Here is a 57274-nt window from a genome sequence, read left to right as displayed (position 1 = left end):
GCGCGACGATGAGCGATGGCGACTCCATGCAGGCGACTGTTCCTGTCGCAAGCGATGCAGGCACGCTGGCGGACCCTTTCGGTCCGGCTGAGCAGGAGCTCGAGGAACAGATTCAGCGCTCGCTGTTCGGCGAGATTCTCGACTGGATGCTCGTACCGCTGCTTCTGCTTTGGCCTATGAGCATCGCCATTACCTACCTTGTCGCAAAATCCATCGCCAATTATCCATTCGACCATGCCCTCGACGATACCGTTACCGTGCTCGCGCAGCAGGTGAAGGAAGTCAACGGCAAAGTGGTCGCGTTGCTGCCCAACACATCCCGTGACCTTTTGCGCGCCGACGATGTGGACAACATTTATTTCCAGATCATAGGAACGCGCGGCGAATATGTTGACGGCGACCGCGATATGCCCATGCCCCCTCCTGACGAGGAAAAGCCCTTGCCCGGTTCGGTGATTTTTCGCAATGATGTCATGCGCGGCAACGATGTGCGTATCGCCTACACCTACATCGACATGAAACCGCGAAATGGAGGCAAAGGGGCAACTGAATCCGACCTGGCATTGGTGCAGGTGGGTGAAACCCTCGACAAACGCGTTGAACATGCGAACGAAATCATCAAGGGCGTGATCCTGCCCCAGTTCATCATTCTTCCGATCGCATTGGCGCTGGTATGGTTCGCTCTCAGCCGCGGACTCTCGCCGCTGGCGGAGCTGCAACGACACATACGCGAACGCCGGCCCGACGACCTCAGTCCGATCGACTCGCGCCAGGTGCCGGAAGAGATCAGTCCGCTGGTCAGTTCGCTGAACGATATGCTGGAAAGGCTTTCGCAAACCATTCACATGCAAAAGCGTTTCATCGCCGATGCCGCCCATCAGATGAAGACGCCGCTCGCCGGCATGCGCATGCAGTCGGAACTGGCGCTGCGCCAGACCAATTACGATGAAGTGCACCGTTCGCTGGAACAGCTCTCCAAAAGCTCGGAATCGGCAACACGGCTGGTGAACCAGTTGCTGGCGCTCGCGCGAGCGGAGAATCAGACGCCGGAAGCAAAACCGTTCGTGCCGCTGGAACTGTCCGAACTGGCGCGCAATGTGGTGCAGGACTGGGTGCAGGCATCCTTCACCCATCGAATCGACCTCGGCTTCGAACAGCCGGGTTATCCGGTAATGGTGCTCGGCAATCCGATTACCTTGCGTGAACTGCTCAGCAATCTGATCGACAATGCGCTTCGCTACACCCCCGCCGGCGGCAGCGTTACGGTCAGGGTGGGTGCCGGAGAAGGCGGCGGCATTGCAACCCTGGAAGTCGAGGACACCGGCCCAGGCATTCCCTATGCCGAGCGTACGCATGTGTTCGAGCGCTTTTATCGCATTCTGGGCAATCAGGCCGAAGGAAGCGGTCTTGGCCTGTCGATTGTGCGGGAGATTGCACAGCAGCATGGCGCCACCGTGGATATCTTTAATAACCCGCGCAGCCATGATCCCAAATTTCCCGGCAGCCTGTTCAGGGTTACCCTGCGCGGCGAACAGCGCCTGGATGTCATAGAGGATATCGGCTGACATGGACGCCCGCCCTTCCGTCAATATTTCGCCGGCCGTTCGCAGGGCCTATTGGCTTCGAACACGGCGGATGACCCTCGTGCTGCTGTCAATATGGTTCACGGTGACGTTCAGCGTCATTTTCTTTGCGCGCGAACTTTCCGAAATCTCTATCCTGGGCTGGTCCTTTTCCTATTACATGGCTGCGCAAGGCACGATATTCATTTATGTTTTGCTGGTCGGTCTGTACGCATGGCGCATGCCGCACCTGGACAAGATGCTGAACGATGCGAGCAACAATGGCAAATAAGGTGTTCTTCAGGCAGCTCTGCCGCTACTACGGACTCTATACATTCGGCTTCATCCTGTTTCTTTTATCGGTTGCCATTCTTGAGAAAGAGGGATTTCCCCGCGTCTGGATCGGCTATCTCTTCCTGTTCTCCACCATCGTGCTGTATGCCGGCATCGGCGTAATCAGCCGGACGTCGGAAGTGTCCGAGTACTATGTGGCCGGACGCCGCGTTCCTGCATTCTTCAATGGCATCGCGACAGCCGCGGATTGGATATCCGCCGCCAGTTTCATCAGCCTGGCGGGCGGGCTGTATCTCTACGGCTTCGACGGACTTGCCTATATCCTGGGCTGGACCGGTGGATTCTGCCTGGCTGCATTGCTGATCGCGCCCTATCTGCGCAAATTCGGCCAATACACGATTCCGGATTTCCTGGCGGCGCGCTATGCCGGACGCGGAAACGGAAACGTCGTGCGCCTGCTCGCGGTATCGGCGACCATCATTGTTTCCTTTACCTACGTGGTCGCACAGATCTATGGCGTAGGCCTGATCACGTCCCGCTTCACCGGCATCGACTTTTCGGTCGGCATTTTTCTTGGTCTGGCAAGCATTCTCGTGTGCTCCTTTCTCGGCGGAATGCGGGCGATCACATGGACCCAGATTGCGCAATACATCATCATCCTCATCGCCTACATGATTCCGGTGGTATGGCTTTCGGTAAAGCATACCGGGGTGCCGATACCCCAGATTGCCTATGGTTCAGCGCTCTCCAAGCTCAGCGATCGGGAAAAGGCCCTCAACGACGACCCGAGGGAGCACGAAATCCGTGCCGTATTCAAGCAGCGCGCCGACGAATACGACACCAGGTTGAAGGAATTGCCCACATCCTGGGAGAAGGGACGGATCGCCGCCCAGCGCTACCTGGACGATCTCCGCAGGAGCAACGCGTCGCTGATCGAGATCAGGGCTGCCGCACGGGCGCTGGCCAACTATCCGAGAAACGTCGAGGAGGCAAGGCGAAGATGGACCGATGCGAGGAACAGCAATCTCGCCCATTCCATGCCCATTGTCGCCCACACCATGCCGTTCGCCGCCGAAAGCGAGGCGGCTTCCGACATCAAGCGGAACAATTTTCTCGCACTGGTGTTTTGCCTGATGATGGGCACCGCCGGCCTGCCGCATCTGCTGGCCCGCTTTTATACGACACCGTCGGTGCAGGAAACGCGATCGTCGGTATTCTGGACGCTGTTCTTCATCATGCTGATCTACACCACCATCCCCGCCCTTGCGGTACTGGTGAAGTACGATCTGTACACTTCCCTGGTAGGAAGCGATTTCTCGTCGCTGCCGGCATGGGTGTCCTATTGGGCCGGTGTGGACAAGGTTAATCCGCTGATCGCCATTTTCGACATTAACAAGGACGGCGTGGTGCAGCTGGCGGAAGTCTTCATCGACGGAGATATGGTGGTACTGGCCACGCCCGAGATCGGCGGCCTGCCCTATGTCATATCCGGTCTTATCGCTGCAGGTGGATTGGCCGCTGCGCTGTCGACGGCGGATGGATTGCTGCTGGCGATTTCAAATGCGCTGTCGCATGACACCTATTACAAGGTGGTCGATCCGAAGGCCTCCAGCCAGAAACGCGTCACGATCTCGAAATTGCTTCTTCTGGTGGTGGCGCTGGTCGCCGCCTATGCCGCTTCGCTGAAGCCCGGAAACATTTTGTCCATGGTCGGCACCGCATTCTCGCTGGCGGCATCAATGTTGTTCCCTGCCCTGGTATTGGGCGTTTTCTGGAAGCGGGCGAATCAACAAGGTGCAATCGCCGGCATGGTGACCGGACTGGCGGTATGTATTTACTACATGGTTCATACCCACCCGACACTTGGCGGATCGGCAAACGGCCAATGGTTTCATATCGCGCCGGTGTCGGCGGGCGTCTTCGGCGTGCCTGCAGGCATCCTGGCGCTGGTGGTCGTGAGTCTCCTGACAGCGCCTCCGGACGAACGGTCGAATGCACTGGTAGAGCGCATACGCACGCCTTGATCATGCACAGCATCAGTGCATCTCGATCTGGCATATTTCTTGATAATCACCGTTTTAAGATCAATTCATTTTCAAGCCATGGCCGATTTTTATGACGAGATGTACCTCGATGGCGCAGCCACCATTCGCGAGCATTACCGCGAATTCGAAGCCTGGCTTTCCGAACAGTCGCCTGAAACCATTGCCCGCAAGCGCGCGGAAGCAGACCTGATCTTCCGGCGCGTGGGCATTACATTCGCGGTGTACGGCAACGATGCCGGCACCGAACGCCTGATCCCGTTCGACATCATTTCCCGCATCATCCCCGCCAACGAGTGGGCGCAGCTTGAAGCGGGGCTAGTCCAGCGGGTAAAAGCGCTCAACATGTTCATCCACGATATTTACCATGACCAGAATATCGTCAAGGCGGGCGTGATTCCGGCGGAACAGATTTTCAAGAATGCCCAGTATCGCCCAGAGATGCAGGGCATTTCCGTGGCATCCGACATCTATGCCCACATCGCCGGCATCGATATCGTGCGTGCGGGCAAGGGCGAGTTCTACGTATTGGAGGACAATTTGCGGGTGCCGTCCGGGGTGTCCTACATGCTGGAAGACCGCAAGATGATGATGCGGCTATTTCCGGAACTGTTCGCCCGCTACAAGGTGGCGCCGGTCGCACATTATCCCGATATGCTGCTGGACAACCTGAGGTCAGTGGCGCCGGCCGGCATCATCGATCCAACGGTAGTCGTCATGACACCAGGCATGTACAACTCCGCCTACTTCGAGCATGCGTTCCTGGCACAGCAGATGGGCGTGGAACTGGTGGAAGGCAACGATTTGTTCGTCAATGACAATGCGGTGTATATGCGCACCACCCGTGGCCCGAAACGCGTCGATGTCATCTATCGGCGCATCGACGACGATTTTCTCGACCCGCTGGCGTTCCGTCCCGACTCCTCCCTCGGCGTGCCCGGCCTGCTGTCGGTATATCGTGCCGGCCGCGTCACGCTGGCCAATGCCATCGGCACCGGCGTCGCGGACGACAAGTCGATCTATCCGTATGTGCCGGACATGATCCGTTTCTACCTGTCGGATGAACCGATCCTCAACAACGTCCCGACCTACCAGTGCCGCAAGAAATCGGACCTGGAATATACGCTCGCGCACCTGCCGGAATTGGTTGTCAAGGAGGTTCACGGCGCGGGCGGTTATGGGATGCTGGTCGGCCCTGCATCGACCAAGGAAGAGATTGAACACTTTCGCCAGCGCGTCCTGGCAAGGCCCGACAACTACATCGCGCAACCGACCCTTGCGCTGTCGGCCTGCCCTACCTACGTCGAATCCGGGATTGCGCCTCGGCATATCGACCTGCGCCCCTTTGTGCTGTCCGGCAAAACGATCTCCATGGTTCCCGGCGGACTGACACGGGTGGCGCTGAAGGAAGGTTCGCTGGTCGTGAACTCTTCACAGGGCGGCGGCACTAAAGATACCTGGGTGCTGGAAAAATAATAGGGAGAAACCACATGTTAAGCCGCACCGCCGATCACCTCTACTGGATGGCCCGCTATACCGAGCGCGCCGAGAATACCGCGCGCATGCTGGACGTGAACGTCCAGACAGCGATGATGCCCCAGTCGGCCGCCGCTGCCGAAAAGGGATGGCGCGCCATGCTCGGCATATCCGAATTGAATGCAGCCTTCGACGACAAATACGGCCTGCTGACGGCAAAGGACGTACTGGACTTCATGGTGCGCGATCCGCAGAATCCATCCTCGATCACATCCTGCCTGACACAGGCGCGCGAGAATGCCCGCGCGGTGCGCGGCACCTTGACGACGGAGGTATGGGAAACCCAGAACACCACCTGGCTCGACATGCAGAACCGCCTCAGCGGCAAACAGCTCGAGCGGGACCCGAGCCAGTTCTTCGAGTGGGTAAAGTACCGCTCCCATCTGTCACGTGGCGTCACCATCGGCACGATGCTGAAGGACGAAGCGTTCTATTTCATTCGCCTTGGCACCTTCCTGGAGCGGGCGGACAACACGGCACGTATTCTGGACGTCAAATTCCACAGTGCGACGGAGGACGCGTCCGAGAACGAAGACAATGAAATCGACTTCTATTACTGGGCGGCGATCCTGCGTTCCGTCTCGGCGTTCGAAATCTACCGCAAGGTGTATCGCGATGTGATTTCACCCGAGCGCGTGGCAGAGCTGCTGATGCTGCGGCCTGACATGCCGCGTTCACTGCTTGCCTGCATGGAGGAAGTCGTGGCGAACCTCAAAAATATCCGCAATGATGTATCGGCGGATACCGAACGGTTCGCCGGGAGACTCCATGCGGAACTGACATTCAATACCATCGACGAAATCCTGGCGGGCGGTCTGCACGACTACCTGACCCAGTTCCTTGAACGCATTTACGAGCTCGGCAACCGCGTCAGCCGCGACTTCCTGGTCCCGCTGGCGGCATAAAGATACTATGCAACTCTCAATACGCCATGAAACGGCCTATCGTTACACAGCCCCGCTGTCATACACGATCCAGCAGCTTCGTCTGTCTCCGCGCGCGGATGCCCATCAGCGCACGCTGTCCTGGCATATTTCCACATCCGGGCAGCGGCATGAATTTATCGATGCATTCGGCAATCTCAGCCATATGCTCACCATCAACGGCACCCACAATGAAGTGCGCATCGTCGCCCACGGCGTGGTCGACGTCAGGCCGCTCGACCGCGGAAGACTGGCGGCCGATAAGACGCTGTCGCCGCTGGTATTCACCGTGCCGACCAGGCTCACTGAAGCCACGCCCGCCGTTGCCGATTTTGCGATGCGTTATTTGCCGCAAGGCGCGAACAGCAATGCGCTGATCACGCTTGCGGAAGCCATCCGCGGCACGGTCGACTACCGCACCGGCGCGACCGCCGTCACCAGCACGGCCGCCGACGCGCTCGATCTCGGCCAGGGCGTCTGCCAGGATTATGCGCACCTGTTTCTCGCCTGCTGCCACGTGCAGGGCATCCCGGCGCGTTATGTATCCGGCTATATTGATCCGCAGAACACTGCCCATGCTGAAAGCCATGCCTGGGTCGATGTCTGGGTCGAAGAATCCGGCTTCTCCGGCTGGGTGAGCGTTGATGTGACCCATGCCCAGTTCGCAGGCGATTCATTGTGCCGGCTTGCGATAGGCCGTGACTATGATTCCGCCGCACCGATACGCGGCGTACGCCATGGCGGTGGCGTCGAATCCTTGAGCGTCGAAGTGGATGTGGTGCCGATCAGCACTGTCAGCTGAAACTTGATGCCAGCTTGTTTCCAATGCGCATAAGCGCAAACCGCTTCCTGTAAAATCCGGGTTTTGCGCCTTCCTATTTTGCGATCATGACTTATTGCGTCGCCATGCACCTCGATGCAGGCCTGGTTTTTCTTTCCGACTCGCGCACGAATGCAGGAGTTGATCACGTCGGCACCTTTCGCAAGATGACCGTGTTCGAAAATCCGGGCGACCGGATGATGGTATTGATGACCGCCGGCAACCTGTCGATTTCGCAATCGGTGCGCCAACTCATCACGGAAGAGAATGGTGCCGGCGGCAAAAGCATCTGGACCGCGGAATCGATGTATGAAGCGGCACAGATCATCGGCGAAGCAGTGCGTACGGTACACAAGCGCGACGCACATACGCTTGAGAAGTTCGGCATCGACTTCAATGTGAATATCATTTTCGGCGGACAGATCAAGGGCGAGCGCTGCCGTCTCTTCCAGATCTATGCGCCTGGCAATTTCATCGAAGCCCATAGCGAAACCAGCTATTTCCAGATCGGTGAAGCCAAGTACGGCAAGCCGATCATCGACCGCGTTGTCAACCCATCCACATCCCTGAACGAGGCGGCGAAATGCGCGCTGATCTCGATGGATTCGACGCTGCGGTCGAACATCTCGGTAGGGCTGCCGCTCGACCTGCTGATCTATGAAACCGACAGCCTGGCTGTCACCCGCTTCGTCACCATCGACGAGAAGAACAAGTATTTCCAGATGATCCGCAATACCTGGGGACAGCAACTCAAGGCGGTATTTGAAGGAATTGCCGATCCGGTCTGGGATGCGGCGCCGGATTCGGATTCGGATGTGAATACGCTGTCGGCCGCGAACTCGCGCAGCCAGCCGATCCGGGTATTGCCGCCCATCGGCGCCGAAACGCCGGTGGCAGCCGCCGCGCCGCAAACACTAGCGCAACAGCCGGGCGGGAATCGGCAGCATTAGTATTCCCGCAATACAGGGCACAACCGAATCGGCCTTCTCCCCTCAGAGCCGCGGGAAAATCAACTCATAGCGTGAACATGTTAAGCGGTAGTGCTATCGGTATTTCCTGAAGCGGACAATAAAAAAACCGCTGCAAGGGTCGCTCCCTGCAGCGGTTTTCGTTTTCAGCAAGCGGCTTAAACCACGATGGTTTGTGCCTCGTTCCCTTGGCGTTCGCGAATTTCGCCGATCCGGCTGACGTTCTCGCCCGCCGCTTTCAATTGCGCCATGGCGGCATCGGCATTTTCTTTTGCCACGATCACCACCATGCCGATACCGCAATTGAACACCCGGTGCATTTCCGCATCCGCCACCCCACCATGCTGTTGCAGCCATGTGAAAAGCGGCGGCATGGTCCACGCGTCGCGATGCAGGACCGCGGTCAGATTGCTCTGCAACACGCGCGGCACGTTCTCGACCAATCCACCGCCGGTGATGTGCGCCATGCCCTTGACTTCCATTGCGTCGATCAGCGCCAGCAACGGCTTGACGTAGATATGTGTCGGCTCCATCAAGACATCAGCGAGCCGGCGGCCATGGAAATCGGCATTCAGGTCAGGCTGGGCAACCGAAATGATCTTGCGCACCAGCGAATAACCATTCGAATGCGCGCCAGAGGATGCGAGACCGAGAACCACGTCACCCGGCACGATCTTGCTGCCGTCGATGATCTTCGATTTTTCCACCGCACCGACCGCGAAACCGGCAAGGTCATACTCCCCGTCCGGATACATGCTCGGCATTTCCGCCGTCTCGCCGCCGATCAATGCGCAGCCTGCCAGTTCGCAGCCCTTCGCGATACCTTTGATCACATCGGTGGCCGACGGCACGTCGAGCTTGCCGCAGGCGAAGTAATCGAGGAAAAACAGCGGTTCGGCACCCTGCACCAGGATGTCGTTGACGCTCATGCCGACCAAGTCGATGCCGACGGTGTCGTGCTTGTTGAGATGGAAAGCCAGCTTGAGCTTGGTTCCCACGCCGTCCGTGCCGGAAACCAGTACCGGCTCCTTGTATTTCTTGCTAATTTCAAACAAAGCGCCGAAACCGCCGATCCCGCCGAGCACGCCTTCGCGCATCGTGCGTTTGGCAAAAGGCTTGATCGCCTCGACCAGTGCGTCTCCGGCATCGATATCGACGCCGGCATCTCGATAAGAGAGGGAAACCTTTGAAGAAGAACTCATGATGTGGTTACTAGGCGGTAAAATAGGCGGCTGACGCCAAAACGAACCGCTATTCTAACAAACCGATCCGTCCGCCCCGCGAATACATGTCATTTTCTTTCAGTTCAGAACAAAAACAGGCCGTTTCCAGGACCGAGCCCGGGCCGGTAGCAATGCGGTGTTTTCAGGCGAAATCCACTCATAACGGCGTTCCTCATCAATCATGAGGCAAATGGTGCTGGACCTGGGTGCGGAGAAACCGCAGACCCTTGATAGTTTCGTGGCGGGTCAAAACCGCGAGTTGCTGCAACTGCTGCGTCAATTCGCCGACCATGCCTCGGCCATGCCCCATGAGCGCTTCGTCTACATCTGGGGCGAATCCGGCGCCGGCAAATCGCATTTGCTTCATGCGCTCGTTGCCGCCACCCGGGCGCGCTACATTTCGCCCGATGCCGACGGCAGCCCGGAAACTTGGCAATATTCTCAGGAAACACCGGTCTATCTGATTGACGACTGCGAGCGTCTATCACCGGCTGCGCAAATCGAGGCATTCGCGCTGTTCAACCAGGTGCGCGAAAACGGCGGCTTGCTGGTCGCGGCGGGCGCCGCGCCGCCGGCGGCATTGGCATTGCGGGAAGACCTGCGTACCCGCCTGGGCTGGGGACTGATTTATCAGCTTCACGGCCTGACCGACGAGGAAAAGATCGCCGCGCTCACGCATGCCGCGCAAACGCGCGGGATAGCGGTGTCGGCGGGCGTGTTACCCTATCTGATCACCCATTTCCGCCGGGACATGCGCTCGCTTTCCGCCATGCTGGATGCGCTGGACCGCTATTCGCTGGAAACCCAACGACCGATTACCTTGCCGCTCCTGCGCAGCCTGCTGCAGCGCGAGGGCGAGCCGAAGACAGAATGAATATCGCTTTATTTGATCTCGACCATACCCTGCTGCCGCTTGATTCGGACTACGAGTGGGGACAATTCCTGGTGCGCATCGGCGCCGTCAACTCCGTCACTTTCGCCGAACGCAATGCGGTTTTCTATGCGCAGTACGAAGCCGGCACGCTCGATCCGGTGGAATATCTCGAATTCGCGCTCGGCACGCTGGCAAGCTTCCCCCGCGCACAACTCGATGCGTGGCACCGGCAGTACATGCAAGAAGTAATTCAGCCCGCCATCTGTCCCGCTGCGCTGGACCTGTTGAAGCGCCATCGCGATGCCGGCGACCTGATCGCCATCATCACCGCCACCAACCGCTTTGTCACCGCGCCGATCGCGAAGGCACTGGGCGTGGACAATCTGATCGCAGCCGAGCCGGAACTGACCCCCGACGGGCAGATTACCGGCAAACTGCGCGGCGTACCCACTTCCGGTCCGGGTAAAATCGTTCACGCGCAGCAATGGCTGGCGGCAATGGACAAAAGCCTGCAGAGCTTCGATCGCAGCTTTTTCTACAGCGATTCCCAGAACGACATTCCCTTGCTGTCCGTGGTCACCGACCCTGTTGCGACCAACCCCAACGCACTGCTGAAAGCGCATGCCGAAGCGCATGGCTGGCCCATCCTGAATCTATTCGATGATTAAAAAGTTCATCCGGCGCATATTGGGCGTCAAATCAAAAGCGGATAGCCCCAACAAGCCAGTTCAACTCGGGCCGAAGGAACACGGCATCGATCCGCAGCTTCTTTCGCCAAATGCGGTGCGCGTGACGCAAACGTTGCAGGAAGCCGGATTCAAGGCCTTCGTGGTGGGCGGAGCGGTGCGCGACCTGCTGCTGGGCGTCAAACCCAAGGATTTCGACGTAGCGACCAATGCCACGCCGGAACAGGTCAAGCGCCTGTTCCGCCGCGCCTTCATCATCGGCCGGCGCTTCCAGATCGTGCATGTGATGTTCGGGCAGGAGATCATTGAAGTCACCACTTTCCGCGGCGCCTCGTCCGAGGGCGCATTGAAAGACGAACATGGTCGCGTTCTGCGCGACAACACCTTCGGCGAGCAGCATGAAGACGCCATCCGGCGCGACTTCACCATCAATGCCATGTACTACGATCCGGCGAGCCAGACGGTGCTGGACTATCACAACGGCATTCCCGACATCCGCAACAGGACGCTCAGGATCATCGGCGTGCCGGAAGCGCGCTATCGGGAAGACCCCGTGCGCCTGCTTCGCGTGGTGCGATTCGCGGCCAAACTGAATTTCAACATCGATCCGGCCACCCGGGAGCCGATCCAGGTTATGGCGCCGCTGATCAACAATGTGCCGGCCGCGCGAGTGTTCGATGAGATGCTTAAGCTTCTGATGAGCGGCCATGCGCTGGCATGCCTGCAGCAACTGCGCAAGGAAGGATTGCACCACGGCCTGCTGCCGCTGCTCGACGTCGTGCTGGAGCAGCCGCTGGGTGAAAAATTCGTCCGGCTGGCGCTTGCCGGAACAGATCAGCGGGTACAGGAAGGCAAACCGGTATCACCCGGATTCCTGTTCGCCGCGCTGCTCTGGCACCAGGTGCTGGAGAAATGGCATGCCTACCAGGCGGCCGGCGAATACCCTATTCCCGCGCTGCACCTGGCGGCGGACGATGTGCTGAACACACAAACGGAAAAGCTGGCCTTGCAGCGCAAGATCGCCTCCGACATGCGGGATATCTGGGCCATGCAACCGCGCTTCGAGCGCCGCGTCGGCAAATCGCCGTACAAGATGCTCGAGCATCTGCGCCTGCGTGCCGGTTACGACTTCCTGCTGCTGCGTTGCGCGTCGGGCGAAATCAGCGAGGAAATCGGGCAGTGGTGGACAGAATTCATTGATGCCGACGGACCGGGCCGCGAGGCGCTGCTGGCACGCAAACCCAAAATCGATGGCGAAGCGCAGCCGGCAAAGAAGCGCCGCCGCCGCAGCCGCAGCAAACACAAGGATGCCGCCGCCGGCGGAGATGTCGCATGAACAAGGGCCGGGTCGACGCATACATCGGCATCGGCTCCAATCTTGGCGATGCGGCCGACCATGTTCAACGCGCGATCCTGCGGCTCGGCAAACTCGACGACACCAGGCTGACTGCACAATCCAATCTGTTCCGCACAGCGCCGGTGGACGCGGGCGGTGACGACTATGTCAATGCAGTCGCCAAACTGGAAACGGCATTGCCTGCCGACCGGCTGCTGAGCGCCCTGCAGGCTATCGAGCAGGATTTCGGACGCGAACGCCCTTTTCCCAATGCGCCCCGTACGCTGGATCTCGACGTGCTGCTGTATGCGCAGCAGCGAATCGATACGCCGTCGCTGACGGTGCCGCATCCTCGTCTCACGCAACGTGCGTTCGCCCTGATTCCGCTGCTGCAGATCGATCCCATGATCGCCATCCCCGGCAAGGGCCCTGCCCATCAGTTCGTCCCCGATGTCGCCGGCCAGGCGATACAGAAAATCTGACGCGCCGATCTACTAATCATTTATGCAGATTCCCGTTTTCGTCCAGACTGCCGGCTTGCTGATCCTGTCGAATGTTTTCATGACCATCGCCTGGTATGGGCATTTGAAGAATCTCTCTTCCAAGCCATGGTGGATAGCGGCGCTGATCAGCTGGTCGATCGCCTTGTTCGAGTATCTGCTCCAGGTGCCTGCCAACCGCATCGGCTATACCCAATTCAGCCTGGCGCAGTTGAAGATCATGCAGGAAGTGATCACACTCGGGGTATTCGTGCCGTTTGCCATGCTGTACATGAACCAGCCATTCAAACTCGATTACGTCTGGGCTGCTCTCTGCCTCGTCGGCGCGGTTTACTTCATCTTCCGAACATGAGCATCGATAAATACAAGTACATCGTGGTGGAAGGGCCGATCGGTGTCGGCAAGACCACCCTGGTCCGCAAGCTTGCGGACAGCCTGCATGCACAAACACTGCTTGAACAGCCGCAGGAGAATCCCTTCCTGGAAAACTTCTATCGCGATGCGGCGCGCTACGCGCTGCCGACGCAGATGTTCTTCCTGTTCCAGCGCATGAACCAGTTGCGTGATCTGGCGCAGACCGATCTGTTCGATAACCGTGTAGTCTCCGATTTCCTGTTGGACAAGGATCCGATCTTTGCCCGTCTGACGCTGGGTGACGACGAACTGAATTTATATCAGCAGCTGTACAACCATTTGCGGCCGCAGGCAGCCGCACCGGACCTTGTCATTTACCTGCAGGCGCAGCCTCAGACCCTGGCGGAACGGGTACGGAAGCGCGGCGTACCGATGGAAGCAGGCATCTCCGAGATGTATCTGCACCGGCTCTGTGAAAGTTATAGCCGATTCTTCTATCATTACGACGCTTCGCCGGTATTGATCATCAATACCGAACACCTGAATCCGGTAGGGCGGGACGAAGACTTCGCCCTGCTGCTCGACCGGATCGACAACATGCGCGGTAGACGCGAATTTTTTAACCGTGGGGAATAGACATGGCGGGATATCTGCAAGAGAGCGACACCACCGTACGCAGCAAGGCGGTCACTGCGCCGGGCTTGCTGGCGATGCGTCAAGCCGGCGAAAAGATCACCATGCTGACCTGCTATGACGCGAGCTTTGCCGCCCTGATGGACAGTTGCGGCGTGGACGTGTTGCTGGTCGGTGACTCTCTCGGGATGGTTTGCCAGGGGCATACATCCACGCTGCCGGTGACGGTGGCGGAAGTCGCCTATCACACCGCGAGCGTGGCGCGCGGCAATAAAACGGCTCTTCTGGTTGCCGACATGCCGTTCGGCAGTTATGCGACGCCGGAGGCGGCATTTGGCAACGCAGTGGAATTGATGCGGGCCGGCGCGCAGATGGTCAAGCTGGAAGGTGGCGCCTGGCTGGCCGATACCATACGCTTCCTGACCGATCGCGCCGTGCCGGTGTGCGCGCATCTCGGCCTGACACCGCAGTCGGTGCATCAATTCGGCGGCTACAAGGTACAAGGCAAAACATCGGAAGCCGCTGAACAGTTGAAGCAGGATGCATTGACGCTGCAGGCTGCCGGTGCGTCATTACTGGTGCTGGAGGCCATCCCGTCGGCGCTTGGAAAGGAAACCACCGAGTTGCTCGCAATTCCTACCATCGGCATTGGCGCCGGCCCGGAGTGCTCCGGCCAGGTGCTGGTGATGCATGACATGCTTGGCGTCTTCCCCGGCCGCAAGGCACGTTTCGTCAAAAACTTCATGGAAGGCCAGACCAGCATCGCCGGGGCGGTGCAAGCCTACATTGCCGCGGTCAAGGGCAAATCCTTTCCCGGCCCGGAACACTGTTTCTGATGGATTGACTGCGTCCAAAGGGCCGGTGCGCTCCGCGCCAATGGTCTTCACGGTAACCGGCACTGCGCAGTTGCTGCAGCGCCGGGACCGCCCTTCAGTCGTACTTCGCCAGGCTTTTCTTCAGGTGCTCGTTCAGGCTCTCGGCGCAATTCACTACCACACCAAGATCCCGCAACAAGCCGTCGTGCACGCCATAAATCCAGCCATGCACGGTGATGGATTGGCCTCGCTCCCAGGCATCCTGCACAATGGTTGTCTGGCAGAGGTTGCTGACCTGCTCGATCACATTCAGCTCGCAGAGCCGATTCAGCTTATCGCGATCATCCTTCAGTGCATTGCCGAGGTAGCGTTCGTGCTTCTGGCTGACATCCTGCACATGGCGCAGCCAGTTGTCCGCCAGGCCGATCCGGCGGCCTGTCAGCGCCGCATGTACGCCCGAGCAGCCATAGTGGCCGCAGACGATGATGTGCTTGACGCCCAGCACATCGATGGCGAACTGCAATACCGACAAGGCATTCAGGTCCGTATGAACGATGACGTTAGCGATATTGCGATGAACGAACACATCGCCCGGCAACAGGCCGAGCAATTCATTCGCCGGCACTCGGCTGTCCGAGCAGCCTATCCATAGGTATTCCGGTGCCTGCTGCTGCGCGAGTTTTTTGAAGAAATCGGGATTCTTGGCCACGATGGCCGCTGCCCATTCGCGGTTGTTCTGGAACAGATGCTCGAGCATGGATTCGTCTTTGCTATTTTCGGTCATGGGGATTCACCGCTAGAGATGTTTGCGCCGGATGGCGCTTGCCGACCGCCATTTTATAGAAAACACAAGGCGAACAATATCCGGACAGGTTTTGGAAGCACAAAATATCAACGAGACCTTGCCTTGCCCCCCCATGCTGCCACCGCAATCAAAGGGTACAGACATGAAAAAGCCGCCGGTTCAGGGAAGCGGCGGCTTCAGAAAAATATTGCTCAGGATGAAAAAAATTTACTCAAAAAACTCTTTCACCTTGTCTTTCCATGACTTGCTTTGCGGACTATGTTTCGAGCCGCCATCCGTGGTCAGGCGCTCGAATTCCTGCAGCAGTTCTTTCTGGCGTTCCGTCAGCTTGACCGGCGTCTCGACTACCACGTGGCAGAACAGGTCGCCGGCATAACCGGACCGTACGCCCTTGATGCCCTTGCCGCGCAAGCGGAAGGTTTTTCCGGACTGCGTGCCCTCTGGGATGGTGAATGATGCCTTGCCGTTAAGCGTCGGCACTTCGATTTCGCCGCCCAACGCCGCTTTGGCGAACGATACCGGTATTTCGCAGTGGAGATCGTCGCCATCGCGCTGGAATACCGGATGCTGCTTGATGCGGATTTCGACGTACAGATCTCCCGGCGGACCACCGTTCATGCCGGGTTCGCCGTTGCCGGACGACCGTATCCGCATGCCATCATCGATACCGGCGGGAATCTTGACTTCCAGGGTCTTGTTGCGCTTGATGCGGCCAGCGCCGCTGCAGGTCGTGCAGGGAGTGGGAATAATTTTGCCGGTGCCGTGACATTTCGGGCAGGTTTGCTGGATGCTGAAGAAGCCCTGCTGCATCCGGACCTGGCCGTGGCCGCCGCAGGTGCCGCAGGTGGTCGGCGAGGTGCCCGGCTTGGCGCCGGAACCATGGCAGGTTTCGCATTCATCCCAGGATGGCACGCGTATCGTGGTATCGAAACCATGGGCGGCCTGTTCCAGCGTGACTTCGAGGTTGTAGCGCAAATCCGCGCCGCGGTAGACCTGCGGCCCGGAACTGCGGCTCCGCCCGCCGCCATTGCCGAAAATGTCGCCAAAAATATCGCCGAAGGCGTCGGAGAAACCACCTCCACCGAAGCCGCCGCCGGCACCGAATCCCCCCATGTTGGGGTCGACCCCGGCATGCCCGTAGCGGTCGTATGCATCACGCTTCTGCGCATCCGAGAGCATCTCATAGGCTTCTTTCGCCTCCTTGAACTTCTCTTCCGCGCCCTTGCTGTCCGGATTGCGGTCCGGATGGTATTTCATCGCGAGCTTGCGATACGCCTTCTTGATGTCTTCCTCGGAAGCGTTTTTCGCTACACCCAGTATTTCGTAATAATCGCGCTTTGCCATGTCGTAGGCACCTTAACCTTAAGCAAAAACGCCGAGCCGAGGATCCATGACGATCACTACGGCCCGGCGAGGCGTCACGGAATGCACCGTGACCCGATACCTTTATTTGTCTTTGACTTCCTTGAAGTCGGCATCGACAACATCCTCTTCCTGCTTCGACTCGGAAGCACCCGCTCCGCCGGCCGCGCCTGTCGCGCCCGCCGCACCGGCAGCGCCCGCTTGCTGAGCCTGCATGTCGGCATACATCTTCTCGCCGAGCTTTTGTGCCGCGGTGGACAATGCCGCGACTTTGGTGTCGATGGCATCCTTGTCGTTGCCCTTGAGGGCTTCCTCAAGCTCCTTGATGGCTGCTTCGATCTTTTCCTTCTCGCCGCCTTCCAGCTTGTCGCCGTATTCGGTCAGGGACTTCTTGGTCGAGTGCACCAGCGCATCGCCCTGGTTGCGCGCGTCGGCCAGTTCCTTCAGTTTCCGGTCCTCGTCCGCATACAGCTCTGCGTCCTTCACCATCTTCTGGATTTCTTCCTCGCTCAAGCCGGAATTGGCCTTGATGGTGATCTTGTTTTCCTTGCCGGTTGCCTTGTCCTTCGCGCCCACGTGCAGAATGCCGTTGGCATCGATGTCGAAGGTCACTTCAATCTGCGGCGTACCGCGTGGCGAAGGCGGGATGCCTTCAAGGTTGAATTCACCCAGCAGCTTGTTGCCGGTCGCGATCTCGCGCTCGCCCTGGTAAACCTTGATCGTCACCGCCGGCTGGTTGTCGTCGGCGGTCGAGAATACCTGGCTGAACTTGGTCGGGATCGTGGTGTTCTTCTGGATCATCTTGGTCATCACGCCACCCAAGGTTTCGATGCCCAGGGACAGCGGTGTCACGTCCAGCAGCAGCAGGTCCTTGCGGTCGCCCGACAGAACCGAACCCTGGATTGCCGCACCGACGGCAACGGCTTCGTCCGGATTCACGTCCTTGCGCGGATCCTTGCCAAAGAACTCCTTCACCTTTTCCTGCACCTTCGGCATACGGGTCATGCCGCCGACCAGGATAACGTCCTGGATGTCGGAAACCTTCACACCGGCGTCCTTGATCGCGGTACGGCATGGCTCGATGGTACGTGCGATCAGCTCCTCGACCAGCGACTCCAGCTTGGCACGGGTAACCTTCATGGTGAGGTGGACCGGCGCGCCGTTGGCCATCGCGATATACGGCTCGTTGATCTCTGTTTGCTGCGACGACGACAGTTCGATCTTCGCGCGCTCGGCCGATGCCTTGATGCGCTGCAGTGCGATCGCGTCCTTCGACAGGTCGAGACCGTTGATCTTCTTGAACTCGTCAATGATGTAATCGATGATGCGCTGGTCAAAATCTTCACCGCCGAGGAAGGTGTCACCGTTGGTGGACAGCACTTCGAACTGCATTTCGCCGTCGACGTCCGCGATCTCGATGATCGAGATGTCGAAGGTACCGCCGCCGAGGTCATACACGGCGATCTTGCGGTCGCCCTTGCCGCTCTTGTCGAGGCCGAATGCCAACGCAGCCGCGGTCGGCTCGTTGATGATGCGCTTGACATCCAGGCCCGCGATGCGGCCGGCGTCCTTGGTCGCCTGGCGCTGTGCGTCATTGAAGTATGCCGGTACGGTGATCACGGCTTCGGTGACTTCTTCGCCGAGATAATCTTCGGCGGTCTTTTTCATCTTGCGCAAAATTTCGGCGGATACCTGTTGCGCCGCGAGCTTCTTGTCGCGGACCTGCACCCAGGCGTCGCCGTTGTCGGCCTTGACGATCTGGTAGGGCATCAGGCTGATGTCCTTCTGGACTTCCTTTTCCGCAAATTTGCGGCCGATCAGGCGCTTGACCGCATAGAGAGTGTTCTTGGGATTGGTAACGGCCTGGCGCTTCGCGGGTGCGCCAACGAGAATTTCACCGTCTTCCTGATATGCGACGACGGAAGGCGTGGTGCGGGAGCCTTCGGAGTTCTCGATGACCTTCGGCTGGCCGCCTTCCATGATCGCCACGCAGGAATTGGTTGTACCCAAATCGATGCCTATGATCTTGCCCATAATTTGTTCCTTTAATGAAAAACTATCGTTCTGTTAATTGAATGTGTGGAGCACGGTTTGTTTTTTCAAGCTTGTCCGGTCCAGCAAATCTTTTTTATTGCGCGACGGTGACCAAGGCGGGCCGCAGCAGGCGGTCGGCGATCATGTAGCCCTTCTGCAAAACACTGACGATGGTGTTGGCTTCCTGCTCGGCAGGGACCATCGAAATCGCCTGGTGCTTCATCGGGTCGAGTTTTTCGCCCGGCTGGGGGTTGATTTCCATGAGGCGGTTACGCTCGAAGGCCGAAGTCAGCTGCTTCAGCGTCATTTCCACGCCTTCTTTCAGCGAGTCCACCGACGGCGTATCCAGTTTCAGCGCCATTTCGAGGCTGTCCTTTACCGGCACCAGCATTTCGGCGAAATTTTCAATCGCGAACTTGTGTGCTTTTGCGATATCGTCCTGCGCCCGGCGACGGATGTTCTCCGCATCAGCCTTGGCGCGCAGGAACGCATCCTGCATTTCGGTGGCTTTTGCCTCGGCCGTGATAAGCCTTTGTTCCAGCCCGGAATCGACAGCTGTGGCTGTCTGGCCATCGGGTAGTGGACCCGAATTTCCTGCTGTTCCGTTGGGGATGTCATGCATCCGGTCCGCTTGGTCGTGCATTTTCTCTTGGTCTTGCATCACAAAATATCTCCAACAATCAATGACTTAGCTACAACACACCTGCTAAATGGGGCTATGCCATATTTTTTCAAGGGGAATTCCGCAGGATTTTGGTGATTCCAGGCACCGAGCCTGCAGCAACATTGAGTATTAGCAACAACACGACGGTTTTTCAGGCGCACAGTTATTTACTGTTACAGCCCTTACTGCCTGTGCACATCGTTCGCCGGCGGAAGTTATTAATATGGCCTTATCTGAATAGCGACATGAAACTTCCCGCCGCCATGAAATTGCCACTGATCTCCGTTTCCGTCATCGCTTACAGCATTCTTTCCGCCGCATGGATTTGCCACCATGGCCTGGTCTATTTATTTACGCTGAGCTGACCGCCTAACTGACGGCCCCCATTCGCTGGGCCAGATCGCGCGACAGCGCCGCCGCCTTGTTTTCCTGATCGCGTGTGGCAGGCGTCATCATCGACAGCCACCCGCCCATATGAGACTCGGCGATATCGGCCAATGCCCTTATCCAATCGGGCGATTCGTTCAGACAGGGAATGTAGTGAAACTCCTTCCCGCCCGCCGTCAGGAAATCCTGCCTTGCTTCCATGGATATTTCTTCCAGCGTTTCCAGGCAATCGCTGGTAAATCCCGGGCACATGACATCGACGCGCTTGACGCCTTCGCGGGCAAGTTGCTGCAGCGTCGGCGCGGTGTAGGGCTGCAGCCATTCGGCCTTGCCGAAACGTGACTGAAACGTCACCATGTAGCGCTCCGTACCCAGCCCGAGCTGGGCCGCCAGCAGGCGCGCGGTTTTATGGCATTCGCAGTGATACGGATCGCCGAGCTGCAGCGTGCGTTTCGGCACGCCATGAAAACTCATTACCAGCTTGTCCGGCTCGCCATGCATGTCCCAATAGGCCTGCACCGACTTCGCCAGCGCATGGATATAGGCTTCCTGGTCATGGTAGTGCTTGACGAAGCGCAGTTCCGGCAGGTTGCGCACTTTGGCCAGGTGAGCGGATACCGCATCGTTGATGGAGGCGGTCGTGGTGCCCGAATATTGCGGATAGGCTGGCACGACCAGGATGCGGTCGCAACCTTCGGCCTTGAGGCGATCGATGGTATCGGCAATCGACGGGCTGCCATAGCGCATCGCATAGGCCACGCGTACATCGTGTCCGCGCTCGCCGAGATAGCCGCGCAGGAGCAGGGCCTGCTTTTCGGTATGCACCTTGAGCGGCGAGCCTTCCTTGGACCAGATTGACGCATACTTCTCCGCCGACTTGGACGAACGGAACGGGAGAATGATGCCATTGAGGATGAACCACCAGGCAGCTTTCGGGATTTCCACCACACGCGGATCAGACAGGAATTGCCTGAGGTAGCGGCGGACCGCCGGCGTGGTCGGCGCATCCGGCGTGCCGAGGTTGACGAACAGCACCCCTGGCCGCGAAATCGCGCCATGGGCATAGGACGGTTCTTTATTGAAACCCATTGATCGATACCTTTTTACCTGATCGGATCGGGCCGGCCTGAAAACCTACGAGGCCAGCAATTCCCTGGCATGTTTGCGGGTGGTGGCCGTAATTTCAAGTCCCCCGAGCATCCGGGCAACTTCCTCGATACGGGCTTTGGCGTCCAGTGCTTCGATCTGCGATACGGTTTTTCCGTCCGCGCTGGACTTGCTGACCTGGTAATGCTGGTTCGCCTGGCTGGCGACTTGCGGCAAGTGCGTCACGCACAATACCTGGCGGTCCCGGCCGAGCCGTTTCAGCAGGCGCCCCACCACCTCGGCGACGCCGCCGCCGATGCCGCTGTCGACCTCGTCGAAAATCAGCGTCGGTATCGAGGTAGCGCTCGATGTGATGACGGAAATCGCCAGCGAAATGCGCGCCAGTTCGCCGCCCGACGCGACCTTCGCCAGCGGTCTCGGCCCGGTTCCGGCATGTGCGGCGACCATGAATTCCACCTGCTCCAAGCCATAAACAGCCGGCTCGCACCGATGCAGCGCGATCTCAAACCGTCCGCCCGCCATGCTGAGCTCCTGCATTGCGGCGGTGACCGATGCGCCCAGCGACGCCGCTGCCCTGGCCCTTCCCTTCGACAGGGTTTCGGCGGCGTCGAGGTAGGCCGCTTTCAGCTTTTCTTCCTGCGCACGCATCGCATCCAGATCGCTTGCATCGGCCAGCTGGCGGAGCTGCGCAGACAACGTCTCCAGTTCCGCCGGCAGGTCTTCCGGCGCGACACGGAACTTGCGTGCCGTCGAATGGATGGCGTCCAGCCGCGTTTCCACTTCCCGCAGCCGGTCCGGATCGAGCTCCACCCGGCCGAGATAATCATTCAAGGAATAGACAGCTTCCTGCAGCTGGATGGCTGCCGGCTCCAGCGCTTCCAGCACCGGTTTCAGCGCCGCATCGACATCCGCGAGCTTGCTCAGCTTCTGGGTCAGCGCCGAAAGCTGGGACAGCATCGGATTGTCCGATTCGGATATGACGGCGAGCGCCTCCTGCGCTCCCTCGATCAGGCTTGCCGCATTCGATAACCGGCTATGCTCGTTGCCGATATCGGTCCACTCGCCCGGCTTGACTGCCAGCTTCTCGAGTTCATTGACCTGCCATTCCAGCCGCTCGCGCTCCAGCAAGACATTCCTGGCATTGATTTCAAAGTCTTCGCGCTGCTTTGCCAGCGCGCGCCAGGTCCTGTAGGCGGCGGCGACCGCTTTCGCCTCGTTTTCCAGTCCGGCCTGGCTGTCCAGCAGTACCCGCTGCGCATCGGTTTTCAGCAGCGACTGGTGCGCATGCTGGCCATGAATGTCCACCAGCATCTCGCCCAACTCGCGCAATTGGGCGGCGGTGGCGGCACTTCCGTTGATGTAGGCCTTGGACCGGCCGGCATTATCGATGACACGGCGCAGCAGCACCCCGCCCTCTTCATTGGTGAATTCATGGCTTTCGAGCCAATCCTGCGCTTCCCTGCTGGGGCCGAACTCGGCGCTGATTTCGGCGCGGGAGGCGCCCTCGCGAACGACGCTGGCGTCGCCGCGGCCGCCGAGCGCGAGCGCAAGTGCGTCGATCAGGATGGACTTGCCCGCGCCGGTTTCGCCGGTAAATACGGTAAAGCCTGGCGCGAACTCAAGTTCGATGGCGTCTACGATAACGAAATCACGAATGGATAATGTGCGAAGCATGTTCGATAAGTATGCGGGTCTGTGCGGGTCGGGCCGGAAATCGACGAATGGCAGGCAGGAGTGATGGGCCGGCTATTTTAACCGCCCCTCCGCCGATGGATACTCATGCCAGTGCAGTTTCTCGCGCAAGGTGTCGTAATAACTCCAGCCCTGGGGATGCAGAAAGGTAATGGTGTGCGCGGAGCGCCTGATGACGATGCGATCATGATGCTGCAGGCTTGTCAGCGACTGCATGTCGAAGTTGGCGGTGATATCCCGCCCGCCCATGATTTCAACCTCGATGGCGCTGCTATCCGGTACGACGATCGGACGGTTGGATAATGCATGGGGCGCGATCGGCACCAGTACGATGCCCGACAGGCTCGGATGCAGCAATGGCCCGCCTGCGGACAATGCATACGCCGTGGAACCGGTCGGCGTGGCAACGATGAGGCCATCGGAGCGCTGGTTGTACATGAAGCGCCCATCGACTTCCACTTTCAGCTCCGCCATGCCGGAACCGGCACCCCGTGACACCACGACATCGTTGAACGCAAGGGCCTTGAAAATCTGAACGCCGTCCCGCATGACCGTTCCTTCAAGGAGGCTTCGGTTTTCCGACTCCAGTTTTCCGGACAGCATTTCTTCCAGGACCGAAATCATGCTCTCCTGCGATATATCGGTCATGAAACCGAGCCGGCCTTGGTTGATGCCGATGAGCGGCACGTCATAACATGCCAGCTGACGCGCGATTCCCAGCATGGTCCCATCGCCGCCGACGACGATCGCGACATCGGCATGCTGGCCGATTTCGACAGGCGTCATGGCGACAATGCCCTGCAGCCCGACGTTGCGCGCGGTCTCCGTCTCAAAAACAACGGAGTGGCCGCTTTGAGTCAGAAACTGTGCAATATCGGAAAGCGCTTCGGCAATCCCGACCGCCATGTATTTGCCGACGATGGCGACGGTGCGAAATGCGGTATAAGGAGTAGGCTGTGGCAGGGGCATGCTGCAGATTAGACCATAATTTGCTTGCCTGTTGCAGTCTCAACATTTGTACTGATTAATTATTCCCATGCACATCAAAGCAGTTCTATTCGATCTTGACGATACTCTCTGGCCCATCATGCCCGTCATCCGGCGTGCCGAGGACGTGTTGTTCGCCTGGTTGCAAACCCATGCGCCCGCGGTTGCCAGCCAGTTTACCGTCGAAGGATTGCGGGAAAGGCGGCGTCTTCTCCTGGAACAGAATCCGCACTATCGGCTGAACCTGGCGAAACTGCGGCATGCGGGATTGACCGAAGCCTTTCTTGCCGCCGGCGAAGACTGCGCCAAGATTGATCTGGCGATGGCGGTTTTTTCCAAGGCGCGCAACGAGGTCACGCCGTTCGACGACGTGATACCAGCCCTTGAAAAATTGAAGCGGCGTTTCTACCTGGGCTCCGTGTCGAACGGCGTGGCGGATCTGGAGATGATCGGTCTGGCAAAATACTTTCAGGCATCCATCGCTGCCCACAGTTTCGGCGCGGCGAAACCCGATGCGGCAATTTTTCACGCCGCCTGCGACGCACTCGGAATCGCGCCGGCAGAAGCCGTTTATGTCGGGGACGATCCACATCTGGATGTTGAAGGAGCGCAACGTGCCGGCCTGCGTGCAGTATGGATGAATCGCGCGGGCCTCGAATCCGCATTCAAACTTCCGGAGCACATCTCTCCCGATGCAACTTTTACAACAATGCATGAACTGCATCAATGGCTGGACGCTGCCGATACTATTGGCATGCAAGTCGGCAGCTCGCTAGAATAACGCCATGCAACTCGATAACCGTGCCCAAACCCTTCTTAAAGCCCTGGTCGAACGGTATATCGCCGACGGCCAGCCGGTTGGCTCGCGCGCCCTGTCGAAAATTTCGGGCCTCGAACTTTCGCCCGCGACGATTCGCAACATCATGGCGGACCTGGAAGAGATGGGATTCGTTGCCAGCCCCCATACTTCGGCAGGAAGGGTGCCGACGCCCCGTGGCTACCGGCTGTTCGTCGACACGCTGCTGACAGTGAAGCCGATCGACGCATCCAGCCTGGAATCGAAACTTCAGCTGCAGTTGCAGAAACATTCATCGCAAAAAATCATTTCCAATGCGGCGCAGATACTGTCGTCGCTGTCGCAGTTTGCCGGTGTCGTGATGACGCCACGCCATGAATCGATCTTTCAGCAGATCGAATTTTTGCGCCTGTCCGAGAAGCGCATTCTGCTGGTCATCGTGGCGCCCAACGGCGATGTGCAGAACCGCTTGTTGCTGACGGAGGTTGATTATTCACCATCGCAACTGGTGCAGGCAGCGAACTATATCAACCAGCACTATGGCGGACTGAGCTTTGACGAAGTGCGCACCCGCCTGCAGAATGAGCTGCGCCAATTGCGCGACGACATGACGGCGCTGATGCAGGCGGCGGTCGAGGCAGGCAGCGATGCGATGGCCAACACAGAGGATGTCGTCATTTCCGGAGAGCGCAATCTTCTGAGCGTCAGCGACCTGTCGGCCAACATGACGTCACTGCGCAAGCTGTTTGAAATGTTTGAACAGAAAACCGGGCTGATGCAATTGCTCGACGTATCAAGCAAGGCGACCGGCGTACAGATTTTCATCGGCGGCGAATCGCAACTGGTGCCCATGGACGACATGAGCGTGGTCACCGCGCCTTATGAAGTGAACGGCAAGATCGTGGGCACGCTCGGGGTCATCGGGCCGACGCGGATGGCGTACGAGCGTGTGATACCGATCGTCGATATCACCGCAAAACTGTTGTCGAATGCGCTAAGCCATTCCTGACGGGTAAGCCGAAGAACTGGAAAACGGGTTCGCCTTGTTGCGTCAGCGCGCGCGATGCGGACAGTCCGCTTTATTGCAATGGCCGTACAATGCCAATGCATGTTCGGCGATATTGAAGCCGCGCTCGATCGCGATCTTTTGCTGGCGCGCTTCGATTTCCTCATCATAAAACTCTTCCACTCGTCCGCAATCGAGGCAGACCAGATGATCGTGGTGAGAGCCGGCATTGAGTTCGAAGACGGCCTTGCCGGTTTCGAAATGATTGCGATGCAGAAGGCCGGCCTGCTCGAATTGCGTCAGTACGCGATAGACGGTTGCAAGACCGACATCCATGTTCTCACTCAACAAAATCTTGTAGACATCTTCGGCGCTCAAATGCCGCACCGGACTGTTCTGAAAGATGTCGAGAATTTTGAGCCGTGGCAGCGTTGCTTTCAGGCCGCTGGCTTTCAGCTCGGAGGGATTGTCGGGCATGGTGTTAGGTTGAATGAGGTTATCTGCTTTATCATATAGCGTTTTAGCATACTTCCTCAACCGTTTAAAACTCACTATGCGAATGTCGCTTTTCTCCGGTGGACAACCATCGGCGCTTGCCACGCTGTGTCTGGCTCTTGCCTGCCTGTCCGGTTGCGCATCGATAAATCCCCTGATCGATGAGCCGGCCGCGGCGCCGGTTGCAAGCACCGCCCGCCAGCAGAATGATGCAACACCGCCGGCAACTACTGCGGCGCCGGCGGCTGCCGCCCCCGCTGCAAGCGCCTCCAGCACCGGCGTGCAGGCTACGGGCCCGACGGGCGTAAGGCGCTTTCTGGGTATCTTCGCCCCTTACCGGGTCGATGTTCAGCAAGGCAATTTCGTCTCGCAGGAAATGGTGAACCAGCTCAAGGAAGGCATGACGCGTGAGCAAGTGATCTTCGTGCTGGGCACGCCGCTTTTGACCGATGTTTTCCATGCTAATCGCTGGGACTACGTTTTCCGGCTCCAGAAACGAAGCGGCGCAGTCATTTCCAGCCGCGTCACCGTGTTTTTCGACAATAACCGGCTGTCCCGGGTTGATGGCGGCGCACTGCCGACCGAGCAGGAATACCTGACCTTCATCGCCGATGGCGCGCCCGGCGTATCTGCTCCGTCGGGAAAGTAAGCCTATGACCACCATGAAAATCGCGATTGCCGGCGCATCCGGCCGCATGGGCCGCATGCTGATCGAAACCGTACAGAGCGCCGACGACGCGGTGCTCGCCGGTGCGCTGGATGTGCCCGGTTCACCTGCGATCGGCACCGACGCCGCCGCATTCCTTGGCAAACCGGTAGGGATAGCCATTGAATCAGCGCTGGAAAAGGGTTTGGCGGGAGCCGATTTCCTGATCGACTTCACCCGGCCCGAAGGCACGCTGAAGCATCTCGAATACTGCGCGGCACATGGCATCAAGATGATCATCGGCACCACCGGTTTCGACGATGCGGGAAAGAAAGCGATTGCTGCGGCTGCCGAGCATACCGCGGTCGTTTTCGCGCCCAACATGAGCGTGGGCGTGAATGTGACGATGAAACTGCTGGAAATGGCCGCAAAGAGTTTTTCGCACGGCTATGACATCGAAATCATCGAGGCACACCATCGGCACAAGGTCGATGCGCCATCGGGCACGGCACTCAAGATGGGCGAGGTGATCGCCGGCGCGCTTGGGCGCGACCTGAAGGATGTCGCCGTTTACGCACGTGAAGGCGTCACCGGCGAACGTGATCCGTCATCGATCGGTTTTGCGACCATACGCGGCGGCGATATCGTCGGCGACCATACCGTGCTGTTCGCCGGCATCGGCGAACGCATCGAGATCACGCATAAATCTGCCAGCCGGGTCACATATGCGCACGGCAGTTTGCGCGCGGCGCGCTTCCTGGCCGACAAGAAAACCGGCTTGTACGATATGCAGGATGTACTCGGACTGGCCTGATTTCACGGATCAAGCCCGACCCGGCACACATGAAATCTCCGGCATCCATCGTCGCGACCCTGATATTGCACGCGGCGCTGGTAGCCGCTGCAGTCGTCGGTCTGTCGACGCGGACCGAAAAGCCGAAAGACCCGCCGGTCATGGCGGTACAACTGGTGCCGGAACCCATCGTGGAAGCGCCGGCAGCAGCTGTACCGCCGGCCGCCCCGCCCCAGCCTGCAGCACCACCCCAGCCGCCGGCACCGGCACCACCCCCGCCGCCGGAGAAGAAGCAGCCGGAACCGAAACGTACACCCAAGCCTGCCGTTGCACCGCGCAAACCCGCAAAAGCGAAGACGGAACGGATAGACACACGGGCGCCAGATTCGGCACCCGTACCGGACAGCGCGCCATCCGCACCAGCACCATCGACGCCCGCGCCGCCTGCGGCCGCTCCCGCTCCAGCGCCCCCTGCCCCGCCCGCGCCGCCGGCAAGAACAGATGTATCGATCCCGGCCAGCTATGCGGCGAGCAACCGCAAACCCGCCTATCCTGCATTGTCACGTCGTTACGGGGATGAGGGTACGGTTGTGCTTCGTGTACTGGTGAAGGCCGACGGCACCGCCGGCGAGGTGCAGGTCAAGTCGAGCAGCGGCTTCCCGCTCCTGGACGAATCGGCAAAAACCACGGTGCAGACCTGGCGATTCAATCCAGCGACGAGCGACGGCAAGCCGGTCGACGAGTGGTTTCTCGTTCCTATTCCGTTTAAACTTCAAAACTAATTTTCACTCCGCTCCACAATATGAACCAAACTCTCGGATTCGCGCACTATTGGGCACAGGGCGACGCGGTTACCCATTCGGTGGCCTACGCATTGCTGCTGATGTCGGTGGTCAGCTGGTACTACATCTTCTCGAAGGCGTGGAGTTCCTGGCGCATCCGGAAGAGCGCCGGCACGCTGGATGGATTCTGGAAGGCCCCTACCCTGGCCGACGCGATCTCGATGCTGAAACATAGCGATAGTGAAAACGTCTACACGCCGCTGGCGTCGCAAGGCGCCGAAGCCGCCAACCTTACCGCGCAGGCCGGATCGCTGAACGCCTCCATCGATCCCAACGAACTGATCACCCGCACCTTGCGGCGCGAAATCAACCGCGTATCATCTCGACTCGAGAACGGCCTCACTCTGCTGGCGTCGGTCGGCTCGACAGCGCCTTTCATCGGCCTGTTCGGCACGGTCTGGGGCATTTACCATGCACTGGTTGCGGTGTCGAGTTCGGGAACGATACAGATCGACAAGGTGGCGGGACCGGTTGGCGAGGCGCTCATCATGACGGCGGCCGGCCTGGTCGTGGCGATTCCTGCCGTGCTCGCCTATAACGCATTTACCCGCGTCAACCGGGTGACGCTGGCGGAGCTGGACGCCTTCGCGCACGACCTGCATGCCTATCTGACCACAGGTGCACGGGTCGGCAAGCAGTAGCTCATTCACAACGGCAAGACATCGGGCGGCGCGTTCGCCGGCGCGAATTGCCGAAACATTCATACCCTGAAAGCGAAGCCATGGCCTTTGGCGGATTCAACGACAACAAGCATCAGACGCCGATGGCGGATATCAACGTCACGCCGATGGTCGACGTGATGCTGGTGCTGCTGGTGATTTTCATCATCACCGCGCCGCTGTTCACCCATGCGATCAAGCTTGATCTGCCCGACGCGCAATCCGCGCCGGCCCCGGAAAAGCCGGAAACCATCTCCCTGTCGATCGATGCCAACGGTACGGTGTTCTGGAACAACGATCCGATCCAGCAGCAGGATCTCGCCGCCCGTCTCGCACTGGCGGCCCAACAAAAACCGCAGCCGGAAGTGCAACTGCGCGCCGACAAGTCCACCCGTTATGAGGTCATCGCTCAGGTGATGTCGGCCGCCCAGACCAACGGCCTGACGAAAATGGGATTTGTGACCGATGCAAATCCGGCACAAAACCAGCCCAGGAAACAATAACTCCGGGATCAGCACGGGCGATTGCGGCGAGATAGATGCCTGTGCCGAACTCGAAAACCTCTGAAAATCCGGCCGTCGACTGAAAACGCACGGATTGGCTGCTTGACTACGGGGCTAGCCGTGATTGCAAGACCCCTGTCGAATCAGCCGGTTCGAACCAGTATAATCACCCGCTTACCTCCACTTTCCCTGCTTCATCCAACATGCAAGAAAAATACAGCCCCGCCGACGTCGAAAAAACGGCGCAAGACCACTGGCGCGCGATCGACGCCTATAAAGCCGTCGAACATGCGAAGGACAAGAACGGCCAGGACAAGAAGAAGTTCTACGCCTGCTCGATGCTGCCCTATCCTTCCGGCAAGCTGCATATGGGGCACGTGCGCAATTACACAATCAATGACGTGATGTACCGCTATCTGCGGATGAACGGCTACAACGTGCTGATGCCGATGGGCTGGGACGCCTTTGGGATGCCGGCGGAAAACGCGGCGATGGCCAATAATGTGCCGCCCGCGCAGTGGACCTACTCGAACATCGACTACATGAAGCAGCAGATGCAGTCGATGGGGCTGGCGATCGACTGGTCGCGCGAGATGACCGCCTGCAAGCCGGACTATTACAAGTGGAACCAGTGGATGTTCCTCAAGATGCTGGAAAAAGGCATCATTTACAAGAAAACCGGCACGGTGAACTGGGATCCGGTCGATCAGACCGTGCTCGCCAACGAGCAGGTCATCGACGGCCGCGGATGGCGGTCGGGTGCGCTGATTGAAAAGCGCGAAATCCCGATGTACTACGCCAAGATCACGGCCTACGCCGAAGAATTGCTCGACCATGTCGACAACAAACTGCCCGGCTGGCCGGAGCGGGTACGGGTGATGCAGGCGAACTGGATCGGCAAATCGACGGGGGTACGTTTTGCCTTCCCGCACGACATCAAGGATGCCGGGGGCGAGACCATCAACGAAGGCAAGCTCTGGGTATTCACGACACGCGCCGACACCATCATGGGCGTCACCTTCTGCGCGGTCGCTCCCGAACATGCGCTCGCAACCCATGCGGCCCAATCGAACCCGGCGCTGGCCGACTTCATCGCCGAATGCAAGAAAGGCAGCGTGATCGAAGCCGACATGGCGACGATGGAAAAGAAAGGCATGCCCACCGGCCTGTTCGTCACCCATCCGCTGACCGGCGCGAAAGTCGAAGTCTGGGTCGGCAACTACGTACTGATCACCTATGGCGACGGCGCGGTGATGGGCGTGCCGGCGCACGATGAGCGCGATTTCGCGTTTGCAAAGAAATACGATCTTCCGATCAAGCAGGTGGTTGCCGTGGACGGCAAGACCTATTCCACCGACGCCTGGCAGGAATGGTATGCCGACAAGGAGAATGGCCGCTGCATCGATTCCGGCAAATACAACGGACTCGATTACCAATCCGCCGTCAATGCGATCGCGGACGATCTCGCCGCACAAGGAATCGGCGAAAAGAAGGTGACCTACCGCCTGCGCGACTGGGGCATTTCCCGCCAGCGTTACTGGGGCACACCGATTCCGATCATCCATTGCGCGACCTGCGGCGATGTGCCGGTGCCGGAAAAGGACTTGCCGGTGGTACTGCCGGAAGATTGCGTGCCGGACGGCAGCGGCAATCCGCTCAACAAGCATGAGCAATTCCTGCATGTCGATTGCCCCAAGTGCGGCAAGCCGGCGCGGCGCGAAACCGACACCATGGATACCTTCGTCGACTCATCGTGGTACTACATGCGTTACTGCTCGCCGGGCAGCAACGAGGCGATGGTCGACTCGCGGAACGATTACTGGATGCCGATGGACCAGTACATCGGCGGCATTGAACACGCGGTGCTGCACCTGCTCTACGCGCGCTTCTGGACCAAGGTGATGCGCGACTTCGGCCTGGTGAAGTTCGACGAACCGTTCGTGAACCTGCTCACCCAGGGGATGGTGCTCAACGAAACCTATTTCCGTGAAGACGAATCGGGCAAGAAAACCTGGCTGAATCCGGCGGATGTGGAACTGACGTTCGACGACAAGGGCCGGCCGGTCTCGGCCATTCTCAAGTCCGACGGCAAGCCGGTCGAGATCGGCGGCACGGAAAAGATGTCGAAGTCGAAGAACAACGGCATCGATCCGCAGGCGCAGATCGACCAGTACGGCGCCGACACCGCACGGCTGTTCACAATGTTCGCCTCGCCGCCGGAACAGACGCTGGAATGGTCGGGCTCGGGTGTGGAGGGCGCGAACCGTTTCCTGCGCCGGGTATGGGCATTCGCACATGCGCAAGGCACCGGCATCGGCGACCACCTGAACGCAAAGCCAAGCGACCTTTCGGAAGCGCATGCGAACTTGCGTCGTGAAATCCACAAAATTCTGCAGCAGGCCGATCATGACTTCAAGCGCATCCAGTACAACACCGTGGTGTCCGCCTGCATGAAAATGCTCAACACGCTGGAAGCAGCCAAGCTCGACGACTCCGCCGCATCGAAAGCCGTGATCGCCGAAGGCTTCGCGATCTTCCTGCGCGTGCTCAATCCGGTTGCGCCGCATATCACCCATGTGCTCTGGCAGGAACTCGGCTTCGCCAAGCTCCACGGCGATATCCTTGATGCCCCCTGGCCGCAGGTCGACGCATCCGCGCTGGAGCAGGCGGAAATCGAACTGATGGTGCAGGTGAACGGCAAGCTGCGCGGCAGCGTGAAGGTGCCGAAAGACGCCGACAAGGCCGCCATCGAAGCCGCCGCGCTGTCGAACGAGAATGTGAAGAAGTTCGTCGAAGGGACGCCGAAGAAAGTCATCGTCGTGCCGGGCAAGCTGATCAACATCGTGGCGTGATGCCTGACGGAGAAAAACACCGATGAGAAACCGTGCCGCCGCCTTCCTGATCCTGTTCGCCGTGCTGACAATGTCCGCCTGCGGCTTCCAGCTGCGCGGTTCCGCAACCGGAGCCGGCTTGCCGTTCAAGACCGTTTATATCGGCCTGCCGGATACGTCGGCGCTCGGCACCGAACTGAAGCGATATATCCGCGCCAGCAACAGCACTACGGTCGTCTCCGACCCGAAGGCGGCGGAGGCGGTGCTGGAAGTCCTGTCGGAATCGCGGGAAAAGGCCGTGCTGTCGCTGAACAGCCAGGGGCGCGTGCGCGAACACGCGCTGTTCTACAAGCTGCGTTTTCGCGTCACCGGCACCGCAGGCAAGGAATTGCTGCCGCCGACCGACCTTGTGCTGAAGCGCGAAATCAGCTTTAACGAATCGCAGGTCATCGCAAAGGAAAAGGAAGAGGAGATCCTCTACCGCGACATGCAGTCAGACCTTGTGCAACAAATCCTGCGCCGCCTGTCGGCGCTGCAAACCGCCTGAAACACGATGCAGCTCAAGCTCGACGCTCTCGACGCCCACCTGGCGCGACCACTCGCGCCGCTATACGTCATTACCAGTGACGAGCACCTTCTGGCGCTGGAAGCGGCGGACAAGATCCGCAAGACCGCCCGCGCGCAGGGATTAACGGAACGCGAGGTGCTGGTGGTGGAGCGCAGCTTCAAATGGGGCGAATTGCTGGCGGCGAATCAATCGCAATCCCTGTTCGGCGACCGCAAGCTGATCGAGTTGCGCATACCGACCGGAAAACCCGGCAAGGATGGCGGACAGGCACTGCAGGACTATGTCAAGGCGCTCAGCCCGGACAACGTGACGCTGATCTCCCTTCCGAAGCTGGATTGGGCGACACAAAAGGCGGCATGGGTGGGGGCGCTGCAGCAGGCAGGAGTGTACATCGATATCCCGCTGATCGAGAGAACGCAGTTGCCGGCCTGGATCGGACAGCGGCTGGCGGCGCAAAGGCAAAGCGCCGACCGGCAAAGCATCGACTTCATCGCTGACCGGGTCGAGGGCAACCTGCTTGCCGCCCACCAGGAAATCCAGAAACTTGCACTGCTGCATCCGGAAGGCAAGCTGAGCTTTGAACAAATTCAAGACGCCGTGCTCAATGTAGCCCGCTACGATGTGTTCAAATTGAATGAAGCGATGCTGGCCGGCGACACGGCGCGGCTGGTGCGCATGATCGAGGGCTTGAAAGGTGAAGGCGAGGCGCTGCCGCTGGTCCTGTGGGCAATGGCGGAGGAAATCCGGACCTTGCTGAAATTGAAGTCAGGCATGACGCAGGGCCGGCCTGTCGGTGCGCTGCTGAAGGAATACAGGATCTGGGGACCGCGCGAGCGGTTGATGGAACCGGCGCTGCGCCGCCTGAAATTATCAACGTTGCAACAGGCGCTGCAGGAAGCGTCGCAAATCGATAAGATGGTCAAGGGTTTGCGGGCGAAGGACTTTGCGGGTGATCCCTGGGATGCGTTGCTGCAGCTGGGGTTGAAGGTGGCGGGGTAGTTGCGCTGCGACCAGCCCGTCTCATCAATCGGATTATCGTCCCCGCGAAGGCGGGGACCCAGGGATGCACACGTCCCCCCGATAGAGTAACCCGTGCATTCCCGGATGCCCGCCCCAGCCTGACCTCGAATGCAATTGGCAGGAGTGGTCATGACATCGTTAAGCAAGCGGTTTTTTCATCTTCGCCAGATCATCAGCACACATAGTTTTCAGACTTTCCGGTAGACGAACAAATGGATATCAAGCATTACATGAACGACGTCGGGCAGCGTGCCCGCAAGGCTTCTCGTGCAATGGCCAAGGCCGACAGCGGCGCGAAGAATCGTGCCCTGTCCCTGATTGCCGCGGCGATACGGCGCGACGCCGACCTGCTGCGCGCGGCGAACCGGAAGGATCTGGCGGCGGCACGCGAGAACGGCCTGGCGCCGGCATTGCTGGACCGGTTGACGCTGTCCGACAAGGCGCTCGCGACCATGGCCGAGGGGCTGGAACAGATCGTCGCCCTGCCCGATCCGATCGGTGAAATCTCCAACATGAAATACCGGCCGACCGGCATCCAGGTGGGCCAGATGCGCGTGCCGCTCGGCGTTATCGGCATCATCTACGAAGCCCGACCGAATGTGACCGTGGATGCGGCCGGCCTTTGCATCAAGAGCGGCAACGCAACCATTCTGCGCGGCGGCTCGGAAGCGATTCACTGCAACCAGGCGTTGGCGAAGCTGGTGAAGGAAGGCCTCGCAGGCGCCGGGCTGCCGGAAGACGCGGTGCAGATCATCGAGACCACCGACCGCGCCGCCGTCGGCGAGCTCATCACCATGCCGCAATACGTCGACGTGATCGTGCCGCGCGGCGGCAAGGGGCTGATCGAACGGCTGATGAAGGAATCCAAGGTGCCGATGATCAAGCACCTGGACGGCATCTGCCATGTGTACATTGATGACAAGGCCGATATCGAGAAGGCTATCCGCGTCGCCTACAACGCCAAATGCCAGCGCTACAGCCCATGCAATACCATGGAAACCCTGCTCGTCGCGCGTGGCATTGCGCAACAGGTTCTGCCCAGACTCGCCGAACTGTACGGCGCAAAGGAAGTCGAGCTGCGCGGCGACGATGACGCGCGCAAGATTCTTGCTGGTTATCCGCATCTCGTGGCTGCCACCGAGGAAGACTGGCGTACCGAATACCTCGCGGCGATCCTTGCGGTGCGCATCGTGGACGATGTGGACCAGGCGATCGATCACATCAACACCTATTCATCACAGCATACCGATTCCATCATCACCGAGGATTACACCCGCGCCATGCGTTTCCTGCGTGAAGTCGATTCAGCATCGGTGATGGTGAATGCTTCTACCCGCTTTGCTGACGGGTTCGAATATGGCTTGGGCGCTGAGATCGGCATTTCGAACGACAAGCTGCATGCCCGAGGTCCGGTCGGACTGGAAGGACTGACATCGTTGAAATACGTTGTGTTCGGGCATGGGGAAGTGCGTGAGTAGAGCCCATGCGGACGGAGTGCTGCCTTGCAAGGCAGCACCGTTTCGCAGGCGCGGGGCATGCCCCGCGAAACCCCTGCTTCACCATGGGGAAGTGCGTGAGTAGAGCCCATGCGGACGGAGTGCTGCCTTGCAAGGCAACACCGTTGCGTGGGCGCGGAGCGTCCTCCTTGAACACTCCGCCCCGCCAATGCGAAATACCTGAATGAATCAAACAACAAGAAGGGAAAACCATGCTCTGGGTTAAATCGCTGCACATCGTCTTCATTACTTCCTGGTTTGCCGGCCTGTTCTACCTGCCGCGCATCTTCGTCAATCTTGCACAGGAGACCGATCCGACATCAACCACGCGCCTTCTTATGATGGCGCGCAGGCTGTATCGCTTTACGGGGATCCTGTCCCTGCCGGCGGTGGCGTTAGGCCTCTGGCTCTGGCTGGGTTACGGCATCGGCAAGGGACCCGGCAACGGCTGGCTGCATGCAAAGCTGGCGCTCGTGGTCCTCGTGATCGGCTATCACCATGCCTGTGGCAGTCTGTTGAAAAAATTTGAGAACGGTCGCAATGTTCGCAGCCACACATGGTATCGCTGGTTCAATGAAGTGCCGGTGCTGCTCTTGCTCGCCATCGTGATCCTGGTGGTGGTCAAGCCATTCTGAAACGTTTTCCGGAGTCCATGATGGCCAAAGTGTGTCAGTATTTTTTTGCTCCGCAATCGCCTTACGCGTATCTCGGCCATGAACGCTTCGTCCGCCTCGCGAAGCAGTATGGCGTGCAGGTCGAAATCAAGCCCTGCGATCTCGGCAAGATATTCGGCGTTTCCGGCGGACTGCCGCTTGCCAAGCGGCCGCCGCAACGGCAGGCTTACCGTTTGATCGAGTTGAAGCGCTGGAGCGAATTCCTGCAATTGCCGCTGAACCTGCAACCAAAGTTCTTCCCTGTCCCGGGCGATCCGGCGGCCAAGCTGATCATCGCGGCGCGCCTGGCGCACGGCACGGATGCGGCGCTGGCGGTTACCGGCGCGATCATGCGCGCGGTGTGGGCGGAGGAGCGAAATGTCGGCGATGCCGACACGCTGGCGGCCATTGCAACGGAATGCGGGCATGACGGGAAAGCGCTGGTGAAATCGTCGGAGACGGCGAGCGTGCAGGCGGAGTATGAGCGGCATACCGATGAGGCGATTGCGGCGAATGTGTTTGGCGCCCCCTGGTATGTGGTGGAGGGGGAAGGGTTTTGGGGGCAGGATCGGTTGGATTTCGTGGAGAGGGCGTTTGCTAGATAGGTGGTATTTGGCGGGTGGTGTGTTTCTTCGGTGATGCAACGCTTCCCTCTCTCCGAAGTGGTTAGCCGGGGCCGGTCCCGGCTAACCACTTCAGAGAACAACCAGAGTTGTATCACCGAAGAAAAACAGAAACAAAAATTTGTAGCTAATCACGCAACATAACCGACAGAACAGCTGTCAACCTACAACGGATAAAAGGTACCCCACCATGTCGCACTCCTACTTCTGCCCCTGCCCCCGCGGCCTCGAAGCCGCCCTCGCCGAGGAACTCGGCGAAATCGCCCAGCAAAGCAAAACACTCAAAGTCCACAACCAGGTCCCAGGCGGCGTACATTGCTCCGGAGAACTGACCGACGCTTACCTGATCAACCTGCATTCCCGTATCGCTTCCCGCGTGCTGCTGCGCATCGCCCACGCAAGCTATACGAACGAGAACGATATCTACGACCTGACTCTCGCCCAGGAATGGGAGGACTGGTTCAGCGTCCATCACACCATCCGCGTCGATGTGACGGCAGTGAAATCGCCATTGAAAAGCCTGGAGTTCACCACGCTGAAGATCAAGGATGCGATCTGCGACCGCTTCCGCGATCAGTTTTCCGAACGGCCGTCGGTCGATACCAAGACGCCGGACATGCGCATCGTCGGCTTTCTCGACGCGCGCAATTTCACCCTGTACCTTGACACCTCCGGTGAGGCACTGTTCAAGCGCGGCTGGCGGCTGGAGACCGGCGATGCACCGCTGCGCGAAAACCTCGCGGCCGGACTGCTGCGGGTGTCCGGGTGGAAGCCGGGCATGGTGCTGTTCGATCCGATGTGCGGCTCCGGGACCATCCTCGCCGAAGCGGCGCAGATTGTGGCCGGCATTCCGCCCGGCGCGCGGCGCGCGTTTGCATTTGAAAAATTCCATGACTTCAACCAGGCGCAATGGCTGGCGATCAAGGGTGATTTCAAACCAAATCCGCTGCCGACCGTGCCGACGATTTTCGGCAGCGATATTTCCGGCGACATGATCGTCATGACGCGCAACAACCTGAACAAGGCCGGCATTCAGTTCGAAGTGCCGCTCAAGCAGATCGAAGCGCAGGAAGTGAAGCCCCCTTCCGACACGACCGGCATCATCCTGACCAATCCGCCGTATGGCGAGCGCATCGGCGTGCGCGGCGACAGTACGATCGAAACGGATGAGCAGGCCAATGCCTTTTTCGCCGCATTCAGCACGACGCTGAAACAGCGCTTCGCCGGCTGGAAGGTATTCCTCTTCTCTGCCGACCTCGGTTTGCCGAAGATGCTGCGGCTGAAGGAGTCGCGCAAGACGCCCTTCTTCAACGGCGCGCTGGAATGCCGTCTGTTTCGCTTCGACATGGTGGCCGGCTTCAACCGGCGCGAGGAAGCAAAGCCCAAATCTTAAGCTTCCAGCCGGGAGGTAAATCATTCCGCCATGCTGGCGATTGCGCTATCCTTGCTTTTTTCGCCATTCCAGGAGCGCCGTTATGCTGCAAGCCGTCAAAGGTCTTCCCAAACTCGATGATCCCGCGCTGCTGCGCAGCCAAGCCTATGTGAATGGCGCCTGGGCGGGCGCCGCGCAACAGTTCGATGTCACCAATCCCGCCGACGGCGTAACCATCGGCACTGTGCCAAACATGGGCGCGGCCGAAGCGCAGGCCGCGATCGATGCAGCCCAGGCAGCCTTTCCCGCATGGTCTGCAAAAACCGGCAAGGAGCGCGCCGCCGTGCTGCGCAAATGGTTCGATCTGATGATTGCCCATGCGGACGACCTGGCCGCCATCATGACCGCCGAACAGGGCAAGCCGCTGGCGGAAGCCAAGGGCGAAGTCATGTACGGCGCCAGTTTCATCGAATGGTTTGCCGAGGAAGCCAAGCGGGTTTCGGGCGATGTGATGAGTTCGACCTGGAGCGACAAGCGGATGATGGTGCTTCGGCAGCCGATTGGCGTGTGCGCAGCGATCACGCCCTGGAACTTCCCGATCGCGATGATTACCCGCAAGGTCGGACCGGCGGTCGCCGCCGGCTGCACCATCGTGATCAAGCCGGCGGAGCAGACGCCGCTGTCGGCGTTGGCAGTGGCGGAACTGGCGCACCGCGCAGGTGTGCCCGCAGGAGTGATCAATATCGTGACCGCCGACTCCGGGCGGTCGATCGAGATCGGCAAGCTACTATGCGCCAGCCCGGTCGTGCGGCACCTGTCCTTTACCGGCTCGACCCCGGTCGGACGCATCCTGATGCAGCAATCCGCGCCGACCGTCAAGAAACTGGCGCTCGAACTCGGCGGCCATGCGCCGTTCATCGTGTTCGAGGACGCGGACATCGATGCCGCCGTGGAAGGCGCGCTGGTGTCGAAATACCGCAATGCCGGCCAGACCTGCGTGTGCACGAACCGCTTCTATGTCCATGAATCGATCCATGATGCGTTCGTCGAAAAACTGGCTGCCGGCGCCGGCAAGATGAAGGTCGGCAACGGCTTTGAACAGGGCATCGTGCAGGGACCGCTGATCGACGACCAAGCGGTGGCCAAGGTGCAGGAGCATGTCGCGGATGCGGTGGCCAAGGGCGCGAAGGTGCTGGCCGGCGGCAAGCCGCATGCGCTGGGCGGCCATTTCTATGAGCCCACGGTTCTTTCAGGCGTCACCGGCGACATGCTGGTAATGCGCGAGGAGACGTTCGGGCCGGTGGCCGCCGTGGCGACCTTCAAGACCGAAGAGGAAGTCATCGCCGCCGCCAACGATACCGAATTCGGCCTGGCCAGCTACTTTTATTCGCGCGACATCAGCCGCGTGTGGCGGGTGGCGGAGAAGCTGGAATATGGCATGGTTGGCATCAATACCGGCATAATTTCCAACGAAGTCGCGCCGTTTGGCGGCGTAAAGCAGTCCGGCCTGGGGCGCGAAGGCTCGAAATACGGCATCGATGAATACCTCGAAATGAAGTACCTGTGCATGGGCGGCATCTGATCGTCAACATTGACAGGTATCGTAAACGTGAAGCCTCGTGCTAGGCTTCGCGTTTTGCACTCCGGCAAGCAGAATCATGTGCGCTCGACAGGCCGCCATCAACCAAGCCGTTGCTGGCAACACCATTCATATTTTCAACGGCTTCCTGAATCCGTACGGCGGCAGCGAACTGGAAGCGCTGTCGCTGTTCAAGCTGCTGCGTGACAAGGCGCAGGTCCAACTGTGGGCGACGTCGTCGCGTGTATCTCCGCAATTGCTGAAGGCATTTCCGATCCGGCGTGTGGTGCCCCATAAGGGGCTCCTTCCTGACGGCGGCAACTATGTATTCGTGGGTGCACACTGGCGCAACAAGTTCTGGCCCTATCTCGCTCGAAAACCCCGCCGCCTGATTTATGTGTACAACACCTTTCATCCGAAGGTGGTGGCGCTGACCTCCCGCATGCCGCGGCTGTTGCGCTGGCCGCGTACCGAATACGTGGTGATCTCGGAATTCCAAAAGACGCTGGTCGGCGTAAACGGCGAAGTGCATCCGTCGCCGATCGATATTGCCCAATTCATCCCTGCGGCACCCGCGCCCCGCGCCGCGGACTCTCCCGTCATTATCGGCCGCATGAGCAGGGACACCCCCGACAAGCACCATTCCGACGACTTCCCACTCTATGAGGCGCTTGCGCAACGCGGGTGCGAGGTAAGGCTGCAAGGGGCAAGCTGCATCGCCGACCGGCTTCCGCAAAGCGAGCGCATGCACGTCTATCCGGAGGGGCATTTTCCTGCGGCGCAATTCCTGCAGGGACTGGATATTTTCTATTACCGCACCGGAGCCCATGTCGAAACCTTCGGCCGTGTCGTGTTCGAGGCGATGGCCTGCGGACTGCCGGTCGTCTGTCATTCGCATGGCGGGTATGCCGATACGATCCGTCACGGGGAAAACGGCTTTCTATTCGATACGCCCGAACAGGCCGGTGAGATTCTGAATCAATTGATTTCCGCCCCCGAATTGCGCGCGCAGGTGGGAAAAGCGGCGCGCGAAACAGTGGAAAGCCTGTATTCACCGGCCTCGCAATATGACAGGCTGGCGTTTTATCTGAAGTAACGCTGTTTCGCCGTGATACGATTGCAGTACCTATTGTTAATTTTTTTTACACCATGAATGAAGCTATAGCTCCTGAATCCCCGCCCGTTCAACGTGACAAGCGCGATACGTTCCACCACGGCGACTTACGCCGTGCACTGCTGGAAAGCGCCTGGGAACTGGTAGAAGAGCGCGGTGCGGCAATGACCAGCCTGCGCGAAGTTGCGCGCCGCAACGGCGTCGCCGCGTCCTCCGCCCTGCATCATTTCGGTGACAAGGCAACCCTGCTGGCAGCGGTGGCGGAGGAAGGCTTCCGCCTGCTGACCAAGACGATGATCGACGCCACTGCGGACGTCGCTGACAAGAAGGAACATCTGCGCCGTTTCTTCCGCAGCTATGTGCAGTTCGCCATGACCCACCCGGCGATTTTCAACCTGATGCACAGTTCGCTGATCGCCCCCTACAGCAATTACCCCCGGCTTCTCGACATCTCGGTCAATACCTTTCGCACGACGAAGGAAGTGATGCGCGCTTACCTCGAACCATTCGGTACGCCCACCAGGCTGGGACGTGACGCTTGGGCATTCTGGTCCGCGGCCCATGGCATGGCATCGCTGCTGATCAGCTTCCCGCCCGGCGAACGGCCGACCCGTGTGGAGGAAAGCGAACTGGTGTCCGGCTTGCTGGAGACCGTGCTGCTCGGATTGGCCGAGCAGTGCAGGCAGGATCCGGTCAACCAACCCGCATAGCCGTGCCAAGCATTTCCTTCAGCGCGCGCTGTTGATCTGGCTGTTTCCCTGATCATAGGCACGCGCCGTATCGATTTCCTCTTCCGTGTAGTGCTGCCGCAATAGCGATTCGATGCTCTGCTGCTTTTGCCGCTCGCTCGTTGCCGTTGCGAGTACGGTGGACTTTTGCTCGGAAAACGCACGGTAGCGGCGCTCCCAGTCGTTTTTCTGGCTCTCCATTTCACCGACTGTTCGCGCCCCCTCCTCGCCCAAAGTCTCCTGTCGCAGTCGTTGCACCTCGGCTTCCGTGCCGCCGCTCCGGCGCAGCAGCGCGACCTTGTCTTCGACGGCTTCGCTTTCCGTTGGATCGGCACCGTGGTGAGCAATGTTCGGCGGTGCCGCCTTCCGCAATGCCGCGATACGTGCGGATTTCTCGGGTGCGGTCGCAGCCGGATCGGCTTCAACCCTGGCAATCTCAAGATCAAATCTCGCCTGTGCCTCCTGGACGGAGAACAATGCGTCGGCCGCTTCCGTGCCAAGATGCTGGCGGCGCAACGCGATCACTTGCTCCAGCATCTGTGCGGGCTTCATCGTTGCCGCCATCGGATTTCCGCCCGGCTCCGGCTGGGCGGCATTGAATTCCTCTTCTGCCTTGCGGTAGGCAATATAACCATGCAGCACCCGCAATGCCTTGGCTTGCGCCGCTGCGGGCAGTCCTGCCTGGGCGGTTTCCTCGATCCGTTGCAAATCGGTCCGGCCGGGATTCGGCGGCAAGCCGCCGAGCAGGATGTCGAGTCGTGGAAGCGTTTGGGCGTCCAGGATCAGTTCCCCCTTGCCGTCGACCTCGAACAACGCGGGTTGCGCCTGGACCGCAGGCGCAACCGCGGTCGGAGTACGCGAGGCGGCCGGGCGCGCAAAGATACTGCCGAGGTTATCCACCCCAGGTACATGCGCCGCCCTATCCCGTTCTGCCGGTTGCCGGGGAGCGGCGGACGGATACATCAGGTAGGCGAGCGCGCTGATGATGGCCACGGCCGCACATTTGGAAATCCAGGTCGTCATTGCAACCTCCTGTCCATTGGTCTATCCGGCTATTGCGAAAGTTTCAGTTCCAATTTGGCTTCGCGCTTGAGCTGGGCAATGCGCGCCTCCACCCGCTCCCGCAGGATGTCCGCCCGCAAGGTGTTTTGCATCGCCTCCAGCGGCGGCTTGGGCATGTCGCGTGTCGCATGCACGCGAATCACATGCCAGCCGTATTCCGTCCGCACCGGCTCCTTGCTGGTCGCAGGCATGCCATGCGCGCCAAGCTTTACCATCGCGGCGGCAAAGTTTTCCGTCATCTGGTTTGTCATCAGCCAACCGAGGCTGCCGTCTTTACTGGCATTGGTATCGATACTATGCCGCCGCGACATGCTTGCGAATTCATTGCCTCGATCAAGTTGCGCGATGACCGACCGGGCTGCGGCTTCGGTTTTCAGCAGGATATGACTCACCTGATATTGCCGCTCCGGTTTTTGCGCGGCATAGCGCGCAGCAATATCCGACTGCTGAACCTTCGTCTCCGCGATGATGTCGCGTACCAGTTGCTGGCCGAGCAGCGTCTTGTATTGCAGTTCGGCTTCCGCGGCGACCTCCTTGCGCAAATGAATGCCGCGCTCCCGTGCCTTCTGGGCCAGCACTTCCATCGTGACAAGATCTTCCAGCAGCTTGATGCGGTCGATATTCTGCTCGGCTGCCTTGCGATCCGCCTTCTCCTGCGGCGTGATCTCGTCATAGGGGTTCGCCACGCCAATGCTGACGTTCACCATCTGGTCGAAGACCGCCCGGGTGATCGGCTGTCCGTTAACTGTTGCGATGACAGGTCCGCCAGGTGCATCCGCCGCCTGTGCCGCAGGGCTCAAGACGGCGGCTGTCAGCAGCAATGCGGCTGCAATAGGGCCCCTATGGCGCTTCAACGATGTGGTATCCAGATTCATGTGTGCTTTCCGCTTCTTGCCGGCCTGCTCCGGCGGTCACCCTCGAAAGGCGGTGAAGGCTACCCTCCCCCGCCTTCCGTCCGTACTACTCCATCTTTGCGCTGGCGAGTATCAGCGCAGTTGCTGGCGCAGTTGGCTGTAAACGCTGGCGTCGCTCAACAGCCCGGTATGGCTGACGCTGGCGGTCTGTACGCTGGTGCCGCACTGCGCATTGGTTGCAGGGCTGATGACGCCGTCGCTGCTCGACCACAGCGAACGGTCGCATCCCTGCCCCGCGAGGTCATTCAGAAAGCTCGAACCCGGGCGCATCTCGAAGCAGGCCGCGCTGAAGCAGGCATAAGCGGAGGTGGTTCCACGGTGCGGTGTGCCCAGCGTGACGAAGCGGCGCATCGCGGAAGTGCCGCCGAGTTTCACCCGGTACCAGCGGGATACCAATCCGCCGTTCGAGTGGGCAACGATGCTGACTGGCTGGGAGGCGTTCTGGGAGCGCACCGAGTTGACGAAATTGCGCAGCTGTTCGGCGCTCGACTTATTGCTGTAGTAGAGCGAGTTGTATCCGAATCGGTATAGTTTTGCCGATGGATAGCCGTCGGAGGTGAACCGCGACACCATGGTGTTGAAGTTGGATGTGCTTCCTGAATAACCGTGTACAAACACCAGCGGCTCCGTTTGTGCCATGGCGCTGCCTGCCATCATGCTGCCCAACAGCGCAGCCCCTGCCAATACCGACAACATTGTTTTGCTTTTTTGCTTCCGTTGCATCTGTGTCTCCTCGAATGATTGGAATCGCGGCTTTCACCGCGATATGGCGAAATACAACCTAACATCGTTCAAATGAACCCGGCTTAAGATGCAGGCGCGAGTTCTGCACTGCAGTACTGCCTATAATCCGCTACTTAGCCAATTCTTTGTCACAACCAAAGTTGCCGGCCTGTCACAACGAATGGCTCCGTGGCGAAATCCGAAAATGCAAATGATCTTGTTGATGCTGGAAACTCAATGCGAATGCATTGTTTCTTCAAAGAAATTTTGTCGTGCGATGACGGGTGTGCGGGAGAAGCGAGGCAGATACGTGATGCTGAAGGGTGGGCATGTTTGTCTCCTGCTTTTATGCCGACGTTGGTGCCGGCGTGATTTATGTGCGTGAATCTAACATCGTTTTAATATGCAATCAACTCGCGGTGCAGCATTACGTTCTGCATTGCAGAATTTATGCTTGATGCACCTCAAGCTCGGAGGTGGGAGATCACCGATGCATATCCGCGCACATAGGCGTTTTCAGAACGCCGGCAGCTGGTCGTGGTCTTATTGTCAATATCATTCATCATCGATCAATGAACCCGACTATCGACCAGGCGGTAAAGGAAAAACGCGTGCTTGAATTGCGCTATCACGGCTATTCACGCATCGTGGAGCCGCACATTTACGGCAAGGACAAAAACGGCGAGGAAGTGGTTCGTTGCTACCAGTTGGCAGGCGGTAGCGAGAGCGGCGAACGCGCGGGGTGGAAACTGCTGAAGATGAAAGACGTCGTGCTGGTGCATCTGGCGGAGACGCATTTCTTGCCGAGACCGGAATACCGGACAGAGGACGCGGTAGTGCGTCAGGTGTTCTCCCGTCTCTGACGCGCAACAGCGGTGTTATGCCGCGTCGCCAAACGAGGCTCGTCGAAGCCCGGGCCTTTCGCCCGCTGCCGTTGTATGAGCCAGTCCGATGCCCACCATGCATTGTCTTCGTCCGTATAGCCGTAAACGCGCGACACGCAGAGCAGTGCGAGGCCGCAGGCGAACACCGCCAGCAGATCAAGCAGTACCAGGATGAGTCGGTTATCGAAACCGTACAGCCCGCGAGACAGCAGCGGCCACGATTGAACGATATCCCATGGCTCGCCACGGGCACCATCAATCATCAGCAGAATCAGCACGGCGACGCCATAAGTAATGAGGAGATGCCCTGCGGCAGTCAGGGCCCAATAGAGCTTTTCATAGCGATCAGCGGCGAAACGGAATCGTCTGACGGCCGTTGGGATTGCGCTGGCGATGAACAGGCAGCCAAGCGGTACCAGGATCAGCGACACCAACATGCATGTCACGGCAAAAACACGTTCATGCGGCGCATTCGCGCTGTCTTCCCGCCGGGACTTGTTGTCCATTCCGTCTCCCTGTAAAGAGGATGCCTGCTGGCCGGGCAGCCCTGTCGCATTGCTGTCAGCTGCCGGGGCGCCTACCCATCTCTTCGTTCAACCTGCACCATCAATGCGATGGCATGGCCCGTTAGTTGCGTGCTGCGGATACCTTATCGATCACATAAATCGAACAATGTCATGCCTGAGACTTATCTTCTTCAGGCACCGGATCGTTCACGCCTCAGGAGCGAATGATATCCGAAATCAGGATGCTTTTATCTTTTGTAAGCTATTTTTATCTTTTTAAGTTGACTTACTGCAACACGACGTAACGCAGAATGCGCGCATGCCTACCAACGAAGAAAAAGCGGCATTCTCCAAACGCCTGGAGCTTGCACTTCGCCGGAGCCCCGAACCGGTTCGGGGCGCGACCGAGCTTGCCCTTCGCTTCAACTTGAAATACCAAGGCAACGCAATCTCCGCCCAGACCGCCCACAAATGGCTAACCGGAAGGGCGATTCCCACCACCGACAAACTGGCGACCCTGGCTGCATGGCTCAATGTCAGCGAGCACTGGCTGCATTACGGTCCCCCGCCCAACCCGCCGCAGGTTGCCGAACAGCGTGGCCGCTATGGCGTGACTTTGCAGGGGAAAGCCGCCAGCGATGCCAAACATGCCGCCAAGCCCGCACCCGAAACGCTGGAGCTAGCCCTGAAAATCCAGATGCTTCCTCCTGAAAGCCGGTATCTGGTGGAAGAACTCGTCAAACAATTGCAGCCGAAGATATAGCGCGGGTTACTGCACGTCTCGCCTCCTGCTCGCTTCAAACCTTGACTTCGTCCGCCAGCCTGCGCGCCAGCCGCAAGGCTTCCACCAGCTCGGCAAAAGCGGCGGTCTTCACGTCTTCGCCCGGTACTCTTAATACATACGATGGATGCCAGGTCGGTACGATCCATTTGCCGTCATGGGCGATCGGCTGACCGATCCTGCCTGTCAGCGTTGCCTTGCGATCCTTGAGCACCGCCTTCAGAGCTGTACTGCCGAGCGCCACCACGACCGCCGGACCGACCTCGGCCAATTCATGATCAAGCCAGTAGCTGCAGGCATCGACTTCCAGCTGGGCCGGCGTCTTGTGCAGCCGCCGCTTGCCGCGCGGCTCCCATTTGAAATGTTTGACGGCGTTGGTGAGATAGGTGGACTGCCGATCGAGTCCTGCCTGCGTGAATGCACTGTCGAGCAATTTGCCTGCCGGACCGACAAAGGGAACACCGGCAATATCCTCCTGGTCGCCCGGCTGTTCACCCACCAGCACGATGCGTACATCAGCGGGACCGCTGCCGGCGATCGCCTGCGTCGCGTTGCGCCACAATTCGCAGCGGCGGCACTGGTCCAGCGATGTCGGCTGTTGCCGCTCCGGCTGCGCGCGAACGGCATCGATGCGCACTGCTTTACCGCCCCGTCCGCCTACCGCCGCCGCCTGTGCGACACGCTGCGCGCCCGCGCTGGCCTGGCTGATCAGCCCCGGAATCAATTTACCTTCCGGCAGGTTTTTCCAGTAACGCACCGGCATGTGCATTTCCATCGCGCCGGTATTGAGCCGCGCCGGATTGAACGTGCTTCGGTAATACGCAAGCCATAGCGCTTCGCCGTCGTCGGCGACATCCATGTCGGCGTCGAGCGGCCCGGACATCGCCGGCGGGCCACTGCGCAGGGTGTTGCCGTCCCACATTGCCGTGCCTTGCGGCGTGGCGATCAGCCAGCTTGCCTTGCCCATGCGGCGGGCAAAATGGCGCGCCACCGGTTCCAGCACATCGTGCTGCGGCTCGAACCAGCCGACGAAGCGCGGCGCACCGCGGTCCGCCGGCCGTTCACGAAAACGCAGAAAGGCGTTCATCTTGTGGATCTCCCGCTGCACCGTCTTCACCATGGCGTGCAGGCGTGCGCCGTCCTCGTCAGCGGGCGACACAACGACATGGTCGCCGGCATGCCAGCGCCACAACACCTTGTACAGGAACGCCCAGCGATCCGCTGCGCGGTAGCAAGCGGCCGTTTCCAGCATCGCCAGCAAGCGGCGCGGTACCGGTGCGCCACCTGCTTCTGTTGACGTATGCTTTTCGGCTGCGGCCGGATCGCCATCGGCATCCGCCGCGCCGAACAAATCGTCGACAGGCTGGCCGCCCCACCGGACATCGTGCGGTGCGATGCCCTGCGCGAGCATGCCGCGTGCGGCGCTGCGCCACTCGTCGAACGATGCCGGATGCGCCGTCTTCATGCCGCTTCCTCCAGTGCGGGGAACAGGCTGAGCTGGGAAGGCGACTCCGTCATCGCACGGCGCAGCACGTCGGAACTGGCGTCATCCTGGCGCGGCCGGTAATCGGCAGTCACGACAAACGGCTTCAGCTTGTCCATGCTGCATCGAAGCCGTGCCAGATCCGCATAGCGTATCTTCCGCATGCGCCTCAGGCTGACCAGGCGTTCGGAATTGCGCAAGCCGATACCCGGAACCCGGGCAATCAGGGTGGCGTCGGCGACATTGAGGTCGAGCGGAAAATGCTGGCGATGCGACAGCGCCCATGCCAGCTTCGGATCGATATCGAGCGCGAGATTGCCGGCATCCGGCAACAATTCGCTCGCCTGGAAGCCGTAACCGCGCACCAGGAAATCAGCCTGATAAAGGCGATGTTCGCGCATCATCGGCGGCGGCTTTTGCGGCAATCCGTCGGGACTTTCGGGAATGGGGCTGAATGCGGAGTAATACACCCGCTTCAGTTTGTACGAGTGATAGAGCGTCTCGGCGGTGGACAGGATGGTCTTGTCATCGGTCTTGTCGGCACCGACGATCATCTGCGTGCTTTGCCCGGCAGGCGCAAAAACCGGTGCTTTCGGCTCAGCTTCCTTTTCGTCGAGCTTGCGGCGGATGGAGCCCATCGCCATCTTGATGGTATGCACCTTCTTCTCCGGCGCGAGCCGGGCAATGCTTTCCTCGGTAGGCAGCTCGATATTCACGCTGAGGCGATCGGCATAACGCCCGGCTTCGGCGATCAGCAGAGGGTCGGCGTCGGGAATCGTCTTCAGGTGAATGTAGCCGCGGAAGCGGTGCTCTTCCCGCAGGCGGCGGGCGATCAGCACGAGTTGCTCCATCGTGTAATCGGCGGACTGGATGATGCCGGAACTGAGGAACAGGCCGTCGATGTAATTGCGCAGGTAAAAATCGGTGGTGAGCTTGACGACCTCATCGACCGAAAAACGGGCGCGCGGCACATTGCTGCTGCGCCGGTTCACGCAATACTGGCAATCGTAAATGCAGAGGTTGGTCAGCAGGATTTTCAACAGGGAGATACAGCGTCCGTCGGGCGTGTAGCTATGGCAGATGCCGACGCCCGTGGTCGCGCCGAGACCGTCTTTTCCCTGTGACGAACGCTTGGGAGCGCCGCTGCTGGCACAGGAGGCATCGTACTTGGCGGCATCCGCCAATATTTCCAGTTTGTCAGTCAATTCCATTGATCGGGCGCTTTGCTTTTCGGTTTCCGGGTGACTGTATATATATCCAGTATTTTAAACGAAAAGCCCCTCGGCCACGACTTGTAATTCAGCTTCCGGCTCATTCATCGGGCACCGTTATTGCTGTCTGTTCCGAACCGTCCGCATGCATCCGTCGGATGCCCGAATTTCGTGTAAAGCGTGCCTTCCGGCGCGTTCTTTTTACCGATTGTACGGAAATCGAATGGCGGAACAGCGGCCCATAACCCAAGGAGATTGCAATGCAACAGATCGCAGAAATCATGACCCGCGATGTCACCAGTATTTCGCCACAGGAAAGCGTGCGCCGCGCCGCGCAGATGATGGATGAATTAAACGTGGGCGCCATTCCCGTATGTGACGGCGACAAACTGATCGGCATGGTGACTGACCGCGACATCACCATTCGTGCCGTGGCATCGGGCGCCTCGCCGGATGACACGCCGGTGCAGCAGGTAATGACGAGCGAAGTCAGCTGGTGCTTCGATGATCAGCAGGTCGATGAAGTAATGGAACAGATGCGCGATGCGCAGATCCGCCGCATCCCGGTAATGGATCACAACACCCATGCGATGATTGGCATCGTGTCGCTTGGCGACATTGCAACCAAGCACTCCGCCGAAGTCGGCAGAACATTGGAAGAGATCTCTTCGCCGTCACAACCGGAACGACCGCAACTCAATTCATGATGCTCAAGGTTCTCTAAAAGGATGTGCAGCACGCCGGAGAAGGCTCTCCGGCACCTAACCTCAGACGTGAAGGAAATAATGCAATAAAAGAAATGTTTGTTGCAGGCGCACCACTCGCTACGGAATTTTGTCAATGGGAAATGTAGGACAGATTGTTACAATCGGAAACCAAATTCCCAAGATCAATAAACCATGCCCTTCCCGCCGTCGCGCGCAACCCGCCAAATTACCTTGTTGTTGCTAGGTGCGTGCGCTTTGCCGGGACATGCCGCGGGGCTCGGATCAATTCAGGTCAATTCCAGTCTCGGACAGCCATTGCGGGCCACGATCCCGCTGGTGGGGACCGATACGCTGGAACATGGTTCGCATTGCATCAAGGCGAAAGTCGGGTCCCTGGACGGCATGCTCGTCCTGACGCCGCAAATCGCCCTCACCCGCTCGGCGCAGTCGGCGTCGATCAAATTATCCACCAGGCAATCCGTCAACGAACCGGCATTGAATGTATTCGTCGACATGGGTTGCGATACGCCCATACGGCGCGAATACCAGATTCTTCTCGATCTGCCGATGGAGTCGCCGGTATTGCCGCCGGCAGCGCAAACCGCCCAGGCCAACGTGCCTGCGGCCATGCCTGCACCACCCCGGCGCGCGGACCGGGTCCGACCCGCCCCCCAGGATGAGGTGAATCCGCCGCAGAAGGCGGCGAAACAGCCGCGCTTGCAGAAAGACCCGGTGAATATCACCGCGATGCCAGCCGCCGCCCTGCGCACCGAGGAGCAGCTTGCGCCAGCGGTCAATGCGGAAAAAACGCGGGTGAAGGAAAAACCTGCCCCTCAGGCTGCAGACAAGAAACCGGTGCGCAGCGTATTGCGCATGTCCGCACCCGATATTGCCCTGCCTGATCCGGGCGAAACCCTCACGCTCAAGCTGAAGTTCGCTGACACGCTCAGCATGGCCCTTGAGGAAACCGACCCGCAGAAACGCGCCCGTCTGTATGCGGAACAGGAACGCCTCGGCGCGCTGCTGCGCAACGAAGATCTCGTCGAGACCACGCGTGAACAACTGAAAAAAGTGCAGGCAGAACTCGGCGCCCTGCGTTCCGAGACGGAACTTCTTCGGCAACAGAACCGGCTTGGACAGGAGGCGATGGAATCGGCACGCGCCGAGTCGATGCTCTGGCTGCAGTTGCTCGTCGGCGCCCTGGTCGTATTCGCCGCCGCCCTGGCCCTGCTGATCTGGCAGATGCGCAGGATGAAGCAAGCGTCGTCCTCGTGGAAACAGGTGGCCAACGACTTCGGCGATGCGGATGACCCCGACACGCTGGCCGGCACGACGGAATTCGACGTTTCCGAATTCAACACCACCGAACTGGATGCGGATTTCAATACCACCCAATTCGACCCGAGCGCCTTTGATATCGACGATCCCGATGCAACGGTGCGGGGACGGCCATTGCCCCCGGCAACTGCACCGGCAACGCCAACCCAGGCTGCGAAAGCCGGAGAGCGCGGTGCAACCGGAATGCCGCAGGTACAGCAAGCGCAGGCTGCCCGCAAACCTGCGGAAAAGGCGGCGTCTTCCGACGAGCCGGTCTACTCCACCACCAGCATGACACCCTATGTGTTCCTGCATCGTGCGGAAAAAGCCAAGCCTGCGCCGGAAGCGGCGCTGAAAGCGGAAGAGATTTCCGATGTGATGGAACTGGCGGAAGCCTGGATGGCGCTGCAGGACCCGGTGAAAGTGAAGGAATTGCTGGAGCCGTTCAGCGAGGTGGAACGGCCGGATTCGCCACTGCCCTGGCTTTGCCTGCTGGATGTATATCGCGCGATGGGCGACCGCGGAAAATACGAAGCGATCCTGCAACGGATCGCCAAGCTGTTCAACGTCAATCTTTCTCCCTGGGACGTGGACGCGCATGCCGAGCCGCCGAAGACGCTGCCGGATTATCCGCATGTCGTGCAGAAGATTCTCGATTTGTGGCCCACCGACGACCTGCTTCCCTACCTCCAGGGCCTGATCGAAGACGACCGCGATGGCACCCGCAAGGGATTCGACCTGCCGGTCTATCGCGATATCCTGCGCCTGACCTCGCTGGCCAGCGATCCGAACCGCCCCAAGCAGCGCGAACAGATCATGCACGACAGCGCATACGCGATCCTGTTCGCCGCGCCGTCGGTGAAGCCCGAGCCTGCACCTGAACAGGAAAGCGACGATGACGCGACGCAGCCTGTCGACACGATCGCTCGTGCACCAGCGCCTGAACCTTCATCCGCAAAACCGCAGATCCGCACCCGCCCGAAATTCATCACGCCATCTTACGAACGCGCGCTCACCAGAAAAGACACCACCGAAACGACGCCTGCACAAGCGTCGGAAAGCAAAGGAAAAAGCGCCGGGCCGGTGACGACCGCGGCGACTACCGGTGGCCTCGCCCTAGCAGACATCGAACTCGAGGCGCCGGTGTCCGTCGCGGATGAAAACCGGAAGGTGGCTCGCGCGGTCGATTCGACGCTTGCCGGCAAAGCAACCGCATTGAGCAAGCCGCTCGAGCTTGCCGCCGCGCCGGCGACGAGCGACGACATGTCTCCCATGTCCATCAAGCTGCATCTCGCCATCGCCTATCAGGATATCGGCGACAACGAAGGCGCTTGCCTGCTGCTGGAGGAAGTCATCAAGGACGGTACGCGGGAGCAGTCCGAGCAGGCGCAAAAAATGCTGGATCGACTGATCTGATTTGCATCTTTCCACGTCGCGGGCAACGCGACTCGACCGGCAGTGCTGAATCGGCAACTGTCAAACCGTCAAGCCTGTATCACTTCATCCATCTCCGCCCGTTTCGTCAAGGAAGTTGACGATTTAGCCTCTATCGCGGTCCGCCAGAAATTCAATCCCCATTCGGCTGAACCACGCCTTCAAACACTTGTCGTATCCATGCCCGTTAGCAATCTTGCGTGCTGCACATTTCAACTTGTTGCGGCAAGAACGAACTCAATAGGATAGGGATGCCCGACTTCTCGAAAATGTTTGAATTTTCTAAAAATATTCATGTACGCGCACTGCTCATGATCCTCACCGCAGTCGCCATTGCCGCCGCGGTTGGATGGAAACCAGCGGCGCTCAAGCAAGCCAACCCGGTTGTGCACTCACAGGACATTTCCAAAATCACCCGCCTGCCGGCCGACAAGGAACGCCTCGAATACCTGCTTCTCGCCGAGCCGCTGTCACAGTTCCCGCGATACGTCTTCAAGTACAAGGGCGCTGCTGAAATTCATGTGGTCAAAGTGCCAAGCACCTCGCACGCCAACCTCGAGCGTGAAGTGCTGTTGAAGAACGCGATTCCCTACGCGATTGCGCAGGACGAGTATCTGGATGCCAATAAGGCGGTGCTGCAGGATGCGGACAACCGCAATGGCCTGCTGCCGGAAGTCGGCGCCTTCCTCGGACGCAATGCGATCGGCATCGCCCTGCTGGTGCTGATGATCATCGGCATCAAGAAAGGCTTGCCCGGCATGAACTCCGGCGCATCACTGATCAAGCCGGCCAACCTCAAAGGCAGCATGGACGACCTGATCGGCATGGAAGACATCAAGCAGGAAGTCGCCCATCTGGAAGAAATGATCCGCAACCGCGACCTTTACAAATCGCACAACATCGACAAGCCCTTCAACGTCATGCTCACCGGTCCCGCCGGCACCGGCAAGACCAAGCTCGCCGGCTATCTTGCGAAGAAGCTCGATGTACCGCTGATCCAGGCGTCCGGTTCCGGACTCGAATCCGGCTTCGTCGGCGGCGGCTCGAAAGCGCTGCAGGCGATCTATAAGAAAGCATGCGCGCAAGGCAACTGCATCATCTTCCTCGACGAAGCACAAAGCCTGTTCATGCCGCGCGGCCGCAGCGACCGCAAGTACGACGACGACACCGCCAACACGTTGCTGAGCCTGCTGGACGGTGTCAAGAGCGAGGAAGGTTCCGGCGTGATCTGGGTGGTCGCATCCAACTTCGACGACGCCACCAGCCAGATGGATGAAGCGATGCTGCGCCGCTTTGCGGTGAAAATCAATTTCCGCCTGCCCAACAAATCCGAGCGCCGCAAACTGCTGCAGGTGTTCCTGTCGAAGAAAGATTCCGGCTGCGTGGCATGGGCAAACGTCAATCTCGACTACGTCGCCGATATCACCGCCAACCTCAGCCCCGCACTGCTGGAAACCGTGGTCGACCGCGCCAGCATGATCGCGATCCAGGAGAACCAGCCGATCACCACCGATGTGCTGTTCCGTGCCTTCGAACGCGCATCCATCGGCCTGACGGACCGCGCCACCACGGCGGAAAAGGACAAGCAGCGCGAGCGCGTAGCCTTGCATGAACTCGGCCACTTCTTCATGCAGATCGATCCCTATCTGCGCCAGGGATTGACACTGGCGGAAGTAAAGGAGAAATCGCACCTGCTGAAGATCAGCACCGAATCGGTCTCCAAGATCGGCGCGCTGGGATATGTGCTGTCCTCCGGTGAAGACGTGTCGCTGCAGACGCTGGAAGAAATGGAACAGGACATCATGCAGCTCTACGGCGGCGTCGCTGCGGAAGAACTGTTCTACGGCGCACGCGGCATCTCCGTCGGCAGCCAGAACGACATCCAGAAAGTCACCGCCAAGCTCGACCTGATGGTCAACCGCCTGTCGATGTATTCCCGCTCCAAGCTCGACTACACCCAGCTCAAGGGCGAAGGTTCGCGCGACGAAGCGCTCAAGCAGGTGGAAGGCAAGGCCGACGAGCTCTACACCCGCACGCTGGAAGCCATCAAGGGCTACAAGGACCTGATCAGCATGTTGAAAGGCACACTGCTTGAACGCTATGTGCTATCGAAGGATGAGGTGTTTGAACTGCTGGAAGGGATGATCGGCGTGGAGCAGAAGGCTGCTTAAAACTCCGGAACACTGCATCGAATAACGCGCGCCACGGCGCGCGTTATTCGTTTACAGCGTGGATGAATTGGAAAATCCCGTCTGATCTGTGAGCACTTATAAGACTGGAAATAACTTGAGATCGTGGAAAGACTCAGTTCGGCTAACCGATGCAGTTCACCAGTGTCATGCATTTGATATTGCTTTGCAAACTTCTGCATGGCAACATCCCACAGCTGCTGCTTTTCCCGGTTATTTAGTACTGTATGGATCGACAAGAAACCGCCGGAAGTCAAGTGTGGCAAGGCCTCTGGTCGGATGCTTGCGCCATGTCAGACGGACAAGTCGCAAGGTTAGACAGAAATTTTTTCACCCTAATTGAAGTTGAGATTTCAAGGAAATTGCATCAATGACGCTTAATGATCTTGCTCAAGGCGTAATTGCCGGCCTTGTTACCGGCATCTTAATATGGCTATTCAGAGCCGTTTGGTTAAAAATTTTAAGTCCATTTATTGAAGATCTTTTGTATCGGGGAGTCCGTATTGAAGGCCTATGGATCGCTGAACTAGTAGGGGCCGAATCAACCCATAAAGAAGAAATTGTTATCAAGCAATGGGGCAATCGGGTGGCTGGAACGTTAAAGTGTATTGAAGGCCAAGACCAAAACAGCTCTTATTCCTTTAGCGGAACTTTCAAAAATTTGATACTAACCGCAATGTATGAATCAACCGATAAATTCTCAACTGATAGAGGGACATTCACAGTTAGGCTCGAGGATAACGGGAGTTACTTTAAGGGACATACAGTTTATCTTGGCGCCACCGACGGTGAGTTGTCGGATGCAGCATATGTCTGGAACAAAAAAGCTTAATAAATGGTTCAAATCGTTCGCTTCGCTCTCTAGGACGGGCTAAAGCCCGCCCCTTAACCAAACGTTAAGCCGCTGATATCGCAATGCCGAAAGGGGAAGCAATGAATTACGTGGATCTCGTCGCTGTGCTGGCTGTTTTGCAGTTGGTGTTCTTTGCCATTCTGGTGGGTCGTGCACGCGGCCTGTATGGAGTCGAAGCGCCGGCGGTCTCGGGCCATGAAATGTTCGAGCGCGCCTACCGCGTGCAGATGAACACCGTGGAGCTCATGGTTATATTTCTGCCCTCTCTGTTTATCGCTGCGAAGTACTGGCCGCAGTCTTATGTAGCGGGCGTCGGGGCAATCTATCTTGTCGGCCGAGTCCTTTACTGGCGTAGTTACTCGGCAGCACCAGCTAGCCGCGCCATTGGCTTTGCGCTATCCATGTTGCCGATTCTTGCTCTGGCCATCGGCGCGATCGTCGGCATCTTGCGTGGCACCGCGACCTGACAGCTTGTCCAGGCCGATACCGCTTCGCGGTTCGGCTTAACTCAGGCATTCGGCACCCAGATTGGCCACGGCCATGCCAATGCGCTTGTCGCTTATCATCGAGCTCAGCAGGAGACCCGACCTGACGATCGACACGGCCTAAAACCAGTGCAAGCCGTCTTGCAGAATGTAATGTTTTGATCCGGTCATTTCCAGCGTCGGGGCTACGCAAAAACCACTTTTCTGAAAATAGCCATCCCGTAACACCTTGATTTCAAAGATCATGCAAATAAGCGGACCCGCAATCTTGGAACTTTTTGCATTGCCTCGTTAGAGCGCTTTTCAAGCCATGAGCCTATCCAGTCAGCCAGTTCATGTTGCCCTACCTGCCGCTCCTTTACGGCCATACATAAGTCATTACTGGTTGAGTCTGGGCAACAGCGACGAAACGTACTCGGTCTCGCCAGATGGCGCTGTGGATGTCGTCGTTGTGGTTGGTGCAGCCAGTTACCGGTTGGATGCCTTTGGCACGACCACGAAAAGATCGGAACTCCAACTCGATGTTGGCAGCCATTACTTGGGGGTGCGTTTCAGACCGGGCCAAAGCCGACACTTTTTGGACGCCAAAGCTTCCGAACTTACGGATGCTGTTCACTCTGTTGACGGAGTACTTCTGCCGGATATGTCATTGGTAGTCGAATCGATTTCTACTGACTCGTTGTTCACACACCTGGACGCGCTCCTATTGCAGCATCTAAAGCAAAAATCTCCCGGCCACTCCCGAATCGATGAAATCATTCGTTACGTCGAAGCAACGCAAGACCCACTACGCGTTTCCGAGTTGGCAACGATGTACTGCAAAAGCCGCCGGCAGTTTGAACGCGTATTTCTTGATGTAGTTGGTCTTTCGCCGAAGCTGTTCGTAGAGATCATCCGGTTTCGGCGTGCTTCTGCACTGCTTGTCAACTCGAAGCTTCCCATCGCCCAGATCGCTGCCATCCTGGGTTACACAGACCAAAGTCACCTCACGCATGAGTTCGGTCGCTTCTTCGGCCAGCCCCCATCGCGGCTGCGTGAACATGCCGCATTTTTACAAGACAGTGACCGTGTCGCCGAACACAATGCAGACTCCCTTTACTTTTGACGAGGAGTCTCCCGATGAAAATCAATAGTCTCTACCCGGTCATCATGACCGAAGACGTGGCGAAATCGAAAGCGTTCTGGACAGGTTACTTCCCCTTTGAGGTCACATTCGACTCTGAGTGGTACGTGAGCCTGAGCGCTGACCAGCAGCCGGCGTTCGAGCTGGCTCTTCTTGATCCAAATCACCCGACCGTACCGGAAGCATTCCGTGGCAAATTCAATGGCGGGCTGATCCTCAACTTCGAAGTGGATGACGTGGACGCCGAGTACGAGCGATTGCGCAAGATCGGGCT

55 protein-coding genes are annotated in these 57274 nt (G+C 59.0%); 40 read left to right on the top strand and 15 right to left on the bottom strand.

Annotated features, from left to right (window positions below; all coding sequences use genetic code 11):
• Window positions 1-8: 8 nt before the first annotated feature.
• The 7 genes from VGU61_RS12620 (at window position 9) to VGU61_RS12590 (ending at window position 8127) form a co-directional block, all read left to right on the top strand.
• Entirely contained in the window at window positions 9-1565 is a 1557-nt protein-coding gene (locus VGU61_RS12620) for a sensor histidine kinase (RefSeq protein WP_326859483.1), read from the top strand.
• A gap of 1 nt (window position 1566) precedes the next feature.
• Window positions 1567-1854 (top strand): DUF4212 domain-containing protein, encoded by a 288-nt coding sequence (locus tag VGU61_RS12615; RefSeq protein ID WP_326859482.1) that lies wholly within the window; start codon window positions 1567-1569, stop codon window positions 1852-1854.
• Window positions 1844-3880 (top strand): sodium:solute symporter family protein, encoded by a 2037-nt coding sequence (locus VGU61_RS12610; protein ID WP_326859481.1) that lies wholly within the window; start codon window positions 1844-1846, stop codon window positions 3878-3880. The genes VGU61_RS12615 and VGU61_RS12610 overlap by 11 nt, the downstream gene beginning before the upstream one ends.
• Window positions 3881-3958: 78 nt before the next feature.
• Complete coding sequence (locus VGU61_RS12605) at window positions 3959-5374, top strand: circularly permuted type 2 ATP-grasp protein (RefSeq protein ID WP_326859480.1); 1416 nt, start codon at window positions 3959-3961, stop codon at window positions 5372-5374.
• Between the two features lie 14 nt (window positions 5375-5388).
• Entirely contained in the window at window positions 5389-6339 is a 951-nt protein-coding gene (locus tag VGU61_RS12600) for an alpha-E domain-containing protein (RefSeq protein WP_326859479.1), read from the top strand.
• Window positions 6340-6346: 7 nt separating this feature from the next.
• A complete protein-coding gene (locus tag VGU61_RS12595) occupies window positions 6347-7159 on the top strand; it encodes a transglutaminase family protein (protein WP_326859478.1) in 813 nt (270 codons plus the stop codon).
• 86 nt (window positions 7160-7245) lie between these two features.
• Window positions 7246-8127: a peptidase gene (locus VGU61_RS12590; protein WP_326859477.1), complete on the top strand. Its 882-nt coding sequence runs from the start codon at window positions 7246-7248 to the stop codon at window positions 8125-8127.
• 176 nt (window positions 8128-8303) lie between these two features.
• Here VGU61_RS12590 and purM read toward each other — a convergent pair whose 3' ends face one another.
• The gene (purM, locus tag VGU61_RS12585; RefSeq protein ID WP_326859476.1) at window positions 8304-9347 is read right to left on the bottom strand and encodes a phosphoribosylformylglycinamidine cyclo-ligase; all 1044 of its coding nucleotides are present in this window, start codon (window positions 9345-9347) and stop codon (window positions 8304-8306) included.
• Between the two features lie 202 nt (window positions 9348-9549).
• Between purM and hda the strand changes: the two genes are divergently transcribed.
• From hda to panB, 7 genes are read left to right on the top strand one after another with little or no spacing between them, the layout of a single operon-like run.
• Window positions 9550-10242, top strand: a complete 693-nt coding sequence (gene hda, locus VGU61_RS12580; protein ID WP_326859475.1) for a DnaA regulatory inactivator Hda — start codon at window positions 9550-9552, stop codon at window positions 10240-10242.
• Window positions 10239-10910, top strand: coding sequence for an HAD family hydrolase (locus VGU61_RS12575; RefSeq protein WP_326859474.1), 672 nt, complete (start codon window positions 10239-10241; stop codon window positions 10908-10910). The genes hda and VGU61_RS12575 overlap by 4 nt, the downstream gene beginning before the upstream one ends.
• Complete coding sequence (gene pcnB, locus VGU61_RS12570; protein WP_326859473.1) at window positions 10903-12264, top strand: polynucleotide adenylyltransferase PcnB; 1362 nt, start codon at window positions 10903-10905, stop codon at window positions 12262-12264. The genes VGU61_RS12575 and pcnB overlap by 8 nt, the downstream gene beginning before the upstream one ends.
• Window positions 12261-12746 carry a 2-amino-4-hydroxy-6-hydroxymethyldihydropteridine diphosphokinase gene (gene folK / locus VGU61_RS12565; protein ID WP_326859472.1) on the top strand — a complete coding sequence of 162 codons (486 nt, stop codon included), beginning with the start codon at window positions 12261-12263 and terminating at the stop codon, window positions 12744-12746. Before pcnB ends, folK begins: the two co-directional genes overlap by 4 nt.
• 22 nt (window positions 12747-12768) lie before the next feature.
• Window positions 12769-13116 (top strand): DMT family protein, encoded by a 348-nt coding sequence (locus tag VGU61_RS12560; protein WP_326859471.1) that lies wholly within the window; start codon window positions 12769-12771, stop codon window positions 13114-13116.
• Complete coding sequence (locus tag VGU61_RS12555) at window positions 13113-13754, top strand: deoxynucleoside kinase (RefSeq protein ID WP_326859470.1); 642 nt, start codon at window positions 13113-13115, stop codon at window positions 13752-13754. Before VGU61_RS12560 ends, VGU61_RS12555 begins: the two co-directional genes overlap by 4 nt.
• A 2-nt stretch (window positions 13755-13756) precedes the next feature.
• Window positions 13757-14587 (top strand): 3-methyl-2-oxobutanoate hydroxymethyltransferase, encoded by an 831-nt coding sequence (gene panB / locus VGU61_RS12550; RefSeq protein ID WP_326859469.1) that lies wholly within the window; start codon window positions 13757-13759, stop codon window positions 14585-14587.
• A gap of 94 nt (window positions 14588-14681) precedes the next feature.
• Here the strand turns inward: panB and can are convergent, their stop codons facing one another.
• From can to VGU61_RS12515, 7 genes are all read right to left on the bottom strand, one after another.
• Window positions 14682-15350 (bottom strand): carbonate dehydratase, encoded by a 669-nt coding sequence (can, locus tag VGU61_RS12545; protein ID WP_326859468.1) that lies wholly within the window; start codon window positions 15348-15350, stop codon window positions 14682-14684.
• A gap of 228 nt (window positions 15351-15578) precedes the next feature.
• A complete protein-coding gene (gene dnaJ / locus VGU61_RS12540) occupies window positions 15579-16715 on the bottom strand; it encodes a molecular chaperone DnaJ (protein WP_326859467.1) in 1137 nt (378 codons plus the stop codon).
• Window positions 16716-16817: 102 nt separating this feature from the next.
• Entirely contained in the window at window positions 16818-18767 is a 1950-nt protein-coding gene (gene dnaK / locus VGU61_RS12535) for a molecular chaperone DnaK (protein ID WP_326859466.1), read from the bottom strand.
• Window positions 18768-18861: 94 nt separating this feature from the next.
• On the bottom strand, window positions 18862-19410 hold the full coding sequence (gene grpE, locus VGU61_RS12530) for a nucleotide exchange factor GrpE (RefSeq protein ID WP_414691631.1): 549 nt from the start codon (window positions 19408-19410) through the stop codon (window positions 18862-18864).
• Between the two features lie 390 nt (window positions 19411-19800).
• On the bottom strand, window positions 19801-20907 hold the full coding sequence (hemH, locus tag VGU61_RS12525; protein ID WP_326859465.1) for a ferrochelatase: 1107 nt from the start codon (window positions 20905-20907) through the stop codon (window positions 19801-19803).
• 45 nt (window positions 20908-20952) lie between these two features.
• Window positions 20953-22599, bottom strand: coding sequence for a DNA repair protein RecN (recN, locus tag VGU61_RS12520; protein WP_326859464.1), 1647 nt, complete (start codon window positions 22597-22599; stop codon window positions 20953-20955).
• A 72-nt stretch (window positions 22600-22671) separates the two neighbouring features.
• Window positions 22672-23586, bottom strand: coding sequence for an NAD kinase (locus VGU61_RS12515; protein ID WP_326859463.1), 915 nt, complete (start codon window positions 23584-23586; stop codon window positions 22672-22674).
• A gap of 67 nt (window positions 23587-23653) precedes the next feature.
• Here VGU61_RS12515 and VGU61_RS12510 point away from each other — a divergent pair, with 67 nt between their 5' ends.
• Window positions 23654-24385 (top strand): HAD family hydrolase, encoded by a 732-nt coding sequence (locus tag VGU61_RS12510; protein WP_326859462.1) that lies wholly within the window; start codon window positions 23654-23656, stop codon window positions 24383-24385.
• 4 nt (window positions 24386-24389) lie between these two features.
• Window positions 24390-25409 (top strand): heat-inducible transcriptional repressor HrcA, encoded by a 1020-nt coding sequence (gene hrcA / locus VGU61_RS12505; protein ID WP_326859461.1) that lies wholly within the window; start codon window positions 24390-24392, stop codon window positions 25407-25409.
• A gap of 42 nt (window positions 25410-25451) precedes the next feature.
• Here hrcA and fur read toward each other — a convergent pair whose 3' ends face one another.
• Window positions 25452-25883 carry a ferric iron uptake transcriptional regulator gene (gene fur, locus VGU61_RS12500; RefSeq protein WP_326859460.1) on the bottom strand — a complete coding sequence of 144 codons (432 nt, stop codon included), beginning with the start codon at window positions 25881-25883 and terminating at the stop codon, window positions 25452-25454.
• Window positions 25884-25959: 76 nt separating this feature from the next.
• Here fur and VGU61_RS12495 point away from each other — a divergent pair, with 76 nt between their 5' ends.
• The 15 genes from VGU61_RS12495 (at window position 25960) to VGU61_RS12425 (ending at window position 41310) form a co-directional block, all read left to right on the top strand.
• Window positions 25960-26550 (top strand): outer membrane protein assembly factor BamE, encoded by a 591-nt coding sequence (locus VGU61_RS12495; protein WP_326859459.1) that lies wholly within the window; start codon window positions 25960-25962, stop codon window positions 26548-26550.
• Between the two features lie 4 nt (window positions 26551-26554).
• On the top strand, window positions 26555-27361 hold the full coding sequence (gene dapB / locus VGU61_RS12490) for a 4-hydroxy-tetrahydrodipicolinate reductase (RefSeq protein WP_326859458.1): 807 nt from the start codon (window positions 26555-26557) through the stop codon (window positions 27359-27361).
• 29 nt (window positions 27362-27390) lie between these two features.
• The gene (locus VGU61_RS12485; protein WP_326859457.1) at window positions 27391-28122 is read left to right on the top strand and encodes a TonB family protein; all 732 of its coding nucleotides are present in this window, start codon (window positions 27391-27393) and stop codon (window positions 28120-28122) included.
• Window positions 28123-28142: 20 nt separating this feature from the next.
• Window positions 28143-28823 (top strand): MotA/TolQ/ExbB proton channel family protein, encoded by a 681-nt coding sequence (locus VGU61_RS12480; RefSeq protein WP_326859456.1) that lies wholly within the window; start codon window positions 28143-28145, stop codon window positions 28821-28823.
• 80 nt (window positions 28824-28903) lie between these two features.
• Window positions 28904-29344, top strand: a complete 441-nt coding sequence (locus VGU61_RS12475; protein ID WP_326859455.1) for a biopolymer transporter ExbD — start codon at window positions 28904-28906, stop codon at window positions 29342-29344.
• A 203-nt stretch (window positions 29345-29547) separates the two neighbouring features.
• A complete protein-coding gene (leuS, locus tag VGU61_RS12470) occupies window positions 29548-32196 on the top strand; it encodes a leucine--tRNA ligase (protein ID WP_326859454.1) in 2649 nt (882 codons plus the stop codon).
• Between the two features lie 22 nt (window positions 32197-32218).
• A complete protein-coding gene (gene lptE, locus VGU61_RS12465; RefSeq protein ID WP_326859453.1) occupies window positions 32219-32722 on the top strand; it encodes an LPS assembly lipoprotein LptE in 504 nt (167 codons plus the stop codon).
• Window positions 32723-32728: 6 nt separating this feature from the next.
• Window positions 32729-33742 (top strand): DNA polymerase III subunit delta, encoded by a 1014-nt coding sequence (gene holA / locus VGU61_RS12460; RefSeq protein WP_326859452.1) that lies wholly within the window; start codon window positions 32729-32731, stop codon window positions 33740-33742.
• A gap of 233 nt (window positions 33743-33975) precedes the next feature.
• Entirely contained in the window at window positions 33976-35241 is a 1266-nt protein-coding gene (locus VGU61_RS12455; RefSeq protein ID WP_326859451.1) for a glutamate-5-semialdehyde dehydrogenase, read from the top strand.
• 230 nt (window positions 35242-35471) lie between these two features.
• Window positions 35472-35894 (top strand): CopD family protein, encoded by a 423-nt coding sequence (locus VGU61_RS12450; RefSeq protein WP_326859450.1) that lies wholly within the window; start codon window positions 35472-35474, stop codon window positions 35892-35894.
• A gap of 20 nt (window positions 35895-35914) precedes the next feature.
• Window positions 35915-36517, top strand: coding sequence for a 2-hydroxychromene-2-carboxylate isomerase (locus VGU61_RS12445; protein ID WP_326859449.1), 603 nt, complete (start codon window positions 35915-35917; stop codon window positions 36515-36517).
• 208 nt (window positions 36518-36725) lie between these two features.
• Window positions 36726-37928, top strand: coding sequence for a class I SAM-dependent RNA methyltransferase (locus VGU61_RS12440; RefSeq protein WP_326859448.1), 1203 nt, complete (start codon window positions 36726-36728; stop codon window positions 37926-37928).
• 82 nt (window positions 37929-38010) lie between these two features.
• Complete coding sequence (locus tag VGU61_RS12435) at window positions 38011-39489, top strand: NAD-dependent succinate-semialdehyde dehydrogenase (protein ID WP_326859447.1); 1479 nt, start codon at window positions 38011-38013, stop codon at window positions 39487-39489.
• 76 nt (window positions 39490-39565) lie between these two features.
• Complete coding sequence (locus VGU61_RS12430; protein ID WP_326859446.1) at window positions 39566-40582, top strand: glycosyltransferase family 4 protein; 1017 nt, start codon at window positions 39566-39568, stop codon at window positions 40580-40582.
• Between the two features lie 53 nt (window positions 40583-40635).
• Complete coding sequence (locus VGU61_RS12425; RefSeq protein WP_326859445.1) at window positions 40636-41310, top strand: TetR/AcrR family transcriptional regulator; 675 nt, start codon at window positions 40636-40638, stop codon at window positions 41308-41310.
• A gap of 18 nt (window positions 41311-41328) precedes the next feature.
• Here VGU61_RS12425 and VGU61_RS12420 read toward each other — a convergent pair whose 3' ends face one another.
• The 3 genes from VGU61_RS12420 to VGU61_RS12410 all read right to left on the bottom strand — a co-directional run bounded on the left by VGU61_RS12420 (window position 41329) and on the right by VGU61_RS12410 (window position 44027).
• Window positions 41329-42351, bottom strand: a complete 1023-nt coding sequence (locus tag VGU61_RS12420) for a lipase secretion chaperone (RefSeq protein WP_326859444.1) — start codon at window positions 42349-42351, stop codon at window positions 41329-41331.
• 29 nt (window positions 42352-42380) lie between these two features.
• Window positions 42381-43265 (bottom strand): peptidylprolyl isomerase, encoded by an 885-nt coding sequence (locus VGU61_RS12415; RefSeq protein WP_326859443.1) that lies wholly within the window; start codon window positions 43263-43265, stop codon window positions 42381-42383.
• A 111-nt stretch (window positions 43266-43376) separates the two neighbouring features.
• Window positions 43377-44027: a hypothetical protein gene (locus tag VGU61_RS12410; protein ID WP_326859442.1), complete on the bottom strand. Its 651-nt coding sequence runs from the start codon at window positions 44025-44027 to the stop codon at window positions 43377-43379.
• A 572-nt stretch (window positions 44028-44599) separates the two neighbouring features.
• Here VGU61_RS12410 and VGU61_RS12405 point away from each other — a divergent pair.
• The gene (locus VGU61_RS12405; RefSeq protein WP_326859441.1) at window positions 44600-44890 is read left to right on the top strand and encodes a hypothetical protein; all 291 of its coding nucleotides are present in this window, start codon (window positions 44600-44602) and stop codon (window positions 44888-44890) included.
• On the opposite strand, the gene VGU61_RS12400 is transcribed toward VGU61_RS12405, so the two are convergent.
• The gene (locus tag VGU61_RS12400) at window positions 44869-45417 is read right to left on the bottom strand and encodes a hypothetical protein (RefSeq protein WP_326859440.1); all 549 of its coding nucleotides are present in this window, start codon (window positions 45415-45417) and stop codon (window positions 44869-44871) included. The genes VGU61_RS12405 and VGU61_RS12400 overlap by 22 nt on opposite strands.
• 319 nt (window positions 45418-45736) lie before the next feature.
• Here VGU61_RS12400 and VGU61_RS12395 point away from each other — a divergent pair, with 319 nt between their 5' ends.
• A complete protein-coding gene (locus VGU61_RS12395; protein WP_326859439.1) occupies window positions 45737-46180 on the top strand; it encodes a transcriptional regulator in 444 nt (147 codons plus the stop codon).
• 34 nt (window positions 46181-46214) lie between these two features.
• Here the strand turns inward: VGU61_RS12395 and VGU61_RS12390 are convergent, their stop codons facing one another.
• Together VGU61_RS12390 and VGU61_RS12385 are read right to left on the bottom strand one after the other, a co-directional pair.
• Entirely contained in the window at window positions 46215-47663 is a 1449-nt protein-coding gene (locus VGU61_RS12390; RefSeq protein WP_326859438.1) for a UdgX family uracil-DNA binding protein, read from the bottom strand.
• The gene (locus tag VGU61_RS12385; RefSeq protein WP_326859437.1) at window positions 47660-48892 is read right to left on the bottom strand and encodes a putative DNA modification/repair radical SAM protein; all 1233 of its coding nucleotides are present in this window, start codon (window positions 48890-48892) and stop codon (window positions 47660-47662) included. Before VGU61_RS12385 ends, VGU61_RS12390 begins: the two co-directional genes overlap by 4 nt.
• Before the next feature lie 260 nt (window positions 48893-49152).
• Here VGU61_RS12385 and VGU61_RS12380 point away from each other — a divergent pair, with 260 nt between their 5' ends.
• The 7 genes from VGU61_RS12380 to VGU61_RS12350 all read left to right on the top strand — a co-directional run.
• Complete coding sequence (locus VGU61_RS12380) at window positions 49153-49599, top strand: CBS domain-containing protein (protein ID WP_326859436.1); 447 nt, start codon at window positions 49153-49155, stop codon at window positions 49597-49599.
• Window positions 49600-49914: 315 nt separating this feature from the next.
• Window positions 49915-52332, top strand: coding sequence for a FimV/HubP family polar landmark protein (locus tag VGU61_RS12375; RefSeq protein WP_326859435.1), 2418 nt, complete (start codon window positions 49915-49917; stop codon window positions 52330-52332).
• A gap of 329 nt (window positions 52333-52661) precedes the next feature.
• A complete protein-coding gene (locus tag VGU61_RS12370) occupies window positions 52662-54521 on the top strand; it encodes an AAA family ATPase (protein WP_326859434.1) in 1860 nt (619 codons plus the stop codon).
• A 388-nt stretch (window positions 54522-54909) separates the two neighbouring features.
• Window positions 54910-55371 carry a hypothetical protein gene (locus VGU61_RS12365; RefSeq protein ID WP_326859433.1) on the top strand — a complete coding sequence of 154 codons (462 nt, stop codon included), beginning with the start codon at window positions 54910-54912 and terminating at the stop codon, window positions 55369-55371.
• Window positions 55372-55472: 101 nt separating this feature from the next.
• Complete coding sequence (locus tag VGU61_RS12360) at window positions 55473-55859, top strand: MAPEG family protein (protein ID WP_326859432.1); 387 nt, start codon at window positions 55473-55475, stop codon at window positions 55857-55859.
• Window positions 55860-56187: 328 nt separating this feature from the next.
• On the top strand, window positions 56188-56982 hold the full coding sequence (locus VGU61_RS12355) for an AraC family transcriptional regulator (protein ID WP_326859431.1): 795 nt from the start codon (window positions 56188-56190) through the stop codon (window positions 56980-56982).
• Between the two features lie 14 nt (window positions 56983-56996).
• A partial coding sequence (locus tag VGU61_RS12350; RefSeq protein ID WP_326859430.1) for a VOC family protein occupies window positions 56997-57274 on the top strand: 278 nt, incomplete at its 3' end.

This window comes from Noviherbaspirillum sp., assembly GCF_035944575.1.
Lineage (GTDB): Bacteria > Pseudomonadota > Gammaproteobacteria > Burkholderiales > Burkholderiaceae_D > Noviherbaspirillum.
This window is presented reverse-complemented; position numbering and strand designations above follow the sequence as displayed.

Bases quoted from the DNA above. Each gene is read 5' to 3' on its own strand.
- VGU61_RS12620 (WP_326859483.1), top strand. From the start codon at position 9: ATGAGCGATGGCGACTCCATGCAGGCGACTGTTCCTGTCGCAAGCGAT.
- VGU61_RS12615 (WP_326859482.1), top strand. From the start codon at position 1,567: ATGGACGCCCGCCCTTCCGTCAATATTTCGCCGGCCGTTCGCAGGGCC.
- VGU61_RS12610 (WP_326859481.1), top strand. From the start codon at position 1,844: ATGGCAAATAAGGTGTTCTTCAGGCAGCTCTGCCGCTACTACGGACTC.
- VGU61_RS12605 (WP_326859480.1), top strand. From the start codon at position 3,959: ATGGCCGATTTTTATGACGAGATGTACCTCGATGGCGCAGCCACCATT.
- VGU61_RS12600 (WP_326859479.1), top strand. From the start codon at position 5,389: ATGTTAAGCCGCACCGCCGATCACCTCTACTGGATGGCCCGCTATACC.
- VGU61_RS12595 (WP_326859478.1), top strand. From the start codon at position 6,347: ATGCAACTCTCAATACGCCATGAAACGGCCTATCGTTACACAGCCCCG.
- VGU61_RS12590 (WP_326859477.1), top strand. From the start codon at position 7,246: ATGACTTATTGCGTCGCCATGCACCTCGATGCAGGCCTGGTTTTTCTT.
- purM (WP_326859476.1), bottom strand. From the start codon at position 9,347: ATGAGTTCTTCTTCAAAGGTTTCCCTCTCTTATCGAGATGCCGGCGTC.
- hda (WP_326859475.1), top strand. From the start codon at position 9,550: ATGAGGCAAATGGTGCTGGACCTGGGTGCGGAGAAACCGCAGACCCTT.
- VGU61_RS12575 (WP_326859474.1), top strand. From the start codon at position 10,239: ATGAATATCGCTTTATTTGATCTCGACCATACCCTGCTGCCGCTTGAT.
- pcnB (WP_326859473.1), top strand. From the start codon at position 10,903: ATGATTAAAAAGTTCATCCGGCGCATATTGGGCGTCAAATCAAAAGCG.
- folK (WP_326859472.1), top strand. From the start codon at position 12,261: ATGAACAAGGGCCGGGTCGACGCATACATCGGCATCGGCTCCAATCTT.
- VGU61_RS12560 (WP_326859471.1), top strand. From the start codon at position 12,769: ATGCAGATTCCCGTTTTCGTCCAGACTGCCGGCTTGCTGATCCTGTCG.
- VGU61_RS12555 (WP_326859470.1), top strand. From the start codon at position 13,113: ATGAGCATCGATAAATACAAGTACATCGTGGTGGAAGGGCCGATCGGT.
- panB (WP_326859469.1), top strand. From the start codon at position 13,757: ATGGCGGGATATCTGCAAGAGAGCGACACCACCGTACGCAGCAAGGCG.
- can (WP_326859468.1), bottom strand. From the start codon at position 15,350: ATGACCGAAAATAGCAAAGACGAATCCATGCTCGAGCATCTGTTCCAG.
- dnaJ (WP_326859467.1), bottom strand. From the start codon at position 16,715: ATGGCAAAGCGCGATTATTACGAAATACTGGGTGTAGCGAAAAACGCT.
- dnaK (WP_326859466.1), bottom strand. From the start codon at position 18,767: ATGGGCAAGATCATAGGCATCGATTTGGGTACAACCAATTCCTGCGTG.
- grpE (WP_414691631.1), bottom strand. From the start codon at position 19,410: ATGCACGACCAAGCGGACCGGATGCATGACATCCCCAACGGAACAGCA.
- hemH (WP_326859465.1), bottom strand. From the start codon at position 20,907: ATGGGTTTCAATAAAGAACCGTCCTATGCCCATGGCGCGATTTCGCGG.
- recN (WP_326859464.1), bottom strand. From the start codon at position 22,599: ATGCTTCGCACATTATCCATTCGTGATTTCGTTATCGTAGACGCCATC.
- VGU61_RS12515 (WP_326859463.1), bottom strand. From the start codon at position 23,586: ATGCCCCTGCCACAGCCTACTCCTTATACCGCATTTCGCACCGTCGCC.
- VGU61_RS12510 (WP_326859462.1), top strand. From the start codon at position 23,654: ATGCACATCAAAGCAGTTCTATTCGATCTTGACGATACTCTCTGGCCC.
- hrcA (WP_326859461.1), top strand. From the start codon at position 24,390: ATGCAACTCGATAACCGTGCCCAAACCCTTCTTAAAGCCCTGGTCGAA.
- fur (WP_326859460.1), bottom strand. From the start codon at position 25,883: ATGCCCGACAATCCCTCCGAGCTGAAAGCCAGCGGCCTGAAAGCAACG.
- VGU61_RS12495 (WP_326859459.1), top strand. From the start codon at position 25,960: ATGCGAATGTCGCTTTTCTCCGGTGGACAACCATCGGCGCTTGCCACG.
- dapB (WP_326859458.1), top strand. From the start codon at position 26,555: ATGACCACCATGAAAATCGCGATTGCCGGCGCATCCGGCCGCATGGGC.
- VGU61_RS12485 (WP_326859457.1), top strand. From the start codon at position 27,391: ATGAAATCTCCGGCATCCATCGTCGCGACCCTGATATTGCACGCGGCG.
- VGU61_RS12480 (WP_326859456.1), top strand. From the start codon at position 28,143: ATGAACCAAACTCTCGGATTCGCGCACTATTGGGCACAGGGCGACGCG.
- VGU61_RS12475 (WP_326859455.1), top strand. From the start codon at position 28,904: ATGGCCTTTGGCGGATTCAACGACAACAAGCATCAGACGCCGATGGCG.
- leuS (WP_326859454.1), top strand. From the start codon at position 29,548: ATGCAAGAAAAATACAGCCCCGCCGACGTCGAAAAAACGGCGCAAGAC.
- lptE (WP_326859453.1), top strand. From the start codon at position 32,219: ATGAGAAACCGTGCCGCCGCCTTCCTGATCCTGTTCGCCGTGCTGACA.
- holA (WP_326859452.1), top strand. From the start codon at position 32,729: ATGCAGCTCAAGCTCGACGCTCTCGACGCCCACCTGGCGCGACCACTC.
- VGU61_RS12455 (WP_326859451.1), top strand. From the start codon at position 33,976: ATGGATATCAAGCATTACATGAACGACGTCGGGCAGCGTGCCCGCAAG.
- VGU61_RS12450 (WP_326859450.1), top strand. From the start codon at position 35,472: ATGCTCTGGGTTAAATCGCTGCACATCGTCTTCATTACTTCCTGGTTT.
- VGU61_RS12445 (WP_326859449.1), top strand. From the start codon at position 35,915: ATGGCCAAAGTGTGTCAGTATTTTTTTGCTCCGCAATCGCCTTACGCG.
- VGU61_RS12440 (WP_326859448.1), top strand. From the start codon at position 36,726: ATGTCGCACTCCTACTTCTGCCCCTGCCCCCGCGGCCTCGAAGCCGCC.
- VGU61_RS12435 (WP_326859447.1), top strand. From the start codon at position 38,011: ATGCTGCAAGCCGTCAAAGGTCTTCCCAAACTCGATGATCCCGCGCTG.
- VGU61_RS12430 (WP_326859446.1), top strand. From the start codon at position 39,566: ATGTGCGCTCGACAGGCCGCCATCAACCAAGCCGTTGCTGGCAACACC.
- VGU61_RS12425 (WP_326859445.1), top strand. From the start codon at position 40,636: ATGAATGAAGCTATAGCTCCTGAATCCCCGCCCGTTCAACGTGACAAG.
- VGU61_RS12420 (WP_326859444.1), bottom strand. From the start codon at position 42,351: ATGACGACCTGGATTTCCAAATGTGCGGCCGTGGCCATCATCAGCGCG.
- VGU61_RS12415 (WP_326859443.1), bottom strand. From the start codon at position 43,265: ATGAATCTGGATACCACATCGTTGAAGCGCCATAGGGGCCCTATTGCA.
- VGU61_RS12410 (WP_326859442.1), bottom strand. From the start codon at position 44,027: ATGCAACGGAAGCAAAAAAGCAAAACAATGTTGTCGGTATTGGCAGGG.
- VGU61_RS12405 (WP_326859441.1), top strand. From the start codon at position 44,600: ATGAACCCGACTATCGACCAGGCGGTAAAGGAAAAACGCGTGCTTGAA.
- VGU61_RS12400 (WP_326859440.1), bottom strand. From the start codon at position 45,417: ATGGACAACAAGTCCCGGCGGGAAGACAGCGCGAATGCGCCGCATGAA.
- VGU61_RS12395 (WP_326859439.1), top strand. From the start codon at position 45,737: ATGCCTACCAACGAAGAAAAAGCGGCATTCTCCAAACGCCTGGAGCTT.
- VGU61_RS12390 (WP_326859438.1), bottom strand. From the start codon at position 47,663: ATGAAGACGGCGCATCCGGCATCGTTCGACGAGTGGCGCAGCGCCGCA.
- VGU61_RS12385 (WP_326859437.1), bottom strand. From the start codon at position 48,892: ATGGAATTGACTGACAAACTGGAAATATTGGCGGATGCCGCCAAGTAC.
- VGU61_RS12380 (WP_326859436.1), top strand. From the start codon at position 49,153: ATGCAACAGATCGCAGAAATCATGACCCGCGATGTCACCAGTATTTCG.
- VGU61_RS12370 (WP_326859434.1), top strand. From the start codon at position 52,662: ATGATCCTCACCGCAGTCGCCATTGCCGCCGCGGTTGGATGGAAACCA.
- VGU61_RS12365 (WP_326859433.1), top strand. From the start codon at position 54,910: ATGACGCTTAATGATCTTGCTCAAGGCGTAATTGCCGGCCTTGTTACC.
- VGU61_RS12360 (WP_326859432.1), top strand. From the start codon at position 55,473: ATGAATTACGTGGATCTCGTCGCTGTGCTGGCTGTTTTGCAGTTGGTG.
- VGU61_RS12355 (WP_326859431.1), top strand. From the start codon at position 56,188: ATGAGCCTATCCAGTCAGCCAGTTCATGTTGCCCTACCTGCCGCTCCT.